This is a genomic window from Glutamicibacter sp. MCAF14, from assembly GCF_052114325.1.
Classification (GTDB): Bacteria; Actinomycetota; Actinomycetes; order Actinomycetales; family Micrococcaceae; genus Glutamicibacter; species Glutamicibacter arilaitensis.
In genome coordinates, this window is the sequence record NZ_JBFREO010000004.1 from 461,374 (window position 1) to 517,949 (window position 56,576).

The 56,576-nt window shown below is 59.7% G+C and carries 56 protein-coding genes, 1 tRNA gene and 6 pseudogenes (2 of these 63 only partly in view); 34 read left to right on the plus strand and 29 right to left on the minus strand.

The window, feature by feature from the left end; all coding sequences use genetic code 11:
- From mptB (AB4Y71_RS09590) to AB4Y71_RS09620, 7 genes are all read left to right on the plus strand, one after another.
- Positions 1-381, plus strand: partial view of a polyprenol phosphomannose-dependent alpha 1,6 mannosyltransferase MptB gene (gene mptB, locus AB4Y71_RS09590; RefSeq protein WP_223261494.1) — the final stretch only. Its footprint begins 1,122 nt before the window's first position; only the last 381 of its 1,503 coding nucleotides appear in the window; its start codon lies beyond the left edge, outside the window; it ends in the stop codon at positions 379-381.
- Positions 381-1,871 carry a polyprenol phosphomannose-dependent alpha 1,6 mannosyltransferase MptB gene (mptB, locus tag AB4Y71_RS09595; RefSeq protein ID WP_441719977.1) on the plus strand — a complete coding sequence of 497 codons (1,491 nt, stop codon included), beginning with the start codon at positions 381-383 and terminating at the stop codon, positions 1,869-1,871. The genes mptB (AB4Y71_RS09590) and mptB (AB4Y71_RS09595) overlap by 1 nt, the downstream gene beginning before the upstream one ends.
- A gap of 66 nt (positions 1,872-1,937) precedes the next feature.
- Positions 1,938-3,032, plus strand: a complete 1,095-nt coding sequence (locus tag AB4Y71_RS09600; RefSeq protein ID WP_441719979.1) for a VanZ family protein — start codon at positions 1,938-1,940, stop codon at positions 3,030-3,032.
- A gap of 130 nt (positions 3,033-3,162) precedes the next feature.
- Positions 3,163-3,939 (plus strand): DUF2637 domain-containing protein, encoded by a 777-nt coding sequence (locus AB4Y71_RS09605; RefSeq protein ID WP_013348935.1) that lies wholly within the window; start codon positions 3,163-3,165, stop codon positions 3,937-3,939.
- A gap of 83 nt (positions 3,940-4,022) precedes the next feature.
- The gene (locus AB4Y71_RS09610; RefSeq protein ID WP_441719981.1) at positions 4,023-5,123 is read left to right on the plus strand and encodes a GTP pyrophosphokinase; all 1,101 of its coding nucleotides are present in this window, start codon (positions 4,023-4,025) and stop codon (positions 5,121-5,123) included.
- Positions 5,124-5,315: 192 nt separating this feature from the next.
- The gene (locus tag AB4Y71_RS09615) at positions 5,316-6,917 is read left to right on the plus strand and encodes an ABC-F family ATP-binding cassette domain-containing protein (RefSeq protein ID WP_013348937.1); all 1,602 of its coding nucleotides are present in this window, start codon (positions 5,316-5,318) and stop codon (positions 6,915-6,917) included.
- A 67-nt stretch (positions 6,918-6,984) separates the two neighbouring features.
- Positions 6,985-7,431 (plus strand): hypothetical protein, encoded by a 447-nt coding sequence (locus tag AB4Y71_RS09620; protein WP_441719983.1) that lies wholly within the window; start codon positions 6,985-6,987, stop codon positions 7,429-7,431.
- A 73-nt stretch (positions 7,432-7,504) separates the two neighbouring features.
- On the opposite strand, the gene AB4Y71_RS09625 is transcribed toward AB4Y71_RS09620, so the two are convergent.
- Genes AB4Y71_RS09625 through AB4Y71_RS09635 form a run of 3 tightly spaced genes read right to left on the minus strand, consistent with a single transcriptional unit; the run spans position 7,505 to position 9,117 of the window.
- On the minus strand, positions 7,505-8,416 hold the full coding sequence (locus AB4Y71_RS09625; protein ID WP_417366041.1) for an SURF1 family cytochrome oxidase biogenesis protein: 912 nt from the start codon (positions 8,414-8,416) through the stop codon (positions 7,505-7,507).
- Positions 8,417-8,662 carry an acetone carboxylase gene (locus tag AB4Y71_RS09630; protein WP_102597675.1) on the minus strand — a complete coding sequence of 82 codons (246 nt, stop codon included), beginning with the start codon at positions 8,660-8,662 and terminating at the stop codon, positions 8,417-8,419. It abuts the gene before it with no gap.
- The gene (locus tag AB4Y71_RS09635; RefSeq protein WP_441719986.1) at positions 8,662-9,117 is read right to left on the minus strand and encodes a DUF3099 domain-containing protein; all 456 of its coding nucleotides are present in this window, start codon (positions 9,115-9,117) and stop codon (positions 8,662-8,664) included. Before AB4Y71_RS09635 ends, AB4Y71_RS09630 begins: the two co-directional genes overlap by 1 nt.
- Before the next feature lie 177 nt (positions 9,118-9,294).
- Here AB4Y71_RS09635 and AB4Y71_RS09640 point away from each other — a divergent pair, with 177 nt between their 5' ends.
- From AB4Y71_RS09640 to AB4Y71_RS09650, 3 genes are all read left to right on the plus strand, one after another.
- Entirely contained in the window at positions 9,295-10,017 is a 723-nt protein-coding gene (locus AB4Y71_RS09640) for a beta-ketoacyl-ACP reductase (RefSeq protein ID WP_013348942.1), read from the plus strand.
- Positions 10,018-10,051: 34 nt separating this feature from the next.
- The gene (locus AB4Y71_RS09645; RefSeq protein WP_441719988.1) at positions 10,052-10,801 is read left to right on the plus strand and encodes an SDR family oxidoreductase; all 750 of its coding nucleotides are present in this window, start codon (positions 10,052-10,054) and stop codon (positions 10,799-10,801) included.
- A gap of 373 nt (positions 10,802-11,174) precedes the next feature.
- On the plus strand, positions 11,175-11,540 hold the full coding sequence (locus AB4Y71_RS09650; RefSeq protein WP_441719991.1) for a hypothetical protein: 366 nt from the start codon (positions 11,175-11,177) through the stop codon (positions 11,538-11,540).
- Positions 11,541-11,670: 130 nt separating this feature from the next.
- Here AB4Y71_RS09650 and AB4Y71_RS09655 read toward each other — a convergent pair whose 3' ends face one another.
- Positions 11,671-13,419: a VanW family protein gene (locus tag AB4Y71_RS09655; protein WP_441719994.1), complete on the minus strand. Its 1,749-nt coding sequence runs from the start codon at positions 13,417-13,419 to the stop codon at positions 11,671-11,673.
- A gap of 162 nt (positions 13,420-13,581) precedes the next feature.
- The gene (serB, locus tag AB4Y71_RS09660) at positions 13,582-14,502 is read right to left on the minus strand and encodes a phosphoserine phosphatase SerB (RefSeq protein ID WP_441719997.1); all 921 of its coding nucleotides are present in this window, start codon (positions 14,500-14,502) and stop codon (positions 13,582-13,584) included.
- Positions 14,503-14,691: 189 nt separating this feature from the next.
- Between serB and AB4Y71_RS09665 the strand changes: the two genes are divergently transcribed.
- From AB4Y71_RS09665 to AB4Y71_RS09685, 5 genes are all read left to right on the plus strand, one after another.
- Positions 14,692-15,477 carry an ABC transporter ATP-binding protein gene (locus tag AB4Y71_RS09665; protein ID WP_134780190.1) on the plus strand — a complete coding sequence of 262 codons (786 nt, stop codon included), beginning with the start codon at positions 14,692-14,694 and terminating at the stop codon, positions 15,475-15,477.
- A gap of 29 nt (positions 15,478-15,506) precedes the next feature.
- Entirely contained in the window at positions 15,507-16,304 is a 798-nt protein-coding gene (locus tag AB4Y71_RS09670; protein WP_102597669.1) for a sulfite exporter TauE/SafE family protein, read from the plus strand.
- A gap of 4 nt (positions 16,305-16,308) precedes the next feature.
- A complete protein-coding gene (locus AB4Y71_RS09675; protein ID WP_441720000.1) occupies positions 16,309-17,142 on the plus strand; it encodes a TrmH family RNA methyltransferase in 834 nt (277 codons plus the stop codon).
- Between the two features lie 146 nt (positions 17,143-17,288).
- Positions 17,289-17,546: a type B 50S ribosomal protein L31 gene (locus AB4Y71_RS09680; protein WP_013348950.1), complete on the plus strand. Its 258-nt coding sequence runs from the start codon at positions 17,289-17,291 to the stop codon at positions 17,544-17,546.
- A 137-nt stretch (positions 17,547-17,683) separates the two neighbouring features.
- The gene (locus tag AB4Y71_RS09685) at positions 17,684-18,739 is read left to right on the plus strand and encodes a lipoyl protein ligase domain-containing protein (protein ID WP_417363595.1); all 1,056 of its coding nucleotides are present in this window, start codon (positions 17,684-17,686) and stop codon (positions 18,737-18,739) included.
- A 12-nt stretch (positions 18,740-18,751) separates the two neighbouring features.
- On the opposite strand, the gene AB4Y71_RS09690 is transcribed toward AB4Y71_RS09685, so the two are convergent.
- The 4 genes and pseudogenes from AB4Y71_RS09690 to AB4Y71_RS09705 form a co-directional block, all read right to left on the minus strand.
- Positions 18,752-19,090, minus strand: a complete 339-nt coding sequence (locus AB4Y71_RS09690) for an MBL fold metallo-hydrolase (RefSeq protein ID WP_441720003.1) — start codon at positions 19,088-19,090, stop codon at positions 18,752-18,754.
- 97 nt (positions 19,091-19,187) lie between these two features.
- Positions 19,188-19,460, minus strand: a pseudogene (locus AB4Y71_RS09695) (MBL fold metallo-hydrolase); the annotation flags it as partial.
- Positions 19,461-19,660: 200 nt separating this feature from the next.
- Positions 19,661-22,306 (minus strand): aminopeptidase N, encoded by a 2,646-nt coding sequence (gene pepN, locus AB4Y71_RS09700; RefSeq protein ID WP_441720006.1) that lies wholly within the window; start codon positions 22,304-22,306, stop codon positions 19,661-19,663.
- A 29-nt stretch (positions 22,307-22,335) separates the two neighbouring features.
- Positions 22,336-22,746: pseudogene (locus tag AB4Y71_RS09705) on the minus strand (FadR/GntR family transcriptional regulator).
- 32 nt (positions 22,747-22,778) lie between these two features.
- On the opposite strand from AB4Y71_RS09705, the pseudogene AB4Y71_RS09710 reads away from it, so the two are divergent.
- The 7 genes and pseudogenes from AB4Y71_RS09710 (at position 22,779) to AB4Y71_RS09740 (ending at position 29,235) form a co-directional block, all read left to right on the plus strand.
- Positions 22,779-23,638, plus strand: a pseudogene (locus tag AB4Y71_RS09710) (ROK family protein).
- A gap of 11 nt (positions 23,639-23,649) precedes the next feature.
- Positions 23,650-24,336, plus strand: a complete 687-nt coding sequence (locus tag AB4Y71_RS09715; RefSeq protein WP_441720009.1) for an N-acetylmannosamine-6-phosphate 2-epimerase — start codon at positions 23,650-23,652, stop codon at positions 24,334-24,336.
- A gap of 76 nt (positions 24,337-24,412) precedes the next feature.
- Positions 24,413-24,973 (plus strand): hypothetical protein, encoded by a 561-nt coding sequence (locus tag AB4Y71_RS09720; RefSeq protein WP_441720012.1) that lies wholly within the window; start codon positions 24,413-24,415, stop codon positions 24,971-24,973.
- A gap of 727 nt (positions 24,974-25,700) precedes the next feature.
- Positions 25,701-25,898 (plus strand): hypothetical protein, encoded by a 198-nt coding sequence (locus AB4Y71_RS09725; protein ID WP_441720015.1) that lies wholly within the window; start codon positions 25,701-25,703, stop codon positions 25,896-25,898.
- Positions 25,899-25,971: 73 nt separating this feature from the next.
- Positions 25,972-26,187, plus strand: coding sequence for a DUF4913 domain-containing protein (locus AB4Y71_RS09730; RefSeq protein WP_441720018.1), 216 nt, complete (start codon positions 25,972-25,974; stop codon positions 26,185-26,187).
- 457 nt (positions 26,188-26,644) lie between these two features.
- The gene (locus AB4Y71_RS09735; protein ID WP_441720021.1) at positions 26,645-27,385 is read left to right on the plus strand and encodes a hypothetical protein; all 741 of its coding nucleotides are present in this window, start codon (positions 26,645-26,647) and stop codon (positions 27,383-27,385) included.
- Between the two features lie 647 nt (positions 27,386-28,032).
- Positions 28,033-29,235: pseudogene (locus AB4Y71_RS09740) on the plus strand (IS3 family transposase).
- Between the two features lie 29 nt (positions 29,236-29,264).
- Here the strand turns inward: AB4Y71_RS09740 and AB4Y71_RS09745 are convergent.
- From AB4Y71_RS09745 to AB4Y71_RS09775, 7 genes and pseudogenes are all read right to left on the minus strand, one after another.
- Positions 29,265-30,323, minus strand: a pseudogene (locus AB4Y71_RS09745) (ISL3 family transposase); the annotation flags it as partial.
- 84 nt (positions 30,324-30,407) lie between these two features.
- Positions 30,408-30,620 (minus strand): hypothetical protein, encoded by a 213-nt coding sequence (locus AB4Y71_RS09750; RefSeq protein ID WP_441720023.1) that lies wholly within the window; start codon positions 30,618-30,620, stop codon positions 30,408-30,410.
- Between the two features lie 389 nt (positions 30,621-31,009).
- Positions 31,010-31,654, minus strand: a complete 645-nt coding sequence (locus tag AB4Y71_RS09755) for a hypothetical protein (RefSeq protein ID WP_441720025.1) — start codon at positions 31,652-31,654, stop codon at positions 31,010-31,012.
- Positions 31,655-31,725: 71 nt separating this feature from the next.
- Entirely contained in the window at positions 31,726-32,259 is a 534-nt protein-coding gene (locus AB4Y71_RS09760) for a signal peptidase I (RefSeq protein ID WP_441720028.1), read from the minus strand.
- On the minus strand, positions 32,256-32,747 hold the full coding sequence (locus AB4Y71_RS09765; RefSeq protein WP_441720031.1) for a hypothetical protein: 492 nt from the start codon (positions 32,745-32,747) through the stop codon (positions 32,256-32,258). The genes AB4Y71_RS09760 and AB4Y71_RS09765 overlap by 4 nt, the downstream gene beginning before the upstream one ends.
- 59 nt (positions 32,748-32,806) lie before the next feature.
- On the minus strand, positions 32,807-33,397 hold the full coding sequence (locus AB4Y71_RS09770; RefSeq protein ID WP_441720034.1) for a SipW-dependent-type signal peptide-containing protein: 591 nt from the start codon (positions 33,395-33,397) through the stop codon (positions 32,807-32,809).
- A 27-nt stretch (positions 33,398-33,424) separates the two neighbouring features.
- Positions 33,425-33,961, minus strand: coding sequence for an alternate-type signal peptide domain-containing protein (locus AB4Y71_RS09775; RefSeq protein ID WP_441720037.1), 537 nt, complete (start codon positions 33,959-33,961; stop codon positions 33,425-33,427).
- A gap of 144 nt (positions 33,962-34,105) precedes the next feature.
- On the opposite strand from AB4Y71_RS09775, the pseudogene AB4Y71_RS09780 reads away from it, so the two are divergent.
- Positions 34,106-35,279, plus strand: a pseudogene (locus AB4Y71_RS09780) (IS3 family transposase).
- A 670-nt stretch (positions 35,280-35,949) separates the two neighbouring features.
- Here AB4Y71_RS09780 and AB4Y71_RS09785 read toward each other — a convergent pair.
- The 3 genes from AB4Y71_RS09785 to AB4Y71_RS09795 all read right to left on the minus strand — a co-directional run bounded on the left by AB4Y71_RS09785 (position 35,950) and on the right by AB4Y71_RS09795 (position 37,560).
- The gene (locus tag AB4Y71_RS09785) at positions 35,950-36,552 is read right to left on the minus strand and encodes a hypothetical protein (protein ID WP_441720039.1); all 603 of its coding nucleotides are present in this window, start codon (positions 36,550-36,552) and stop codon (positions 35,950-35,952) included.
- Between the two features lie 162 nt (positions 36,553-36,714).
- Positions 36,715-37,098 (minus strand): hypothetical protein, encoded by a 384-nt coding sequence (locus tag AB4Y71_RS09790; RefSeq protein WP_441720042.1) that lies wholly within the window; start codon positions 37,096-37,098, stop codon positions 36,715-36,717.
- Positions 37,099-37,152: 54 nt separating this feature from the next.
- Positions 37,153-37,560 (minus strand): hypothetical protein, encoded by a 408-nt coding sequence (locus AB4Y71_RS09795; RefSeq protein ID WP_441720045.1) that lies wholly within the window; start codon positions 37,558-37,560, stop codon positions 37,153-37,155.
- Between the two features lie 127 nt (positions 37,561-37,687).
- Here AB4Y71_RS09795 and AB4Y71_RS09800 point away from each other — a divergent pair, with 127 nt between their 5' ends.
- Entirely contained in the window at positions 37,688-38,134 is a 447-nt protein-coding gene (locus AB4Y71_RS09800; protein ID WP_441720048.1) for a VOC family protein, read from the plus strand.
- A 57-nt stretch (positions 38,135-38,191) separates the two neighbouring features.
- Here the strand turns inward: AB4Y71_RS09800 and AB4Y71_RS09805 are convergent, their stop codons facing one another.
- A complete protein-coding gene (locus AB4Y71_RS09805) occupies positions 38,192-40,207 on the minus strand; it encodes an acyl-CoA dehydrogenase family protein (RefSeq protein WP_441720050.1) in 2,016 nt (671 codons plus the stop codon).
- 46 nt (positions 40,208-40,253) lie between these two features.
- Positions 40,254-40,913, minus strand: coding sequence for a TetR/AcrR family transcriptional regulator (locus tag AB4Y71_RS09810; RefSeq protein WP_441720053.1), 660 nt, complete (start codon positions 40,911-40,913; stop codon positions 40,254-40,256).
- 75 nt (positions 40,914-40,988) lie between these two features.
- Here AB4Y71_RS09810 and AB4Y71_RS09815 point away from each other — a divergent pair, with 75 nt between their 5' ends.
- The 3 genes from AB4Y71_RS09815 to AB4Y71_RS09825 are packed head-to-tail and all read left to right on the plus strand — an operon-like array spanning position 40,989 to position 44,482.
- Positions 40,989-42,284, plus strand: a complete 1,296-nt coding sequence (locus tag AB4Y71_RS09815; RefSeq protein ID WP_417363616.1) for an acetyl-CoA C-acetyltransferase — start codon at positions 40,989-40,991, stop codon at positions 42,282-42,284.
- On the plus strand, positions 42,284-43,621 hold the full coding sequence (locus AB4Y71_RS09820; RefSeq protein WP_441693316.1) for a 3-oxoacyl-ACP reductase: 1,338 nt from the start codon (positions 42,284-42,286) through the stop codon (positions 43,619-43,621). Before AB4Y71_RS09815 ends, AB4Y71_RS09820 begins: the two co-directional genes overlap by 1 nt.
- Positions 43,622-44,482: a MaoC family dehydratase gene (locus AB4Y71_RS09825; RefSeq protein WP_441720056.1), complete on the plus strand. Its 861-nt coding sequence runs from the start codon at positions 43,622-43,624 to the stop codon at positions 44,480-44,482. It begins immediately after the preceding gene.
- A 62-nt stretch (positions 44,483-44,544) separates the two neighbouring features.
- Here AB4Y71_RS09825 and AB4Y71_RS09830 read toward each other — a convergent pair whose 3' ends face one another.
- The 7 genes from AB4Y71_RS09830 to AB4Y71_RS09860 form a co-directional block, all read right to left on the minus strand.
- Positions 44,545-45,729: a glycosyltransferase gene (locus AB4Y71_RS09830; protein ID WP_441720058.1), complete on the minus strand. Its 1,185-nt coding sequence runs from the start codon at positions 45,727-45,729 to the stop codon at positions 44,545-44,547.
- Between the two features lie 66 nt (positions 45,730-45,795).
- Complete coding sequence (locus AB4Y71_RS09835; protein WP_441720061.1) at positions 45,796-46,773, minus strand: alpha/beta fold hydrolase; 978 nt, start codon at positions 46,771-46,773, stop codon at positions 45,796-45,798.
- A gap of 221 nt (positions 46,774-46,994) precedes the next feature.
- Positions 46,995-47,390: a hypothetical protein gene (locus AB4Y71_RS09840; protein WP_441720064.1), complete on the minus strand. Its 396-nt coding sequence runs from the start codon at positions 47,388-47,390 to the stop codon at positions 46,995-46,997.
- A 390-nt stretch (positions 47,391-47,780) separates the two neighbouring features.
- Positions 47,781-47,865, minus strand: a tRNA-Leu gene (locus tag AB4Y71_RS09845).
- 228 nt (positions 47,866-48,093) lie between these two features.
- The gene (locus AB4Y71_RS09850) at positions 48,094-48,738 is read right to left on the minus strand and encodes an NADPH-dependent F420 reductase (protein WP_441720067.1); all 645 of its coding nucleotides are present in this window, start codon (positions 48,736-48,738) and stop codon (positions 48,094-48,096) included.
- The gene (locus AB4Y71_RS09855) at positions 48,735-49,949 is read right to left on the minus strand and encodes an Nramp family divalent metal transporter (protein WP_441720070.1); all 1,215 of its coding nucleotides are present in this window, start codon (positions 49,947-49,949) and stop codon (positions 48,735-48,737) included. The genes AB4Y71_RS09850 and AB4Y71_RS09855 overlap by 4 nt, the downstream gene beginning before the upstream one ends.
- Positions 49,950-50,137: 188 nt before the next feature.
- On the minus strand, positions 50,138-50,314 hold the full coding sequence (locus tag AB4Y71_RS09860; RefSeq protein ID WP_223261566.1) for a hypothetical protein: 177 nt from the start codon (positions 50,312-50,314) through the stop codon (positions 50,138-50,140).
- Between AB4Y71_RS09860 and AB4Y71_RS09865 the strand changes: the two genes are divergently transcribed.
- The 5 genes from AB4Y71_RS09865 to AB4Y71_RS09885 all read left to right on the plus strand — a co-directional run bounded on the left by AB4Y71_RS09865 (position 50,240) and on the right by AB4Y71_RS09885 (position 55,847).
- Positions 50,240-50,860 carry a response regulator transcription factor gene (locus tag AB4Y71_RS09865; RefSeq protein ID WP_441687226.1) on the plus strand — a complete coding sequence of 207 codons (621 nt, stop codon included), beginning with the start codon at positions 50,240-50,242 and terminating at the stop codon, positions 50,858-50,860. The two genes, AB4Y71_RS09860 and AB4Y71_RS09865, sit on opposite strands and share 75 nt — an antisense overlap.
- Complete coding sequence (locus AB4Y71_RS09870) at positions 50,857-52,293, plus strand: ATP-binding protein (protein WP_441720073.1); 1,437 nt, start codon at positions 50,857-50,859, stop codon at positions 52,291-52,293. Before AB4Y71_RS09865 ends, AB4Y71_RS09870 begins: the two co-directional genes overlap by 4 nt.
- Positions 52,283-53,257: a TAXI family TRAP transporter solute-binding subunit gene (locus tag AB4Y71_RS09875; RefSeq protein ID WP_441720076.1), complete on the plus strand. Its 975-nt coding sequence runs from the start codon at positions 52,283-52,285 to the stop codon at positions 53,255-53,257. The genes AB4Y71_RS09870 and AB4Y71_RS09875 overlap by 11 nt, the downstream gene beginning before the upstream one ends.
- 84 nt (positions 53,258-53,341) lie before the next feature.
- Positions 53,342-54,658, plus strand: coding sequence for a M20/M25/M40 family metallo-hydrolase (locus AB4Y71_RS09880; RefSeq protein WP_441720077.1), 1,317 nt, complete (start codon positions 53,342-53,344; stop codon positions 54,656-54,658).
- Between the two features lie 49 nt (positions 54,659-54,707).
- Positions 54,708-55,847, plus strand: coding sequence for an acyl-CoA dehydrogenase family protein (locus AB4Y71_RS09885; RefSeq protein WP_441720079.1), 1,140 nt, complete (start codon positions 54,708-54,710; stop codon positions 55,845-55,847).
- Positions 55,848-55,849: 2 nt separating this feature from the next.
- On the opposite strand, the gene AB4Y71_RS09890 is transcribed toward AB4Y71_RS09885, so the two are convergent.
- Positions 55,850-56,083 (minus strand): DUF5703 family protein, encoded by a 234-nt coding sequence (locus tag AB4Y71_RS09890; protein WP_013348972.1) that lies wholly within the window; start codon positions 56,081-56,083, stop codon positions 55,850-55,852.
- 44 nt (positions 56,084-56,127) lie between these two features.
- Here AB4Y71_RS09890 and AB4Y71_RS09895 point away from each other — a divergent pair, with 44 nt between their 5' ends.
- Positions 56,128-56,337: a hypothetical protein gene (locus AB4Y71_RS09895; RefSeq protein WP_013348973.1), complete on the plus strand. Its 210-nt coding sequence runs from the start codon at positions 56,128-56,130 to the stop codon at positions 56,335-56,337.
- Between the two features lie 78 nt (positions 56,338-56,415).
- A protein-coding gene (locus AB4Y71_RS09900; RefSeq protein ID WP_441720081.1) for an undecaprenyl-diphosphate phosphatase crosses the window boundary here: on the plus strand, positions 56,416-56,576 show its 5' portion. 664 nt of this gene lie beyond the right edge of the window; only the first 161 of its 825 coding nucleotides appear in the window; its start codon is at positions 56,416-56,418; its stop codon lies beyond the right edge, outside the window.

A 56,576-nucleotide genomic window follows, 5' to 3' on the forward strand; every position in this document is an offset into this window, starting at 1 on the left:
CTGATGTTCCGCGGAAAGTATTCGCACCTGGTCCAGCGCATGGCCATCGCCTTCGCCGCAATTGTCGTGCTCTCTCCAGTGATCCAGCCGTGGTACCTGCTGTGGCTGCTGCCGTTCTTCGCAGTCACCGGCCTGCGCGATGACTGGCAGATGCTCTGGCTGCATCTGACAACGATCTTCTTCCTGGCCTATCAGGCCGCCGACCAGATCTTCGTCTGGCAGTTCCTGCAGGAGTCCTTGGTGCCGCGGATCCAGATGATCTCCTGGTGCATTTCCATCGCCTGCGCCGTATACCTGGTCTTCTTCGATCCCAAGACCAAGAACATCTGCCCTGACCTGCTCAGCTCGACCAACTGGCTGAAGAGAACCAAGGAAGCCTAGTGGGAGTGCAAGAGCGAAAGCTCGAAGCCAACCGCCTGAGCCTGAGCTCCTTGGCATGGCAAGGTTTCAGCGCTTCGGCGCTGGTCACCATTGCCTCCTGGGGTGTCGGGTGGTTCCCGCGCAACCAGCTTTCCCCACTGGCACGCACCGGGTTCTTCATCGAATTCCGCACCGATGCGATCGGCGTGATCAGCTGCATCGTGTTGATGGCACTGGGCATTGTCTGGCTGACCCGATGCTGGATTCTGGCCCGCCCCTGGGTGCAAACCGCCGGGGAGATCACCGGCCGCCAGCTGGCCAGGATCCTTGCCATGTGGTCCGCACCGCTGATGCTCAGCTTCCCGATCCTCAGCCGTGACGTCTATTCCTATCTGGCCCAGGGCCGGATGCTGCATGCGGACAAGTCGCCCTATGCTGAAGGCATCTCCGCGCTGCCGGGCTGGTTCGACGGCGGATCCGATGGCCTGTGGGCGCAATCGCCTTCGCCCTACGGACCGTTCTTCCTGGTGATGGCCCGCATCATCTTCTTCGCCTCGAACGGCATTCCCGAGGTCGGGGTGGGACTGCTGCGCATCATCGCGGCACTGGGAGTCTGGGGATGCTATCACTTCACAGCCAAACTGGCCCAGAAGATGGGACAGAGCGCCAATTGGGCCAACTGGGCCATCGTGGGCAACCCGCTGTTTTTGCTGACCATGATCGGTGGCGTGCACAACGACGCGCTGATGATTGCCGGTGTCTTCAGCGCCTTCGCCTACGCCTATGATCGCCGGCCGATAGCGGCCACGATGGCACTGGCCATTGCCGTCTCGGTGAAGCCGATCGTGCTGCTGGCTCTGCCGTTCATCGGGTTGATCTTGCTGGGCAAGAACCCGACCATGCGCCAACGCTGGAAAATCTGGGCCAAGGTAGCGGCCATGTCCCTGACCTGGCTGCTGCTGATCGGGGCAGTCACCAACCTCTGGTTCGGCTGGCTGCTTGCAATGTTCACCGCCGGGGATGCGGCCTTCCCGTATGCGCCGGTGGGGCTGATCGGCTGGCTGGTGAGCAACCTTGCCGGAGCGCTGGGCGGAGATATCTCGCTGGTCAACTCCATCGTGGTGGGCATCTTCCAGGTCATTGCGCTGATCATCATCGCGCGCTTGGCGCTGGCAAAGGATATCTCCAACCCGGTACGCCTGGCAGCTTGGGCGCTGTCGGCCGCAGTGCTGCTGGCGCCGATCATCCAGCCTTGGTACATTCTGTGGCTGATGGCCCTGTTCGCCATTTCGCACAGGGTCTCCTGGGGATCGGAAAAGCTGATGATCCATGTCTCCAGCATGATCCTGATAGCCGTGTTCGTGGACCAACTGTCCATTGAGCAGTGGCATTCGGCCTGGATCATGAAATCGCTGGCCGGGGTGCTGGCCCTGGGGCTGTTCATCGGCCTATTCACCGCGGATCGCAAAACCAGGCATGTGCTGCGCGGACCTAAAGCACCTAAAGCATAGCCAAGGTCACATGGCCCGGCACAGCTGCTCATAGGCTTCATCCGCTTAGATAGAAATATGCAAACGATGTTCTGGCCCGCAACTATCGCCATCCTCGGTGGTGCGCTGTTCTTGGGTGCTGCCGGCATCTTCCTGCTTGCAGTCCAGTACCGGCGCCACGGCCGGTTGTCATGGCGCCGGACGATCACCACGTCGATGGCCGCTGTGTACGGGTTCGGCCTGTTCAGCTACACCATGCTGCCGCTGCCTGAAACCCGCGACGCCTATTGCCGTCCGGGCGTGGCCATCCCGCAGCTGGTCCCGGGCCGGTTCCTCGATGATTTCAAGGCGACGATCGTCGAACGCGGGCTAACTGGCTTTGCCACCAGCTTCACGCTCTGGCAGGTACTGTTCAACATCATCTTGTTCATGCCGCTGGGAATTCTGGCGGTGCGCTGGCTTCGCTCAAACATCTTCACCGGGCTGATCCTGGGCTTCGCAGCCTCATTGGCTATCGAGCTGACCCAGTACACCGGCATCTGGGGTCTGTACACCTGCGCCTACCGCGTGGCTGATGTCGATGATTTGATCGTGAACACCACCGGTGCGCTGATGGGCGCCATCATCGCCTACCTGCCAATCTTCAAATTCCTCTCCGGCCCGGTCGAAGCAGACGCTGCAACGGCTCCGGCACGTGCGGTCACCCGTTCGCGGCGGATCCTGGCTAACATCTTCGACGCGGCAATCACCACCGGAGTGCTCTTCGGCGTGACCGGCGCCGTGGAATTGTTTGAACGCCTGGGTGGCCCGGTGCTTGATGCACAGTGGAAGAACTTCTGGATCCCGCTGATCGTGGTCGCGTTCACCTTCTGGTTGCCTTCCCTGGCTCCAGGGCGAGCCAGCTTGGGCCAACGCTGCGCGTGGCTGATGCTCACCGATGGGCAAGGGAATCCGGCAAGTGCCAGCCGGGCTCTGCTGCGCAGCCTGCTCGGGTTCGGAGGAATCAACTTCCTTTTCCACATTTCAACCAATCTGGGCGAAATTACCGCATACCCGCTATTGAACATGCTGCTTGTGATCTATATCGCGCTGAGCGCTTTCTACTTCATCTTCGAGGCCAATCACCGCGGGCTTGCCGGAAAAATCAGCTCCACCGGTTTCATCGACCGCCGAGCCCTTTGAATCAGCACACCCCAGCAGTGCACCTCGCACGCTAAAATAGAACGCGGTGGTCTGCGCCTTGTGTGCGGTCCAGCAAACTCGCGTTTGAAGACATACCGTTATAGCTCAAAAGTTAGGTCTGCTCAGCAGCATGGAAGATAAGAAACCAGAGATCCCGGCCGAACCGCATCGCGCCGTACTAGGCACGGCCGTTGGCGCGACGGTCCTCATTGCCGTGGGCGCATTCGTGCTCTCCTTCGCTGCCCTGACCGACTTGGCAGAACGCTCGGGCATCAGCCCGCGCCTGGCATGGATCTGGCCGATCATCATTGACGGCATGATCGTGGCAGCCACCGTGGCCATCGTGGCCCTGAACGGCTTCAACCGCAAGGCCATGATCTACCCATGGTCGCTGCTGTTCTTCGGCGCGATCGTATCCACCGCGGCGAACTCCACCCACGCAATCCTGACCGTGGACTCCATTGAGAATGGCGTCCCGCCACTGGTTTCGGCGCTGGTGGCCGCAATGCCGCCAATCGTCTTGCTGGCAATTACCCACTTGACCGTGCACATGTACCAGAAGAAGTCCGAGGCTGCGAAGCTGCGCGCTGAACTGGAATATGACGAAGCGCAGGAAAACGCCGAGAAATACGGTGTTGCCTACGACGATGGCTACAACGCGGCCCTGACCGACACCAAGACCGCCGAAGATGAGCGCCTGTCCCAGCTGGAGCAGGAACACCAGGATGCGCTGGCCCGTGCCCGCGCCGAAGGAATAGCCGCCGGCCGCTCGGACTCCAAGGTGACTCCGATCAAGTCCAGCGCCCAGCCAGCACCTGCCAAGCCAGCCAAGGCCGCAACCGCACAGCCAGGCGAAGACAAGGCACCATTGTTCGACGACATGGCCAAGCGCCTTTCCCGCCCATAAGCTTGCAGGCACACCCGGCCGGTAAGGCCAGATGAACATAAGGACAGCATTTACACATTCGCTTTAGCACTCAGGAGGCATCAATGATGGATCCAGCTCAGGGCCAGGAACACGACGAATTTTCCGAACAGATTGCGGCCGCCGTTGAGCAGTACAAATCTGTTACCGGCGAGCTGAATACCGTCATGTCGGCCATGAAAGCGAAGATCCGAAGGTTGTTTGCCAACTCCGAGGTGCAACCGCTATTCATCACCGGCCGGGTGAAATCCCCGCAGTCCTTTGCGGCCAAGGCCTCGCGCCAGCTGAAAGAGAATTCCGAGACCGCACCGGTCTTGGAATTCCCCAATCCGCTACGCGAAATCCATGACATGGTGGGCATCCGGATCATCGTGATGCTGCCCCATGAAATCCAGCAGGTGGCCAGCCTGATCAAGTCGCACCGCGACTCCTTCGACTGCCGCAGCGACCGCGAGAAGGATATCGGTTCGGTGGAGTCCGGAACCTACGGCTACTCCTCTCGCCACCTGCTGCTCAAGACCCGCAGCGAACCAATCGTGCGCAAGTTCCAAGAAGCCTTGGGCAAGCCCGTGGTCGCCAGCGGCAATTTCGTCTTCGAAGTGCAGATCCGCACCGTGCTGCAGCATGCCTGGTCCGAAATGGAACACGACATCCGCTTCAAGCATCCTGGCGAAGCCGCCTGGAACCCGCAGATCGACCGGCACTTCACCGCCACCGCGGCGATGCTGGAAACCGTGGAAGACTATTTCACCGATATCGACGAGCTGTACCACCGGCTCAACGGCTACCACGACCAGCAGGGTGCTGGATCCGAGCCGTTGACCGGCGAGAAGATCGGCGAAATCTGGCAGACGCTGCTGCCGCACGTTGACCGCAAGCGCGATGACGACTGGTCCTGGGCCGCCGAGCTGCTCGGTTCCCACGGGATCGACCAGACCTGGCAGCTGGCGCAGCTGCTGGACGCGAACGTGGTCACCGATGTGCGTGCCGCCTTGGACCACCGCTACTCGCCGGGGCCGGACCGCCTGCTTGATGACGTGCTGCTCTGGCGCTTTGGCAAGGACCACATCGAGAAAACCAGCGGCGGAGATCTGCGCCGCGAAGGCTCATTGCGCCGCCGGTTGATCCAGATGAAGGACTACCGCTCGCAGCAGGGCACCAAATAAGCATTGGATATCGAAGCCTGCACCACCACTGACGTGGACGGTGCGGGCTTCGGTGCTTCTAACAGCACAACAAGTCAACTGTTAGTTTGTGCACGTTCGGCCAGCCAACTGGTTGTTGGCCGGTAGACTAGTCAAGTTGCCCAATTTGTGGGCCGCAAAGTTTTATGTACCCGCGTGAAAGGGCCACACCATATGATTTCCGTAGCCAACCTTGAGCTACGCGTCGGCGCCCGCCTGCTGATGGACGAAGTAAACTTCCGCATCGACAAGGGCGACAAGATCGGACTGGTGGGACGCAACGGTGCCGGCAAGACGACGATGACCAAGGTCCTCGCCGGTGAGACGCAGCCGGCCGCGGGCGAAGTGACTTTCAAGGGCTCCATCGGCTACCTGCCGCAGGACCCCAAGACTCCGGACATGGAGCAGCTGGCGCGCAACCGCATCCTCGGCGCCCGTGGCCTGGATGTCGTCGTCACCAAGCTGGCCCAGAACCGCGAGGAAATGGCCAGCGAAGACCCGGCCGTCTCGGCCAAGGCCATGCGCCGCTATGACCGTCTGGAAGCAGAATTCATCGCTGCCGGCGGCTACGCTGCAGAATCCGAAGCGGCCGCTATCTGCGCCAACCTGGATCTGCCGGACCGCATCCTGGACCAGCCGCTGCGTACCCTTTCAGGTGGCCAGCGCCGTCGTGTGGAGCTGGCCCGCATCCTCTACTCGGATGCCGAGACCCTGCTGCTCGATGAGCCGACTAACCACTTGGACGTTGACTCGATCATGTGGCTGCGCGACTTTATCAAGAACTACGCCGGCGGCGTGCTGATGATCAGCCACGACACCGGACTGATGGAATCCACCGTGAACAAGGTGCTGAACCTGGACGCCAACCGCGGCGTGGTGGATGTCTACAACATGAACTGGAAGCGCTACAAGCTGCAGCGCGAAACCGATGAGCGTGCCCGCAAGCGCGAGCGTGCCAACATCGAGAAGAAGGCTTCGGTTCTGCTGACCCAAGCCAACAAGATGAAGGCCCGTGCTTCGGGTGCTTCGGCGGCCCAGTCCATGCTCAAGCGCGTGGACCGCATGCTTTCGGGTCTGCAGGAAGAGCGTGCCTCCGATAAGGTCGCGGCTCTGCGCTTCCCGGATCCGGCTCCTTGTGGCAAGACTCCGCTGATGGCAGAGGGCCTGTCCAAGGCCTACGGGTCGCTGGAAATCTTCAACGATGTGTCGCTGGCTATCGACCGCGGTTCCAAGGTAGTGATCCTGGGCCTGAACGGTGCCGGTAAGACCACCTTGCTGCGCATGCTGGCCGGAGTTTCCGAGCCCGATACCGGCAAGATCATTCCCGGCCACGGCCTGAAGATCGGCTACTTCGCGCAGGAACACGACACGCTGGATCCCGAGGCTTCGGTGCTCGATAACATGCGCCGCAACGCGCCGGATCACCTGAACGACGCAGATGTGCGTTCGATCCTCGGTTCCTTCCTGTTCGTTGGCGATGACGTCACCAAGCCTGCCGGGGTGCTCTCCGGCGGTGAGAAGACCCGTCTGGCTTTGGCCACCATCGTGGCTTCCAGCGCCAACGTGCTGCTGCTCGATGAGCCGACTAACAACCTGGACCCGGCCTCGCGTGCCGAGGTGCTCGGCGCACTGTCCACCTTCCCGGGCGCGGTAGTCATGGTGTCCCACGATGAGGGCGCAGTGATGTCGTTGCAGCCTGAACGCGTGGTCATCTTGCCTGATGGCGACGAGGACCTGTTCAGCGAGGATTACCTTGAATTGGTTTCGCTGACCTAAGTCCTTACCAATAGGGATGATTTCTCATAGGCTTGGCACAACCCCATCAGAAGGGATGTGCCAAGCCTTGAGTGCTTTAAAACGCAGATTGCCCGGGATCGCGGCCATGGCGCTGCTTGCCGCCAGCACGCTGGCCGGATGCTCCTCACAGGTACCCGATGAGGTGAACGCCCAATGGACGCTGATTGACCCGGCCGGGGTGAACGAGTCGAGCACTTCCCTTCAGCTCGGGGTGATGGCGATAGCCTGCACGTCAGGGACTACCGGGGAGATTACCGCCACCGATGTCGAACTGTCTAACGACCAGATCGTCATCGGGATCGCGGTGGAACCGGCAGAAGGGGACGCGCACACCTGTCCGGGCAATGAGACCGTGCCCTACACCCTTGAACTCGATGAACCGGTGGGGGACCGCACCCTCATTGATGCATCGTGCCTGGAGGGCATAGGACAAAAGACCACGGCTTGCCAGGACGGCGGAATACGCTGGAGCCCGCCGGCAGAACAAAGCTAGCAACTACCTGCATTAAGCAGAAGAACCGCGCGGCTGCTGGATCATTCCAGCTGCGGCGCGGTTCTTCGCTTCTCTACTGCTGCTTATGTCCACCTGGCGTGTTTTCCGCCTGGTCCAGCAACGCATCTTCGATGGCCTCATCGGTCAGCGTGCCGTCTCGGCGGACCTTCTTATCTGCCTTGATGCGGATCTTGCGCACCTTGTGCATCGGCTCTTCCAGGCCCAGCGCTTCGGCCTCAGCCCGTTCGGCGGCATCCTCGGCGTTCAGCTTCTTCTGCTGGCGGGCGGCATACCAGAAGCCTACGAATGCCAGCACACCGAAGATGTACCACTGGATCTCATAGGACAGGTGCGGACCCTCGTCCATATCCGGAGCATCAAGCTGCAGCGGAGCGGTGGCCGGTGCCGGATCCTCTTCGTACATCAGGCCGTAGGCGCCCTGGGCGATCGGGTAGTCCAGGTGCTTGGCGTAGTCCTCAAGCTGGATGGAAGCCAGCTGGCCCTCAGGGGCGCCGCGGTCCAAGCGGATCTCCGCTGGCTTCATGCGCACATCGACGTTCACTTTGCCAGTTGGGGGAGCGGGAACCGTATCGGGGTGCCCGCCTTCCTTATTGCCGATGGGCAGGTATCCGCGGTCCACGATGACCGTTGTTCCCTGCTCGGTCTTGAACGGGACCAGCACCTCGTAGCCAGGACGTCCGGCCTTGATCCGGTTGCGCACGATCATGGTGTCTTCGGCAAGATATTCGCCGGTCAGTTCCGCTGTGATCCAGATCTTCTGCTCATCGAGGTGCTCGAAGTTCTCCAGCGCCTGCTTGCCGGTGACCGGTTCGGCGAAGTAGTTGCGGTTGACCCGCTCGATGCCTTCAAGAACTTCAGTACGCCGGTCGGACTGCCAGTTGCCCAAGCTGATGCACGCGGCGGCGAAGATCGCCACCAGGACAAGCCAGCCGACCCAACGGGTACTTGCCAGAAAACGGTACATCTACTTGCGTTCTCCTTCATTGCCAGCCATTGGCAGTGTTTCCTTGTAGAGCAATCGTTCCTTCAAATACGTTTCAAGCCAATCGCGATGCTCTTGGCAGGCCAGCCAGATCTTGCGCCGCTCGGGCGTGTGGATCTTCGGGTTGTTCCACAGCAGCTGGTAGTCAGCTGCGTTGCGGCAGCCCTTGCGCGAGCACTGGATTTCAGGGGCGGCAGAAGAGCCGCCCAGCGAACCTAGCAGATCCACTAGTCCTCCTTGGGCGCAGTAGTAGTCGGTGGGGCCGAGGCATCGTCATCGAGGAAGGTTCCGTCGATGACCTCAGGATCCTGGGCCTCTTGCGGTGCAGCTTGCTCCGGAGCGGCAATTGGCCGGGCATCGGGAGTCTTGTAGAACTCGGCAGGCGGTTCACGCTTGGTCAGATCTGCTCCGCCATTGGCGATGACCACTGCAATGTAGGGAAGCACGATGGCCCCGGCCAGGAAGACCCAGCGCAGCCAGCCGTCGACGAAGAAGGCGAGGATGAAGCAGATCAGGCGCACCGTCATTGAAATCGTGTATTTGCGCACACGTATATCGCGCTCGGTGGTATGCGACTGCCGAGCTTCGGTGATGCGGTGAACTTCCGGCCGGTTAGAACCGTGATTCGTGGGCTGAGAGGACATGTAGAAGACTTCGCTTTGCACTGTGGGATCTGCTCCCATTGTCTCACTTGTGGCACGAAGAGTGTAATTTCTACGCGCTGTCGAAGCGGTAAAACTGGTCAGTAACTAATAGGATTGTTCACGGAGAAGCTACTTAACTAGGCAAAGTGCGTTTTGCGGCTGGTGAATCCAGGGATTTCCATGCCACGACAGTGAGCGCATGAACGGAGAAATACATTGACTACGGAACCAACCACTGGCCGCAGCGTCCTCGTGACCGGCGGCAACCGGGGCATCGGCCTTGCAATTGCCCGCGCATTCGAAGCCAACGGCGATAAAGTGGCCATCACCTACCGCAGCGGCGAGGTTCCCGCCGGACTGCTCGGCGTCAAGGCCGACGTCACCGACAGCGAATCAATCGACGCTGCCTTCAAGGAAGTTGAAGCGGCCCACGGCCCAGTCGAGGTACTGGTCGCCAACGCCGGTGTCACCAAGGACACCTTGCTGCTGCGCATGAGCGAAGACGACTTCACCTCGGTGATCGATACCAACCTCACCGGTGCCTTCCGCGTGATCAAGCGTGCCTCCAAGGGCATGATCCGCCTCAAGCGCGGCCGCGTCGTGCTGATTTCCTCGGTGGTCGGCCTCTACGGCTCGCCAGGACAGATCAACTACGCTGCCTCCAAGGCCGGCCTGGTGGGCATCGCCCGCTCGCTGACCCGTGAACTGGGCTCGCGCGGCATCACCGCGAACGTCGTGGCTCCAGGGTTCATCAACACCGAAATGACTGCGGTGCTTCCAGAGGACACCCAGAAGGAATACCTCTCCAACATTCCTGCCAACCGCTTCGCCGAGCCTGAAGAAGTTGCCAACGTCGTGCGCTGGATCTCCAGCAACGAGGCAGCTTATATCTCCGGTGCTGTGATCCCGGTTGATGGCGGCTTGGGCATGGGCCACTAGAAGTTTTAAAGCAAGAAATCTAAGGAGTATCACCATGAGTGAATTCAAGGGTGGCATTGTCACCGGATCCTCGCGCGGCATCGGTGCGGTTACCGCACAGCTGCTGGCCGAGCAGGGTATCGGAATAGTCGTGAACTACCGTGCCAAGGCACCACGCGCCAATAAGATCGTCGCTTCCATCGAAGAAAAGGGCGGCAAGGCCGTAGCCGTGGGCGCGGACCTGACCACCGTCGAGGGCCCGCAGGCCCTGGTTGACGCGGCCGTAGAGAACTTCGGTTCGCTCGATGTTGTCGTACTCAACGCCTCGGGCGGCATGGAAACCTCCATGGGCGAGAACTACGCACTGCGCCTGAACCGCGATGCCCAGGTAGCGATGCTCGAAGCTGCGCTGCCGAAGCTGAGCGAAGGCGGCCGCGTGGTATTCGTGACCAGCCACCAGGCACACTTCATCAACGACGTATCCACCATGGACGCGTACGACGCAGTGGCCAAGTCCAAGCGTGCCGGTGAAGATGCGCTGCGCGAGATGATCCCGAAGCTGGCCGAGAAGAACATCACCTTCGTGGTGGTCTCCGGTGACATGATCGAAGGCACCATCACTGCCACCCTGCTCAACCGCATGGAGCCAGGTGCTATCGATGCCCGCCGCGAAGCTGCCGGCAAGCTGTACTCCGTGGAGGAGTTCGGCGCCGAGGTCGCAAAGATGATCTTCGCCGACGTCGAGACCGGCCACACCGAGCTGGTAGGCGGCGCAGGGGACTTCCTGAAGGCCTCGGGCAACTAAAGCATCCAGAGAGCGTCTGTAAGCTGGCGTCCGGCATCAGTTCGAGCCGGGTTCTCACGGTCGTTGCAACACCCTGATCAATCAGGAGTTGCAACGGCCGTCTCTCGTTTAACCCAGATTGATCACCTGGAATCCTTCTGGATCAAGCCCCAGGGCAAGGAGCGCTGATCATGGAAAGCTACGCACCAATGGCGTGCCGAAGTTTTCGCGGCACAGCAACAGCACCGGGTACAAGCAACTCACTGCGATGAAAGCGCTGAAAGTGCCGTGACGCGCGCCTAAGATCGAGTCATACTGCCCGTTCGACTAGCGAAGGCCGCTGATGAATCTACGACGTACCTGCCGCATTGCCGCCGTTTCATTGGTTTTGCCGTTGGCTTTGGCTGCCGTTGGATGCTCAGCGGTCCATGAGGAAACCTGCGACGGCGGTTGGCCTGTCAGCGATCCGCAAACGGCTGTGCAGGGTTTGCTTGAAGCGGCGGAGAGTTCTGACTACGAGAAGGCGTGTTCAGTCATCAGCCTGAAGCTTGATGATGAGGCCATTGAAGAGCATTTGACACCGTTGAAAAGCGAAATGGATTCGAAGCAGGTAAGCTCGTCGAACTTCAAGATGCACAAGTATGAACGTGGCGGATCAGCGCATTTCTACAATGTCTATGCCGAACAGCCTGAAATGGCCATCGGTATTGTCGTGGTCAATGTCGGCAAAGGGTACCGAGTAGCCTTCGGCGAAGAGTAATGCTCGTCGGCCTGCAGGCACCCAGTGGTGTTCTTGTGGCTTCCAGCTTTGCATCTGCCCTGCGACTGCGCAGGGTATGCAAAACGCCGGGCACTTCCCTGGGGGGAAGCACCCGGCGTTATTGATGGACTTAGTCCTTAGGCTTCTCGCCGCAAACGATCTTGTGCCATGGGCTGTAGGTCCAGCTCTTGGTCTCGGCTGGCAGCTTCTTGGAGCCATCGAAGGTCTCGCGGTAGCGGGTGATATCGATGCTGAAGCCCTTCTTGCCACCGGATTCGGAGACGCACTTCTCAGCAGGGTTGTACTTGGTCTCAGGGTTGGTCAGGTTGTACTTGCCCGAGCTCTTTTGTGAGACATCCCAGTATTTGGTGGACCATAGGCGGGTGTTGACCTTGTCGCCCGAAACCCATGCCTGGATCATCACGCCATAGGGAGTGTTGTTCTCCCAGATCATGTCGATCTGGCCTTCCCACAAGGTAGCTTCGCGGCCCGCAGGGTAGCGTTCGAACCAGCGCGAGTGCGGCTTGTGGGTGATGTCGTCATAGCCGGCAAGGAAGCCGACGTTGTACATCTGGGTGGAGATCTGGGACAGGCCGCCACCGACAGCTTCGGTACTGAAACCGCTTTCCACCACACCGGAGCTGAAGTAGCCATTGGCCACGGTGATTGGGCCCAGGGCTTCAAGCAGGGAGAAGCGTTCGCCGGGCTTGATGATGTCGCCGTTGACGCGAGCCGAACCAGCGTAGAGGTTCTTGGTGCGTACCTTATCCGAGGCAGGGTACGGGGTGGAGAAGGTCACGATCGGTTCCTTGATGCCCAGCTTCTTGGCATCTGCGGTGGTGAACTCCGCCTCGGTTTCGGTCATTTCCACGGTAGCCGTACGCTTCTTATCAGCGGTGGCTGCCAGCACCTTGGCGCCCAAGCCTTCAGTCTCCAAAGAGACGCCCTTGGAGGACTTCACGATGGAAGGCTTGCCATCCTTCAACACGATCTTTGCGTTCTCGGCAGTGCTGGAAAGATCAGAATTCTTGGTTGCGGCCTTGTACAGCTTCTTGTCATCCAAGGTGATCGCCGGGGCGCCGTCCTTGGGCGTGTAGCTTGCTGCGGCGACAATGGACTCTACCGAGATGGTTGCCTTCTTCTTATCCGAAGACAGGGTGACATCGTCCTTGAGCAGGGCCTTGACGTCCTTGTCATAGAAAGCCTGCAGGCTTTCTGCGGAAATCTTCGGCTTAGTTACCTCTGCGGGCAAGGTGAGCGCCGGACCGGCAATTTCCCATTCATCGGTGATCAAGCTGGCCGCTTCATCAGCCTTCAACACGACCCCGTCAACCGGCTTGGTCAGCTTGGCAGTACCGTCCTTGAACTCGATAGCGCCTTCGGTCACCTCGGCGTTGGCTTTCTTGGCCAAAGCTTCGAGCTGGGTGGAAAGCTTCTCCTGCTCCACATCAACGGCCGGGTCCACATGGACATCTCCGGTCAGGCGCTCGTAGAGCTCAACCGGGTTGATTTCGTAGGAAGTCAGGTCATTGATGGTTTCATCAACGTTCAGCGCCAGACCGGCCTTAGCCGGATCCAACGTGTACTTTTCGCCATTGACGGTGACGTCAATGTCTTTTTCAGCAAGGGGGAGTACCTCGCGTTCCAACTCGCTGCGCGCTTGGTCCTTGTTCATGGACCCGATGTTCACGCCTGCAATGGATGCGTTAGCTGGAACCTGTGAGCTGACATAGGCCGCTCCGCCGAAATACGCTGCGGCTACGGCTGCAACACAAGAGCCGGTAATGATCCAAGGCTTGGCCTTGCTCTTTGGCTTCTTCTTGTCCTGCGGGGAGTGCGTAGGCGTAGTTGAGGAACTGTCCGGGGAGGGGGTCTGCACTGGTCTAGTAGCTCTTTCGAAAGCGATAGGGGCTCGGCATCAGGCTCGGGGACAATTCCACAGGCCTTAAGACGCGTCAATAGAAATACTATCTGCTAGAACAACCGATCAAGATATCGAAAGCCCAGATCTGCAAAATCGTTATGCAGTTGTTGGATTTCACTAAGCCAAATCATCGAGAACTAGGTCAGCGATCACATCCAGCCAGGCAAAGTCCAAGCGGACATCTGCCTCGTTGCGCAGAGCAGGCTTCGCATTGAACGCAATGCCCAACCCGGACGCTGCAACCATCGCGAGATCGTTGGCTCCGTCGCCGGCGGCAATGGTTGCCTCCAATGGAATCTGGTGTTCCTCGGCCCAAGCGCGCAGCATGGTTTCCTTCATCTCGCGATCCACGATCTGGCCATGAACGGTGCCATCGAGCACTGCGTCGGTGATGCCCAGGGTGTTAGCCAGCGCATGATCCAGATCCAGCTGTGCAGCCAGCGGATCCAGGATCTGCTGGAACCCGCCGGAAACCACGCCCACCTTGTGCCCGGCGGCGTGGAAGCGCTGGACCAGGCTCTGGGCGCCCTCGGAGAAGATGATGCGCTTGCCTACCTCGGCCAGGACCGTATCTGGCAGGTCCTTGAGCGTTGCAACGCGCTGAATCAAGGACTGGGCGAAGTCCAGTTCACCGCGCATCGCGGCTTCGGTGACTGCGGCTACCTCTTTTTCGCGTCCGGCGTGGGCGGCCAGCAGTTCGATGACTTCCTGCTTGATCAGGGTGGAATCAACGTCCATGAGCAACAGCAGCTGGGGAGCATTGGTGAGTTCCGCAGGGACTGCCGCGAGGCACAAGTCGGCGTAATCAAGTGATCCGCCGGCCACTAGGGCATCGACGAATTCAGCGGCGGCCTGCTGCAGCTGTGGATGGTTGGCCTGTTCAATCTGGAACTTGGCGACCAGCCGCTGCCCACTGGTTTTGATCGAGTTCTCATCCGCTTTGGAGATCAGCCCTTGTGCTGCCGCTTGCTGCAATACAGCAATGAAGTCGGTGCGGGAAAGTGCTGGACGGGAAACGAATACCAATGATGAAGCCATGAAACCATTTTTCATTGTTCTGTGCATTACGACCAAACATGACGTGCTTGCATATCAATTAGTTACCGGGAACCAGAGAGTCAGGTGCCATCGCCGTTGAACGCAATACAGATCAATCCGGCGATTTTTAGGCCTCGTTCGGCATTTCCAATTAGTGAAACAGGGGTGAAAAGTCTAATCTTGAATACCATGAGCGAAGTGCTAACTTTCAAAGATGTCAGCGTTGTACGCGGGCGAAAAGACCTGCTCAAGGACGTGTCCTGGGAAGTCAAAGAAGGACAGCGGTGGATTGTGATCGGCCCGAATGGCGCCGGCAAGTCTACCTTGATGAATATTGCGGCCACCCGGCTGCACCCTACCCGCGGTACCGCGGACATCCTTGGCGAGCGCCTGGGCAAGGTTTCGGTCTTCGATCTGCGTCCGCTGATCGGCCTGAGCTCCGCCCTGGTGGCCAATTCCATTCCAGCCAATGAAACCGCGCTGAACGTGGTGCTCACTGCCGCTTACGGCATGACCGGGCGCTGGCGTGAAAAGTACGAGAAGCTCGATGAGCGCCGTGCGTTCCACCTACTGCACAACTGGGGCATGTCTACCTTCATGAACCAGCCTTTCGGCAAGCTTTCCGAGGGTGAGCGCAAGCGCGTGCTGATCGCTCGTGCACTGATGACCGACCCTGAACTGCTGATCCTCGATGAACCAGCAGCGGGCCTTGACCTTGCAGGTCGTGAAAGCCTGGTTGGCAAGCTGACTGAACTGGCTGCCGACGAGGATGCGCCGGCTTTGGTTCTGGTTACCCACCACCTCGAAGAGGTACCAGCAGGCTTCACGCACATCATGATGATGCGCGATGGCCAGGTTGTGGCTGCCGGCGAAATCGAATCCACGCTGACCGAAGCGAACCTGGAAGCTACCTATGGCATGGCACTGAGCCTGCGCCATGAAGGCGGACGCTACTCGGCATTCGCACGTAGCTAACAGCAATATCTATAAGGGGAAAACTCCACGTGATCGAATTTTGGCGTGAAGCCCTGGTCTTCCTAGGCGGACTGTGGGCTGGAACTATCAACACCGTTGTCGGTTCGGGCACGTTGGTCACCTTCCCCATACTCGTGGCGTTGGGCACGGCTCCGGTTAATGCCGTGGTCTCCAATGCCATGGGTTTGGTTGCTGGCGGCTTCTCCGGTGCCTGGGGGTATCGTCGAGAAGCCGCCAGCGTCAAGAAGACACTGCTCAAGCTCGTCCCAGTTTCACTGGTCGGCGGCTTGATCGGCTCCCTGCTCCTTTTGAACCTGCCTGAGTCGGTGTTCGGTGTTGTCGCACCGGTTCTGCTGGTCTGCGCGCTGGTGCTGGTGATCTTCCAGCCTCGCCTGTCCAAATGGGCCAAGACCCGCCAGGCCGCTTCCGGCGGTACGGACCCCGATGATGCGGACCGCGCTAAGATTCCGCTGATCCTGTACATCTTGGTGTTCATCATCGGTGTTTACGGCGGGTACTTCACCGCGGCACAGGGCGTGCTGCTCATGGCCGTCTTCGGCGTCTTCCTGCATGCCTCCTTGCAGCAGTCCAACGCCATCAAGGTGATCCTTTCCTTGATCGTGAATCTGGTGGCCGCCGCAATGTACCTGGTCATCGCCCCGGAACGCATTCACTGGATCATCGTCTTGCTGATTGCCGTCGGCTCGCTGATTGGTGGATTTGTTGGCGCCAAGATTGGCCGCAAGCTTTCCCCGGGCCTGCTGCGCCTGGTTATCGTGATCCTGGGCTTGGTCGCCCTGGGCAACATGCTCTACAAGTTGGTGTAGCTTCGTGCCTGAAATCCTGAATCCAGAACGGATCATGCAGGTCGCTGACCTGTCCGATGCCCGCCTTGATGAATACCTGCGGCTGTCCGAAGCGCACCTGCGGATGCGCACCGATGTCGAAAACGGCCTGTACATCGCCGAGAGCACCAAAGTAGTGCAGCGCGCGATCAATGCCGGGCACGTGCCACGCAGCTTCTTGCTGGCCGCAAAGCATTTGGATCAGCTGGCAGAAGAGTTCAATCGATTCCCTGACGCTCCAATTTTTATTGGCGATGATCGCCAGCTTCAGGACTTGGTGGGCTTCCACCTGCACCGCGGTGCGATGGCGTCGATGAATCGTCCTGAGCCGCTGGATCTTAGCCAAGTGCTTGAAGCCAGCTCGCGGGTTGCCATCTTAGAAGACATTGCCGACCACACCAACCTTGGCGCCATTATTCGTTCTGCTTCCGGGCTGGGCGTTGACGCGGTGCTGCTGACCCCTAAATGCGTGGATCCCTGGTACCGGCGCAGTGCGCGCGTTTCCATGGGCACGGTCTTCGACCTGCCTTGGGTGCGCATGCTTTCGTGGCCAGAAGATATCCGGACCTTGAAGCAGCACGGCTATCAGATGCTGGCCATGGAACTGACCGACGCCGCGATTCCGCTGAATGAAGTCCAAATCACCGCAGGCCAGAAAGTCGCCATGATCTTGGGCAATGAAGGCCGTGGCGTGACCGCCCAAGCTCTGGAAGCCGTGGACCAGACGGTGATCATTCCGATGCACCGCGAGGTTGACTCGTTGAACGTTGGTGCCGCTAGTGCGATTGCCTTCTGGCACTTGTGCTCGGCGCCACGCTAAGACGGTTTCGGGGCTCAGGCAATTTGCGATAGGATGGACTGTCTGTGTATCGAGGTTTCTTCACCGAGCCTTGAATGCGGGCACAATTTCCGAGTAAGTAGCTGCTGGCAAAATCCAGTGGCCATTAACAATAAAGGTGTATAGCTATGAAGGCTGATATCCATCCACAGTACGGCCCAGTTGTCTTCAACGACCTGGCATCCGGCGAAAAGATCCTGACCCGTTCGACCGCTAAGTCGGACAAGACCATCGAATGGGAAGATGGCAACACCTACCCAGTAATCGACGTCGAAATCTCGGCTGCTTCGCACCCGTTCTACACCGGCAAGCAGCGCATCATGGACACCGCTGGTCGTGTCGAGCGCTTCAACGCCCGCTTCAAGGGCTTCGGCGGCAAGAAGTAATAACTTCGCCCCAACGCAAGCTTATTACGGTGTGCTTCCTTCGGGAAGCACGCCGTTGCTGCTTTAACCAGCATTCGTGCCAGACAGAGCCGACTTGGGTGATTCGACCAGCTCACGCTCGGCGATAGAATGGAGGCATGATGCATCATGGCGAATACAAGGTAGTCGGTGGCAAATTAGTTGTTGTGGATTTGGATACCGCCGATGGCGTGATCACTGACGTTTCATTGAACGGCGACTTCTTCCTTGAACCCGATGACGCACTTGAAGACTTGAATGATGCGCTCCGCGGATTGCCGGTAGACGCCAGCCACAGCACCATTCGCGATGCAGTGAATCAGAACCTGCGCGAGGGTGCGGTGATGTTCGGCTTCGACGCTGACGCCGTGGCCCGCGTGGTGCGCCGCGCCATGGGCCACGCGACCAAGTGGGAAGACCACGAATGGGAGATCCTGGCCCCGGAAATCATCCCGATTACCGAGCAGGTGGCCCTCGATGAGGTGCTTACCCGACAGATCGCGAAGGGTACGCGCAAGCCGACCATCCGCTTCTGGGATTGGAACGAAGGCGCGGTAGTCATTGGATCCTTCCAGTCGCTGAAAAACGAAGTGGACATGGAACAGGCGAACAAGCATGGCATCCAGGTAGTCCGCCGCATTTCAGGCGGAGGAGCGATGTTCATGGAAGCGGGTAACTGCATCACCTATTCGCTCTACGCCCCAGAATCTCTGGTCGATGGCATGAGCTTTGCCGATTCCTACCCGTTCCTTGACGCGTGGGTTATGGAAGCGCTGGAGCGCATCGGCCTGAAGGCCCACTACAAGCCGTTGAATGATATTGCCACGCCCGCAGGCAAGATCGGCGGCGCGGCACAGAAGCGCCTGGCCAACGGTGCCATGCTGCATCACGTGACCATGAGCTACGACATCGATGCACAGAAAATGACCGACGTGCTGCGCATCGGCCGCGAAAAGATTTCCGACAAGGGCATCGCCTCGGCCGTCAAGCGCGTGGATCCGGTGAAGTCCCAGACCGAACTGGAGCGCATGGAAATCATCGAGATCATGATGGACACTTTCGCCAAGCGCACCGGGGCAACCCGCACCCAGCTCGATGAAGCCTCCCGCAAGGACGCCCAAGAGCTGGCCGAGACCAAGTTCGCTACCGAGAAGTGGACTGCGCGCGTTCCATAAGCCTGCAGGTGCTCAACGCGGGTTGCGTGCCAGTGCGGCGCGCACCGCTTCAGCCGGTTGGCAGTGCAGCGCCTTGCCACGGCCGGGCAGGATCGAGTCGGCGTCGAGGCCATCGAAAGCCGCAAGGGCTTGATAGGCCTGCTGCCGCTCGTGGTGGAACATAGGGTGCAGCATCTGCGCCCCGGTGGTGGTACTGAGCACGTGGCCGGAGATCAGTGCATCTCCGGAGATAAGTACCTTTGCATCCGGCAGGTGGAATGCGCTGTGGCCAGGAGTATGACCTGGTGTAGGCACGGCCACCGGTGCACCGGGCAGTGCGGCAAGTTGCTGGGTGGTCCAAATTTGCTTCAAGAACCTTGGTTCCCTTGGTGACTCCGACAGTGAGGACATGGCGCATCCATTTGAATACCCGAGGCTGCCACGCGCGGAGCAGGATTTGCACGGGGGAGAATTGGAAGCGTTCTTCCCCGGTCATCTGCGTATGCTCGGCGTGAGAGCTCAGCACCGGAACACATAATTCCGAAGCGAAGTAGGCCGCCGCTCCGGTGTGGTCCACATGCCCGTGGGTGATCAGCATGGCCGCGGCATCCTTGGCCGAAAGGCCAAGCCCCCTAATTGAGTCGAGCACCCGCGGCACAGCCCCGGGGTAGCCTCCGTCAATCAGCGCGTAGGCTCCATTGTCTTCCAAGATGATCCAGTTCGAGGCCGGACCTTCGACCATGTAGGTGCCTTAGGCGTGCTCGGTGATGTGGAACTGATGTGGCAAGAGGACTCCTGGATTTAGCAGGCAAAGCGCGCTGGCGCCGCGATGCCTTCAGTATGCCAGCGGGCCAGGCTCCGTGAAAGGGCCGCGTAAATGCACCAAGCCCGGTTCCGCTTGGATGAAGCGGGACCGGGCTTGGATTGATCTTCCCAGAAGCATTAGCGACTGGTGCGGCTGTAGGCCTGGGCCTTCAGCGAGCGTTCCAGCTCGGCACGTTCCTCCAGCAGGATGCGCTTCAGGGCCGTTGGCGCGCCTTCATGGCGTTCGAGCCAATTGGTTGCGGCAGCCAGTGCCTGGTTCTGCTCAACTGCCCCATCCAGATCCTGGTGGCCTGGGAACAATCCTTCGATCACGCGGGTGGCGAATTCCATGCCCATGGTCTCGAAGACCGGAAGCACCGCGGCCCAGTAACGCTGTTCGAATGGTGCCAGCAGCGCAGCTGATCCCATGGTGAAGCCCAGTGCGGTGGCCGAAAGCGCATCGTTGGACAGCTCGCCCTGCTCATCGCGGGCCATCAGCACGGTGTCGAAGGCGGTTTCCTTCACCTGTGCATCCGGGCGTGCGGCCAGCGCGGTGCGCACCGCGTTCAGAGCCACACTGGTTGGCTTCGCCTTGGCCGCTTCGTGCATGCGGGCCTCAGCAGCTTCATCCAGCCGGCCTGCCGCGGCCAGCGCAATGTAGGAAGCCCACAGCAGCTGCTCGTCGACGGTGACCTGGTACTGGTTCGGCTGCTCGCCAAGGAAAGCATCGATCACTTGGCCAGCCACTCCGGCGCGGGCCAAGCGGGCCAGGGTACGCGCGGTGGTGGTCTGCTGATCGCTGCCGGACTCGAATTCGGTCAGCCAGCCGGTGAGCACGCCAACGGCGCGGGTGCGCAGTTCGGCGCGCAGCTCAGGGGCCGCATACTTGGAAATCGAGGTGATCAGCTGGTCGGTGAGCACGCCGAAGACGCCTGCGTCGGTGACCATGTGCGCGTGGTCCAAAATGGCCTGCACATAGCTTTGGGCATCCAAGGTGGCTGAACGCACCGCATCCCACAGCGAAGCCCAGCAAGTGGCGCGCGGCAGCGAGTCGGTCAGGCCCGAGAGATGAGCGAGCAAGGTGGCCCGCGAAACCTGGTCGAACTCAATCAACGCATAGGTTTCATCGCCATCATTGGGCAACACCAGGTCCGGGACCTTGGAACCCACAAGGAAGTCCAGGGCTGCCGATTCGCCGGCCAATTCCACACGCGCGGAGTCAGTGCGGCTCAGCTTGCCATCGGCCAGCTGGTAGGCGCCCACAGAGAGCACATGCGGGCGCGCGATCTTTTCACCTGTGACCGGATCGGTGCCGGACTGGATCAGCGATGCGGCGGTAATGGTGCCGGCTTCATCGGTGTCGTACTGCACGTGCAGCTTGGGCACGCCGCTGGTCTTCAGCCACGCCTCGGCCCAGGCACCCATATCGCGTCCGCTGGCCGTTTCCAAAGCCTCGAGGAAATCATCCAGCGAGGTATTGGAGTAGGCATGCTTGCGGAAGTAAGCGCGGGCGGCGTCGCGGAAAGCGTCGGCTCCAACGAAGGCGGCCAGCTGCTTGAGCACGCTGGCGCCCTTGGCGTAGGTGATGCCATCGAAGTTCTGGTCCGCGGCCAGCAGGTCCGGGATGTCAGCGACAATCGGGTGCGTGGTGGGCATCTGGTCTGCCACATAGGCCCAGGCCTTGCGGCGGGCGGCGAAGGTGGTCCAGGCGGTGGTGAAGTCGGTGGCCTCGTCATTGGCCAGGGTGCCAATGTAGTCCGCGAAGGATTCCTTCAGCCACAAATCATCCCACCACTTCATGGTGACCAGGTCGCCGAACCACATGTGCGCCATTTCGTGCATCAGGGTGTTGGCGCGCTGCTCGTGCTGCGCCTCGGTGGCCTGGGAGGTGAACACGTAGCGTTCGGTGAAGGTGACCAGGCCCGGGTTCTCCATGGCGCCGAGGTTGTATTCGGGCACGAACGCCGAGTCGTACTTGCCCCATGGGTAGGGGTAGTCGAAGAGCCGGTGGTAGTAGTCCAGGCCCTTGCTGGTGAGCTTGATGATCTCTTCCCCATCGAAATGCTTGGCCAGCGAGGCGCGGCAGGTGGCGGCCATCTCGATGCTCAGCTCTTCGCCGTCCTCCAGCTTCTGGATGTGCTCGCCGCGCACCACATGGTACGGGCCAGCCAGCACTGCGGTGATGTAGCTGGAAATGGGGGGAGTCGGGGCGCAGGCCACGGTCTTGGTGCCGTTATCGTGCAGTACCTCATCAACGATCGGCTGGTTGCTGGCCAGGTGCCAAGCGGCCGGTCCGGTCAGGGTGAAGCGGTAGCTGGTCTTCAAGTCTGGCTGTTCGAAGCAGGCGAAGACGCGGCGCGCCTCGGAAGGTTCGAACTGGGTGTAGAGGTAGGTCTGCCCATCTTGCGGATCCACGAAGCGGTGCAGGCCCTCTCCGGAGCGCGAGTACAGTGCCGTACCGGTGATCTTCACGGTGTTGGGCACGTCGGTGCGCAGGTTATCCAGGTAGATTCGCGCGTCGAGCACGACGCTGTCCAGGTCGACCGCGGTGCCGTTGACCAGCACTTCGTCCACGGATTCGTGGATGAAGTCGATGAAGGTCTCGGCCCGCTTGGAGCTGAAGTTCAGCGTGGTGATTGAGCTGTATCCGGAGGCGGAAGAATCGGTGGCGTTGGAGACATCGAGCTGGATTTCGGCGAAATGCCAGTCGATGTTCTGTGCGCGCCAAGCCGCTTCATCGCGTCTGAGGTTTTCGTTGGGTGCATAGCGTTCTAATGTGTCCACCATCCCAGCTTAGCTGTGAAACGAATGCTTTAGGGTTTTATCTGGGAAACTTCTCGCTGGGCCAGCAGTGTGCGGATGCCGTGGAAGTGCCCGGAGATCAGCTCGCGGGCGGTGTCCACGTCCTTGCTGCGCACCGCATCGAGGATATCGCGGTGATCCTGGGCGGTTTTGTCCGGCTGGGTGATTTCCGGATCGGTGCCAATCGCGTCATAGATGGTGCGGTAGACATCCTAGAAGACCCCCAGCAGGTTGGTCAGCAGCTTGTTCTCCAGCGGCTCGAAGAGGATGCGGTGGAAGTCCTTGTCCTGCTCCACAAAGCTTTCTTCGCGTGCGGCGCGTTCTTCCATGGCGATTACGCACTGCTCCAGCGCGTCCAGGTGTTCCTCGGTGACCGCGCGGATGGCCAGGCCGACTAGCCCGGTTTCCAGCGCTTGGCGCACATCTAGGCGGCACCAAGATCGCCGGCGCCGTAGTGCGCGAAGATGGCACCATCACCGCGCGCAGCCAAGCGCCGACCCCGGCTAATGATGGATCAGCCGCGATCATCGCGGCCATGGCCGGGGTCATTCAGCAGCTGCGCAGTGCGTGTGCCTCAACACCAGCCGGCGTGGGCATCGGAGCGGCAGGGGTCATCGATCCGGCAACTGCCAAGGTGGTTTCGGCCACCGGCACCCTGGCCGGCTGGGCCGGCACCGACATGAAAGCCGAATTGTGGTCGATCACCGGACTGGAAGTGCGCGCGGTCAATGACGTGCACGCCCACGCGCTGGGCGAAGCCCGCTACGGTGCTGGTGTTGGAACCAGGCAGGTGATGCTCTTGGCTATCGGCACCGGAATCGGCGGGGCCTATCTGCACGACGGGCAGCTGGTCACCGGCTCCCACCATGTGGCCGGTCATATGGGGCATATCGATTCTTCCTACGCCAGCGGGCTGGAATGCTCGTGCGGGCGCACCGGGCATGTTGAGGCGATCGCCGCCGGTCCGGCGATCCACCGGCACTACCTGCGCTTGGGCGGTGACCGGCAGGTGCACGGCACCCAGGCGGTGGCTGCGCTGGCCGAAGCCGGGAACCCCAAGGCCCGCAAGGCCTTGCGCACCGGGGCCCTGGCCGCAGGAGCCGCGGCCGGATCACTGGCCAACGTGCTGGACCGCAGAAAATCATCATTGCCGGCGGGATGGCCGGGGCAGGGGACATGTGGTGGGAAGCGTTGCCTGAGGGCTTCGCCTCCAGCGCGATCGACCTGCTGCGCGCTACCGAGCTGGAACCTGCCCGCTTGGGCACCGACGCGGCCCTGCTCGGGGCAGCCAGCCTATGGTGGACACAAGACTAAAGGAGCACCACATGTTGCTTTCGCCAGCATCACTTCAAGCACTGCGCGGACGATTGATCGTTTCCGCGCAGGCCTACCCGGGCGAACCAATGCGCCACCCTCAGACCATGGCCCAGGTAGCTGCCTCCGCGGTCATCGGGGGAGCAGCGGCGGTGCGCGTGCAGGGCATTGCCGATATCCGATTCACCCGTTCAGTGGTCGAGGTGCCGGTGATCGGGTTGTTCAAGGACGGGCATGAAGGGGTGTTCATCACCCCGACCATCCACCATGCACTGGCGGTGGCCAACGCCGGGGCGCACATCGTGGCCCTGGACGGCACCCGCCGCGAACGGCCCGACGGCAAGAGCCTGGAACAAACCATTAACGCGGTCCACGAACGGTCTGCCGCCTTGGTGATGGCCGACTGCGGGTCGCTGGACGACGCGCTGGCTGCCGCGCAGGCCGGGGCCGATCTGATCGGCACCACGCTGGCCGGCTACACCGGGGAACGGGACAAGACCGAGGGACCTGACCTGGAGCTGCTGGAGCAGATCGCAGCAGCGGGCCTGGAGCGGCCATTGATTGCCGAGGGCCGGATCCACACCCCGGCGCAGGCCAAAGCCGCGCTGGATGCCGTCTCGTTCGCCGTGGTGGTGGGCACCGCGATCACCCATCCGGCGAGCATTACCGGATGGTTCGACGCCGCCCTGCGAGGCTAGGCGTTTTCTTCGTGGCTGGTAACTGGCCTACGCTTAAGCGCAGAACCTAATTCCTGCAGAATCGGAGAATCACCCCGTGGACGTCTTTATCAAGGGCCCTTCCAAGCGCGATGTAGCCGGCATGAAAGCGGCCTTCGGCGAGGTGGAAGCCGGAGACGTGATCTCGGTGCTCTACAAGACCGCCCGCTTCGGCAACTTCCTGATCACCGGCGCCGCGCACGCCACGGTGCTCGACGACGTCATGGTTGGCGGGCTGAACGCGGCCGCTGCCAAGAAGAAAGCCAAAGACGCCGACGGCGGCGAAACCATGGCCCGCCAGCCTGATAAGGACGTGCGCGCCTTCCCCGCAGTCTTCGAAGGCGAGTTCGCCCCGGAAGACATCGAAGTTTCCGAGCTGTCCCACGGCGATTTGGTTGCCGCATCCTTCAGCCAGGAACCCTACGGTGATTTCGTGATTACTGGCGTGGTCACCGAAGCCGAAAATGATCGCGGCTACCTGATGGTCGGTCCGTGGATCCTGCAAACCGCCGACGGGGCGCCGCCGCGGTTGCTGTCGGTTCAGCGCGTGGCGGCCAACGGCACGCACGTGGCCCCGGTGCCTACGCGCCGCGGCCTGGTCGAGGTAGACGGACTGTAGCCAGCAAAGAGTTCGACAGCCCCCGGTGGATGAAATTATTTTTCATTCACCGGGGCCTTCTTTCTTCTTCCGGGAAGGAGATGCTGGCCGGTCATTTCACTTCTGGCCAGTGCATCAATGCCGAGGGCCGCTATCGATCGGTGGAGCGAGCACCACTTGGCTATCCGCCGAACGGCACGAGAACGATTATGAGTAATGCAGTTGCTCGTAATTATTCCAAGAGGCGTTATGACTAAGAACAACGCTCATTATTGACACTCGCTGTTCAGTGAATAACTGGTAGGGCAATCAGCCATTTCGTTGTGCGGCATCGCGGCAGAGCGGTCGTTGGATGGCGGCAATTACAAGCCAGTCCTCACCGCGTCCAGTAGCCCGTCTCAATAGCACTTTCAGTGATGAAATCACGAGATTCGCAGTACAGGCAACCACAAAGCTAACCAGGATGGAACGCGAGCTTGGTGGGCAAATCTCGAACTTCGTACCGGTACTGCTGTGCTTTAAAGAAATGAATACCCATCAGCGTGGTCCTTCGAAGTTTTGACAGGAATCGAACGCTGAGGATCGAGGTAACAAGGTATCTCTAGGGGAACCTTGAACCGATGACAAGACGATTTGATATGACTCTTCCATAATTCGATTCCCCGTTAGCGTGGAACGACATTCAGGCAGGGTTCGGGATCATGATCGGTTCCTCCGCGCGGCGCACCCAGTCACAGGAGCTGTCCCGATGAGTCGGCTTCTCCCTGATAACGAGACCACATTGGAACTGGACGGCGTGGAGCAGGAGCCAGAACTGAATCCGGCAACCGGGCCGGAGGAAGAAGCAGAGGAGCGCCCGTTCTCGTACCTGTATGCCGAACAATGGCTGCGCTGGTACGTGCTGCCACGGTATTCGCGCAAGCAACGTCCGTCTTGGCGTCCATGAGTGGGCACCGAACTGGTTTAAGTACCGGAAGCACATTCACCCGTGAGCGGCATTCTGGGAGTTGGGAGCAGCTGTGCTGGAAATCCCCCAGCACATCCTTGTGTTCTATCGTGATCACTTCTACCCGTTGTTCGATCGAATGACTGCGCAGGATGGCCCGTTCCACGATTTTGAAAAGGAAATGCACCCCGAGTTGTCGGACGTCTTTCCGGTGAGTGAAGCACCGCTCGGATACTTTCGGAGGGTGCGTATCGAATTCTTAGTCGATCCGAGCATATTCGGAACGTAGCTCGATAGGGATCCTTATTCAAATATTATCAAACGTTAGATGAAGCGATATTATTGCTGATGCTGGAGAGTGATGCCCTAATTCAAAGTTTTTATATGTTAGCGTTTGATTAAATCTATTCAGGTCGATTCCAAAGTAAAATTTAGTTGACTTTTTCCATTCATTGCAACGTAAGGTTTTTATGAAGGTCTGGCGATATATTTCTTCGGGAACTGCACTCAGTCTCGTGTGCGTTGCGGCATTGGTGTCGCCCGCACAAGCAAGCGAAGAACAAACTGAAAGCTCATTCGAGCAACTGATCGAGGCTCATGCTCCGGAAGATGCCTCAATCGCTCCATCTGTCCTGTAAAATGGTCAATATTCTGCGGAAATTGATCGCACCGAGATTTCTGTCGATTCAGGGCAAGCAGCGAATATCGAGATCAGCGATTCCAGCGGTTCAGCTCTCCTGACGCCATTGCCTGACAAAGACCTCTCGGACGGCAAAGCATCTCAAAATGGCTCAATTCACTATGAAGTCGAAGATGGTACCAGGCTGATCACGCAACCATTGGAAGATGCCTCGGTACGGTTATCTGTAGTGATTGCGGATCCTTCACAGGCCTCAGAGTTTACCTACGATCTAATTCCTGATGGGGGATCGGCAGAAATCGTTGAAGGCCATGTCCTCATCCAAGATGCCAACGAGGAAATCTATGGAACTGTCGCAGCACCTTGGGCTGTAGATAGTCAGGGACGTCAAGTAGAAACTTCGTATGAAATTAGGGACAACCTCCTAGTTCAAAAAGTAGAACATACCCGCGCCAACACATACCCCGTTATCGCAGATCCCCTCTTCAAACGCGGGGTCATCAGTAAAGTCCTGAAAGAACGGTGGTCGTCCAAAGGTGGGTACGAGATTTCATTTAAAGTTTCCTTGCAGGCGCGATATTGGTGGGCCAGAGTCTCCAATTGGGAAAAAATCTATAAGAAAGGTCTTGAGGACCTTCAAGAGCATTACCCGCGCAGCATGAATAAAGCCACTATGCACCAGCAGTGGCGATGCCACGTGTATGGTCTTCCAGCAACTTTAACTATCGATCTGGAAGGGTGGCGCAAGAGTAAGCCCAACTGGGTTCGTTCTGAAATTCCTGCAGCGGTTAAGGCCGCAGTAAAGAAAAAAGACCCGAAGGCGGTGTCACGAGCGTGCAACTGGTAAAAACGAGTAATTGGCGATTTGTACCGCTTGTTTGTGGGACGGTCATGGGGCTTGTGCTCCTAGTGGTAGATCCGCTGCTGGCTGGGGCACCTTGGTGGACATACCCTGAAGCTGACTTATGGGTTGTTCTCTTTTTCCCCTTGATCCCTTGGTTGGGTTGTGCGGGATTGATGACTTGGCTGGGATTCGTGCTTTCTACACGTCTTAGTATTGTCTTGATCAGCTTGGTATCAATTTTCGTGGGCATCGTTCCCAGCGTATTTTGGAGGCTCTTGCTCTCTGACGCATTCCCGGAGTCAGGACCGTTAGAGATCAGCATGTACTTGTCTCTTGTTGCCGGCGCAATTGCATTACCACTGTCGATTGTCGTACTCGTCAAGACAATATTATCCAGGCGAAATCACGTGCTTCCTGAATAGCTTTCCTATTATAAAAGTGAAGCTCCCCATGCGGAGGGGAAATATGCGCGAAAAGCTGGTCAGTGAAACTCTCTGGCCAGCTTTTACTTTTGAGATTATTGACGATCTAGTTCAGCCGCAGCATTTTCGTAATACTCCTATGAGCCATTTACTTCTTCTCCATAGGACCTAGACGAGTAGTGAGCTGTCATGATGTTGTGAGACACGCGTTCGTAGGAGAATGAGTGCATGTCCAAACGTCAGAAGTTCACCCCGGAGTTCCGAGCCGAAGCAGTCGAACTAGTGATCTCCTCCCAGAAGAGCCTGGTCGAGGTCGCAGCCTCTCTAGGCATCAACGAAGGAACCCTGGGCAACTGGGTCCGCGCTTACCGCACCGAGCACCCCGAAGTGGAAACCGAGGAACGCGGACCGGTGGAATGGGCCCAGTACGAAAAGCTACGCAAGGAACTGCTGGAGGTGAAACGGGAGAACGACTTTTTAAAAGATGTCAGCGCCTATTTCGCCTCGAACAGCAAGAAATAAGCGCAGTCTTCACCTTCATCAAAGCCCATACCGGCCAGTACCCGGTGAAGTGGATGTGCCAGAAACTGCAGGTTTCCAGGGCATCCTATTACCGGTGGCTAAACCCCTGCGAGGAGCTTAGCCAAGTCCAAGCACTGCGCAGGCGCCGCACCGAACTGGTCCACACCGAATTCGAAGCATCCAACCAGGTTGCTGGGGCAGGCCAACTGGTGGACCTGCTCCGCAACAACCATGAGGAACAGATCGCGAAGTCTACGGTCCTCTCGATTATGAAAGACCTGGGAATCCAGGCCAAACGGATGAGTGCGTTCAAAACCACGACGGTGCGTGACCACCAAGCGCGAACAGCGCATATCAAGAACCATATGGTCGATAAGCTCGGCCGGCGGGACTTCCGCTCTTGCCGGCCTGGGGCGAAGCTGGTTTGTGATATCACCTACATGCGCACCGGCGAAGGCTGGTAGTATTTGGCGACGGTCATCGATTTGTTTTCGCGTCAGATCGTGGGCTGGTCAATGGGCGAGAACATGCAAACTCAGCTGGTCATCGATGCCATGGAGCTTGCCGCGTCGCGGGGCTTTATCCAGTCTGGCAGCGTGTTCCACTCGGACCGGGGAACGCAGTACACCTCGGACGCGTCCCAGGCATGGTGCGCTGCCCACGGCGTGCGGCAATCGATGGGGCGCACCGGGGTGTCCCTGTGATAATGCCGCGATGGAATCGTTCTTTGCCCTGCTGCAAAAGAACGTCCTGGACCGCAAACGGTGGCGAACCCGAGAAGAGCTCCGAATCGCAATCATCACCTGGATCGAAAGGACCTACCACCGACGCCGCCGGCAAGCTGGCCTGGGCCGATTGACCCCCATCGAATACGAGACCATCATGAACCCGGTCGCACTCGCGGCCTGACACCCCAACTGTCACCTGTTCGTGCGGCAGTCCCCGATCACGGCGCGCATCATGACTTTGCCTGTCTGCTTGTCGGGTTCACGGTAGGCGGCGACCATGCGCTGGTAGATATCCCAGGTCGTTTTGACCTCGACATGCTCCGGGGTCGCGAAGATGGCTTCTAACCGTGCGCGCTGCTTCGTGGTGAGCAGGTTCGCCCCGGTATGCAGGGTCCGGCGGGCGCGGTAGAGCGGGTCGCCCGCGCGACCGCGGTGACCGAGGGTGGCTTGCTGAATGCGTTGCCGGCACCGGTCCAGGGCGTCGCCAGCGAGACGGACGACGTGGAAGGGATCCATCACCGGGACCGCGTCGGGGAGCTCCTCCGCAGCGGCGGTCTTGAACCCGGTGAATCCGTCCATCGCGACGACTTCGATCCGGTCGGACCAGTCCTTCGGCCGCGCCTTCAGCCACTGCTTGAATACGGCCTTCGAACGCCCCTCGACCATGTCCAGCAGGCGTGCTGGGCCGGTCTTGTCACGTGTCGGGGTCAGGTCGATGATCACCGTGACGTACTTGTCACCGCGGCGCGTATGTCGCCAGACATGCTCGTCAACACCGATCGTGGTGACCCCATCAAACCGGTGTGAGTCATCGATCAGCCGCCGCTTACCCTCCGCGAGGATCGCACTGTTCGCCGTATGCTAGGACGCCCCCAGAGCTGCCGCGGCGCGAGAGACGGTGAGGTGATCAATGACGATGGCGCCCAACGCCCAGTCGAGCCCGCCGCGGGAGATTTTCGCTCTCGCTGGTGCCGCCTGATCGGTGTCTTGCCGCCATGTCCGCCCGCAGTGCGCGCACCGGTAGCGGCGCACCCGCACCAACAGCGTCGTGGGGCGATGCCCGAACGGTTCGTGCGCCAACCTGCGGGCCACCGTGTCACGCATCACCCCTTCGGTGCCGCACTTGCGACACCAAGGATCCGGCTCAGCGACCCGGCACTCGATCACCGCCCGATCCGGCGCGAGACGTTGCCCGACGGCTACGAGACCGAGCTCGTCGAGGCGGCAGAACGTGGTCAGATCAGGGGTCGCGAAGGTAGCGTGGAGCACGTCGAGGTCTTTCAGATGGACAGCCTAGGAACTTCCATCATGGAAGACCTCGACCCCTATCCAGAAACCAACGCGACTACACTCTCAACTGCGAAGAGCCGCAAAAATGCGGTAACCCTGCACGAAGTATGGGCGGATGTACTGGCTTGCCACATCGCCCACCGCGCTGTTCTGGACCTTCTCGTCGGGAAAGTTATAAATCACGCTGAGAAAGAGATGCACAGCCACCAGCGCCATCGCGATGGCCGAGACCACCCGAGCGGCACGCGAAATAACGGGGCGAGCTTTCTTAGACACGAAACCCTCGTTTCATCCTTCGACGCTATCGCGCAGTATGACGTTCCCGCAGAAACGATGCCGGGGGCATCGAGGCGGCCAGGTCTGCTGTCGATACTGGCGTTCCGCAAGGCACCCTGGGCACCTGGGTACGTAGTATCGGGAGGAGCATCCCGACCTGTGAGCGGACCTGGAGAAGGGCGGCTTTTCGATCGCATGGCGGTGTCGGGTTCCGCCGATGTCTCCGACGTCGTCCTACCGGTAGCGGAACCGGAAACCGACAACAGCGCCACACAGCGCTGTTCGATGCCGTGCCGGCCGAATACGACGACGTCTGCGACGATCGATAGCCGAATCAGTCGAGCGCGCTCCGTGCTCTGAGTGCTCAATAGGCAGGTTCGAGACGGTCGTTACGAACGTTTCCCGAGCCTGCCGTGCGATGTACCGCGACCAATCGTCGCTCGTGGACGGTCGAACAACAGCGCCGTCATCCCCGCGGTGATCGCCGCCAGCGCCCACCAGAGTCCGGCCGCGGTTCCGCCGGTGCCAGCGAGCGGCTCATCGGGATCACCGGGTGGGTCTTCCGGTTCGCTCGGAATGATCGCTTCGTCGTGTGCCAGTGTCACGCGCAGAGCGAACGATGCGCGATCCACGCGCAGATCCGCACCCGACGTGGCATCGTGCGGAAAGACCAAGGCGATATCGAGGGCGACGACCTGCGTGGGATCGACGCGGGAGCCGTAAAGCTGGGCGTCCGACAGCTCAGAGAACGACACCTCGACGCTGGCGGAACCTTGCTCGCGCACAACGAGGGCGAGCTCGTCGTAAAACGGATCCGGCGAGCTCGACGCCAGGGCGACATCTTCGGCGATAATCGTCAGCGTCGCCGCGTCCTCAGAGTCGTTGCGCACGAACAACGTCGTCATGAGCACGTCGCCCGGAACCAACGTCGCCGGCTCGAATAGTGCTGGCAGGTCGTCGTGCCAGGTGACTCCGTCGTAACTCAGGCGCAATTGCGATGCAACGGGGGAATCGGCGGCGTACGCGTCGTCCACGAATATCGTCGACGCCATCGAGAGCAGGAGCGCGGTTGCCCAGAGTGCGATAGCTGCGCTACACGAGAGCCTCATCTGGGTTGCCTTCTCATCAGTGCGCGGAGGAGGGTGAAGACGGCATAGCCGATGAGGAGTCCCCCGAGTGCTCCGACGATCCAGCCCCGCTCCGTAACGCCGAATAAGGTGGTGACGTATCCCACGTAGGGCACGGAGTAGACCACCTTGCCCATCACCTGGTCTCCCACAATCGGCTGGTCGTCTGCGCCGTTGTTGTCGCCGCGCGTCGTGAACGTAAGGTCACCGTCGGCCTGGTATCCGACTTCGACGATGCGGTGTGTCACGAGCATCGGGTCGTCGGAGACCGGCTGGAACGTCACGACGTCTCCGATCGCCAGAGTCTCCGGGTCGACGGACTGCGAGACCACCAGGGTGCCCGGGGCCAAGACCGGCTCCATCGACGAGGTAAGCACGGCGAGAGGAACGGCCCCGATCAGCCGCGGGATAACGAGCACGAGTGCGACGACGGCCATGACCAGCGCGAACACGACCCACCCGATGAAACGCAACAGTCCGCGCCACAGGCGAGGTTGTGTGTGCTGCGTCATGATGGTGTCCTGCAGTAGCTCTGGCTGAGGTCCGGCTGAGGATAGATCGTGATTGTGTTGCTCTTGGGGCCCAGCCAACCGCTGGCGTAGACCGGTCGCACATACACTTGCATCGGTGAGTTGTCGGGCGGCAGGTTGTAGAACTCGGTGCCGCGGCCGTGGAACAGGTAGTTGTAATTATCCGAATTGTCCAACGGCGCGGAACTGGGTGCCCACAGCTGGTCCCGTGTCACGCCGCCGACGATCCGGTAGACCCTGAAGTTGCTGAACACCGGCGCGATCTGATCGCGGTACAGATAGTACACGCTCTGAAAGTCCGCGCCGATGCTGTCCGCGTATCCGTTGTGAAACACTGGTCCTCGGCAACTCAGCCATTGCCCGTTATTCACGGTGATTGCCGGGTAGCCCGCCGTGGCGGAGACCGAGGCTTGTGCGTTCGCCGACCATTGCGCCGAAGCGGGGAGCGCTAGTGCGCCCGCACCGATCATGAGGAGTGCCGCGAGCGGCAGCTGCCATCGCCGCCGTCTACGCGATTGCTCCCGCGCGCTCATCGGGTGCCCTCACCCGTCGCGGTGATGGTGAAGGTCGTCTCCGCCCCGCTGAGCTCGATGCCGCCGACGTCGGGCGGAGTTCCAGCTGGGATCGTGAACCGTATGCACAAGTGGGTCGTCGCGGAATCCGCAGCCGGAGCAACGAGTGACTCGGTTACGACCAGTGCGCTCAGTTCTGTGAAGCCCCCACCGCTGCCGTACACCTGCATCCCGTCGGGTAGTCCGGTGGATGCGCAGGAGGCTCCCGCATCGCTCTGGGTGAAGACCTGAGCGTCAATGATGCCGTACAGCGTCGACGAGGCCGACGAGGTGTCAGAGAGGATGGCTGCGAGCGTGTAGTCGAGCCCGAGATTGCCGGATGCCTGGCCGGCGAGCGCGATCTTCGTGGCGATGACGCCACCAGGGTAGAGACCGCTTAACGGTCCGATCGTCACCTGTGATTGCCCGTTCATCGTGAGTTCCAGGGTGCCCGAGTTAACGGTGGTGCCTTCGACGGCCTCGGAATCGTTCCACAGCGCCGCAGTCGTACCGGTCCCCACGAGGAGGACCAGCGCGACCGCTGCGATGGTGACGGCGAGACGTTTCAAACGGGCTTCCTTATCCGGGCGCGGGCGTTACCGGGCGTCCTGCTGTAAGGTGATTGTCATATCGCTTAGGTTGATACTCTCGGCCTGCGCGGTCGTGCCCGGTGTGCTCTCATCGAACACGATCGTCACGGTCACGTTGATCACCTCGCCATCGTTGGCGCTCGTGATGACCCCATCGGTAACCGGCTCACCGCCGACATCTGTGAACGTCTGGGTGACCGTAGTAGCTGCGAGCAATGCCGCATCACCGGTAGCCGCGACCGGATCAGACACATCGAGGGTGGCTGAAAGGTTGTCTCCCGATGCGTCGACAGTGAAGGCGGCCGTGTACTCGATCGTGTCTCCGGGCACGATGAGGAAGTCCGCGATCGTGATCGGCTCCGGTGTCGTGGTCGAGATGTCGTTCCACTCGGGTGTGCCCGATGGCGTGAGTGCCAGGGTGCCGGAGTTCACCGTGCCCCCGTTCACGTTTGCCGAATCGCTCCACAAAGCGAACGTGGTCCCGCCTGTAAGCAACACGACACCGAGCGCTCCCGCGATCGTGGCTTTGGTCACTTTCCTCATGCTTCCCCCTGCTCCATGATGATTTACGTGGGTATCAATATAACACGACTTGACGTTGATACTGGTAATTGCCGCGGGACTGCCGCACTGATAGGTGACATCTGATCTGGTTTGCCCGTAGGGCGGCCTGGAAGGATGTGCACCATGCCCGCTCCCTACCCACAGGAGTTCCGCGAAGATGTCGTGCGCGTGGCCCGGTCCCGTGAGGACGGCGTCAGTCTCGCGCAGATCGCGAAGGACTTCGGCGTCCATGAGATGACGCTCCACAAATGGATCCGCCAAGCCGACATCGACGACGGCAACCGCCCCGGAAGGAGCCGGGAGGAGTCGACCGAATTGCGCGACGCCCGCAAGCGGATCCGGCTGCTGGAGCAGGAGAACGAGGTCCTCCGCCGCGCAGCCGCCTACCTCTCGCAGGCGAACCTGCCGGGAAAAGGCTCTACCCGCTCGTGAGCGAGCTCGCCGCTGACGGCATCTCCGTCGTGGTGTCCCTGCGGGCCCTGAAGCTCTCCCGCCAGCCTTACTACCGCTGGCTCAAACACCAGGTCACGGAATCAGAGATAGTCGAGGCGTATCGCGCCAACGCGCTGCTGGACGCCCACCACGACGATCCCGAGTTCGGCTACCGGTTCCTCGTCGGCGAAGCGGCAGGAGCCGGCGAGGAGATGTGTGAGCGGACCGCGTGGCGGATCTGCCGAGACAACCAGTGGTGGTCCGTGTTCGGGAAGAAGCGCGCCAAGAACGGAAAGCGCCCCGGCCCGCCAGTCCACGACGACCTCGTCAAGCGGGACTTCTCCGCCGATGACGTCAACGAACTGTGGCTCACTGATATCACGGAGCACTGGACCGACGAGGGCAAGCTCTACCTCTGCGCCATCAAAGACGTGTTCTCCGGCCGCATCGTGGGCTACTCGATCAGCGACCGAATGAAGGCCCGTCTCGCGGTGAACGCCCTGGACAACGCAGTATCCCGGCGTCGCGACGCGGCCGGTTGCATCGTCCATTCGGACCGCGGATCTCAGTTCAGGTCCCGGAAGTTCGTGCACGCTCTGAACCCTCATCACCTCATCGGATCGATGGGGCGCACCGGGGTGTTCCCTGGGATAATTCCGTGGCCGAGTCAACGTTCTCGACCATCAAGAACGAAATGTATCATCACCGGGCATTTACCAGCAGGGTGGCAGCGCGGACCGCGGTGATGGAATACATCGAAGTTTGGTACAACCGGAAACGACCGCATACAGCTAATGGAGGGCTCAGCCCCCAAGCAGTTCTGGACCCGTATTGGGAAAGGAATTCTCTGGCCCTTGCGGCTTGAGAATAATTAGCAAAGATCAAAGATCGTGTCTCAGAAACTTGACCAGCTCAGTCCTCGGCGGTGTGCTGCGTGCGTGCACGAAAAATGCTCCCCTGGAAGTAGTTCTGATTTCTCAGTCCAACTTCCGGGGGATCATTCTATGATCTTGCCAATCTTTTGAAAATCACTTCAAAAATGATTTAGTTGTGCCTAAACCACTCTTCAAACGTTGGGATTGTGGCGCTTCCAGACTTAGAATTAATGATCTTGCACGGTGCCACAGCTGAGTAGCTTGACCAATTAAACTTATAGCCTCGGGCACCTAACTGTAGCCGTTTAGTGGTCTTTGATGTATTTTTCCAAGAGTAAGAATCAGTCGCAGTAATTTTCGTGCTGCTGCTCATGCTGGTCTCATACTTGATATTAGCAACTTTGTACACTTCGAGTGAGGCACCTCCTGTTGATGTTCGGCCAACAGTTGTGCTTGAGCCTTTGGTGATTTTGTAGGATACGCCTGGATCGAGCCATTTCTTTGGGTAGGAGCCAGTCATGAAGACTGCCTTGCCTTTTGAAACGCTTGCATGATTTCCTACCTCGCTACACGCCGCGGGGGATGCGATGTCAAGGTAACTTTTGTTATCCGCAGCTGCTGCTGGAAAGGCAATTCCTGATACCAGCAGAGCTGAAGCCCCTAATGCCAGAATTCTGTGTAGTGGCTTCGTTTTGTTTCCTCAATTTCGAAAATAGACACAGCAAGCTCAACTCTCCCCGTAACGTCCAGAGCGTCGGGTAACTCTGTTGGGATTAGTACTCTTGTGGTGAATATTTCAACTGAATTCTTTGTACAAGAATCCGATTGAATACCTGATTTCAATGGTTCAGAATCTGCACTGAAGTCAACACGCCAAGGATCTCCTTTTTCATCGGAAGTACGGCACATGTAAGAAACAAGTAGCGACTTCTTGTTCTTCCCAGAGATCTTCGGGATACTCAACTCACCGTCTGGCTCAATTAATCCTTGAGTGACAAATATCAGTTCAGGATCAGAAGATTCGTCGTTGCGCTTCTTAGAGAGTTCAGTGAGACGGGCAGGGTCAAATGATTCATAGACTGATTGGACTTCCTTAATTTCGGCTGCCTTCTCGGGGCTTTCCTGCGTTGCAGTTGCAGCAGAGGGGTTGGCTGATGGTTCAGCTGGAGCTTCTGTGCATGCTGTGAAAAGTAGCGGCGAGACAAGCACGAAAGCCGCTACCCCCGCTTTAGAGCGAGTGCCAAGTGAATTATTTGGTTTCATAACTTATCTCTAACTCAGATTTACGAACAATAAGCATAAGGTTACAACGTAAATGCCGCTCTGACTAAAACTTATGTGAATCTTGTAACTTTTAAGATTAAATGACAACTTGCTTTGCTCTTTGGACTAAATGACTCCAAAGTATTCAACGCTCTACTGTTGCTAGGCGATGACTCGGTAGCCGTTGCCGTTGGCTTCTTGGGTGGCCAGGTAGAAGAATCCGAGGATGCCCAGGGGCACGGCCATGAAGTTGAGCAGCACGAAGACCGTAATTCGCAGTGCCAAGGCAATGAGAAAGAGTGGCCCCCAGAGCACGATTCCGGCTAGCCCGTCGCGGATTGGGCCGGTGAGGCGGAAGTATGTTTCCCGTGCCAGGGGGAAGAAGAGCACGTTTGCGCCGGCAAAGATCCAGATGACCAGGTCGGCGGGGTTTTTCATGGCGTAGTTGAAGGCCATGAAGGTGCCCCAGAAGGCCAGTGCCAGGATGAAGCTTGAGACCGGGCGGGTGCATTTGGTGTTGGCCCAGGCTCCGATGATGTATTTCATGGTTCCTCCTACGGTCTTTGCTCAGTCTAATGGGGTTATGGGACAGTTTGGATCTCAGTAACCGGCTTGTGCTTGGCGTGCTGCGTGGAGGGCGGCGCGTGCTTTGGCGGCTCCGGTGGCTGCGGCGCTTTGGTGGGTCGGCCGGCTGGCGGTGAGCTTGGCGCGGCGCTCGGTGGTGGCGCGTGCGTGAGCGCGTGCGTGAGCGCTGGCGGCGTCCATGCGCTGGGATTGGCTGAGCATGATTTCGCCTTCGGTGGTGACCCATTGCAGCAGCCTGAATTTCAGTGCTCCGCGCAGGGCGCGGCAGTGGTCGATGTAGGACTGAGTGTCACGGTTGTATTGGGGGAGTGGCCCCCAGGATTCGCGGTTGTGGAGTCCTGGTGTGGTGCGCCAGTTCAGGGCGTGGTGGATGTCTGCGACTGTCCAGGCGGTGAGCCCAAAAGAGCGGGAGCTGATAGCCAAGGTGGCGGACGAGCTTTCACTGGGGGCTAGCTAGTTTGCCGGTGCCAAAAGGCAGCGGCGATCTGGTTCGCCGCCGTCCATCGGGGTAGGCTGTGGCGTATCTTCGAGCGAAAGCGAACCGATTCCCATGCCGCGACCCATTAGATTCGACCATGTAGGCATCACCGTTGCCGACCTCGAGATGGTGACCGGCTTCTTTGTCAGCCTGGGGCTGGAAGTGGAAGGCAGGGCGAACGGGCTTGAAGGCGAGTTCTTGGAGACCGTCTGCGCTGTGCCCGACTCGCGCACGAACATCGTGATGCTCAAGGCTCCCGGAACAGATGTGGGAATCGAGCTGTCCAGTTTTGAGAAGCCTGGGTATCTGCCGTGCAACCCTAAGGCGATGGCCAATGAGCTGGGGCTGCGCTCCATCGCCTTCGAGGTCGATGACCTGCAGGCCACGGTGGATGACTTGAACCAGCACGGCTATCCGCTGATCGGCGGCATCGGACACTATGAAGGCGTGTGGAAAATGGCATACATTCGCGGACCTGAGGGGATCATTGTGGCGCTAGCCCAGCGCTTGAACGGTTAACCACCCGATGCCCGCACCCAGAATGCTTTGGGATACGGGCATCTGCCAGGCTGGGGGTTAGCCCTTGGGCTTCTGCAGCGACTTCTCGCTGATTGGCGCGTTATCGCTGGCGCGCAGCTTGCGGAAGTACTCCATGGCCTCGTTCTGGCGTTCTGCTTCGCCGCCCGAGGAGATGTCCGCACGCAGGTGGTCCTGGGTGTAGGCGAAGGCCTCGACCAGGTCCTGGGCATGCGGGCGCAAGCGGGCCAGCAGGCGATTGAGGTAGCCAGGCAGGGTGCGAGCACGCTGCATGGAGAGCAAGCCATTGGACAGGTACCAGCCCAGGTCATCTTCGATCAGGCTCAGGGCGAACACATCGCGCAACCAGGTCAGCACCTCCTTGGTGGCCGCATCCGAGGTATTTTCCAAGGCAGCGGTGAACGCTTCCCAGCGCAATAGCTGGCCATGATCGCGGGCGGCGGAGATCAGCAGGTCCTGGTTCTCATTGAATGCCGCAGCGCCCTTGGCCTTGTCCTTGCCAGCAGTGCGCAGGGCGCCGGCAACTTCTGCCACCTTGGCCTTGATGCGGCCGGTGAGCAGCGCGCGCTGGTTGTCCGGGTCCTTGAAGAAGTTGGCGCTCTTGCGCTCATCGGAGATATCGGCGAAGGCCTGGCCGACGCTGCGCAGGCCCGTACGGTGCAGCGCAGTGGTGCCCACCTGCTTGGCCACGTACAGAGCCATCGCGCCGGTGTCCAGCTTGCGGAATTCGGCGGCGTAGTCGGTGAGCAGGCGCTTGCCCACCAGCTGCAGCAGCACGTTGTTATCGCCCTCGAAAGTCACGTAGACATCGAGGTCAGCGTAGAGCTGGGTGAAGCGGTTCTTGGCGATGTACCCGGCGCCGCCGCAGGCCTCGCGGGCCTCCTGCAAGGTGTCCAGCGCATCCCAAGTGCTCAGCGGCTTCAATGCAGCGGCCAGGGTTTCCAGATCCTGGCGGTCCGTGTCGGTGTCTTCGCGGCCGGAGAAGACCGCGTCGAACTTCTCCAGCAGCCCATCGTGGGCGAAGGAGGCAGCGTAGGTGCGGGCCAGACGGGTGATCAACCGGCGCTGGTGGCGCTGGTAGTCCAGCAAGGTGGTTTCCTCGGTGTCCGAGGTGGAGTTGAACTGGCGGCGCTGGTTGCCGTAGGTGATTGCGATCTGCAGGGCGATCTTCGAGGCGTTGGTGGCGGCGCCATCAAGCGATACGCGGCCCTGGACCAGGGTGCCGAGCATGGTGAAGAAGCGGCGTCCCGGGGAGGGAATCGTCGAGGAGTAGGTGCCGGTTTCATCCACGTTGCCGTAGCGGTTGAGCAGGTTGGTGCGCGGCACGCGGACGTTGGTGAAGTGCAGGCGGCCGTTATCGATGCCGTTCAGCCCGCCCTTCAGCCCGTCATCTTCGCCTCCGATGCCTTCAAGGAAGTTGCCTGCTTCATCGCGGATCGGCACGTAGAAGCAGTGCACGCCGTGGTTCACGCCCTTGGTGATCAGCTGCGCGAAGACGGTGGCGGCCTTGCCGTGCAGGGCGGCGTTGCCCAGGAATTCCTTCCAGGCGGCCTTGAACGGAGTATGGATGACGAACTCATCGGTGGCTTCGTCGTAGGTAGCGGTGGTGGCAACTGCGGCCACATCGGAGCCGTGGCCGATTTCGGTCATGGCGAAGGCGCCGGGGGTGTCCAGGTTCATCGCCCCTGGCAGCCAGGCTTTGTGGTGCTCTTCGGTACCCAGGTGCAGGATCGCCCCGGCGAACAAGCCCCACTGCACACCGGCCTTGATCTGCAGCGACGGGTCGGCAGCGACCAGTTCCTCGAAGGCGGCGATGGAGCCGCCGTGGTCATTCTGTCCACCGAATTCAGTGGGAAAGGCGCGCTGGACGGCTTCCTGCTGCACCAGGATGCCCAGCTGGCCCAGAACGCGTTCGCGGTGCTCATCCATGCCCAGCAGCGGGTCACGCTGCAGCTGCGGATCCGCGGCGCGGGCGCGGGAGGCCTTGCGGATTTCGGCATAAGGACCGAAGAGCTGTTCGGACAGGGCGTTGACGTTGATGCGGTTCTCGCTCATGACGTACCTTTCATTCAATGGTGAGGAAGAGATGGATGCTGGTAATTCAGCGGGTCTTTGGTGCATTGGTGGAAGCGATGCCGTAAGCCAGCCAATTGGTCAGTTCTTCGGCCAGCGATTCCAAGCTCGGTTTCTGCTCCGAATCCGGTTGGCGCAGCCAGCGTTCGCCGGCGGCCCGAACCATGCCCAGGGCCGCGCGCGGCCACAGGTCCAAGGTGGCGGTGGTGGCCTGCTGGTCGTAGAGCTTGAGCAGGCGTTCACTGATCAAGGCGGAGGCTTCTTCGAAGAAGGTGGTCAGCGCCCCGGCTGCTTCATCTTCGGCCGAGCGCGGAGCGCTGGTGACGAAGAAGTAGAGGTTCGGGCTGTTGGTGGCCAGCTCCAAGTAGGCGGAGACCATGGCATGCAGCGCGCTGACTTCATCTTCCTTGGCTTGGCCTGCGGCGATGACGCGTTTGCGGAAGTCGTTGATGACCATGGCGCTCAGTGCCTGGCGCAGGCCTTCCTTGTCGCCGAAGTACCGGTAGTACACCGGCTTGGAGGTCTTTGCGTGTCCGGCAATGTCCTCCATGGAGACCTGGGGACCGAGCTTGTGCACGGCTTTGCGTGCCAATTTGAGCAGTTCCTCGTGGCGCGCGGTGCGATGCGCTTCCCAGCGAGCTGCCCGGCCGTCGGTCTCGCGGTCGATTTCCTCAGTGATCTTGTTCACGTAACTCAGAGTATCATGTACTCTTGGTTACAGTAATACTTGTCACACCAGAATATTTGTAGGAGTTCAACGAACATGAGCCAGCCTTCTGTGCGCAACGCCGTGATCATCGGTGGCAACCGCATTCCCTTCGCCCGTTCCAACACCGCCTATGTGAATGCGTCCAACCAGGACATGTTCACCGCCGCACTCGAGGGCCTTGTTGCCCGCTACGGACTGCAGGGACAGCGCATCGGTGCAGTCTCCGGCGGTGCGGTGCTCAAGCACTCCAAGAACTTCAACCTGATCCGCGAATCGGTACTCGGCTCCTCGCTGGACCACGCCACCCCGGCCTACGACGTGCAAATGGCCTGCGCCACCGGCATGGAAGCCATCGGCTCGCTGGCCAACAAGATCAAGCTCGGCCAGCTCGACTCGGCCATCGGCGGCGGCGTGGATACCACCTCCGACGCGCCCATCGCCGTATCCGATTCGCTGCGCGCGATCCTGATGGAACTATCCCGTGCCCGCTCCACCAAAGCCAAGCTGGCCGCGTTGGCCAAGCTGCGCCCAGGCCACCTGGCCCCAGCGGCTCCAGGCACCGGCGAACCACGCACCGGACTGTCCATGGGCGACCACCAGGCGATCACCACCAAGAAGTGGGGCATCACCCGCGAAGCACAGGATGAACTGGCCTTGGCCAGCCACAAGAACCTGGCTGCAGCCTATGATCGCGGTTTCTTCAACGACCTGATCACCCCATTCAACGGCCTGGCCAAGGATAACAACCTGCGCGCCGACTCCAGCATGGAAAAGCTGGGCAAGCTCAAGCCGGCCTTCGGCAAGAACCTGGGCGAAGCAGCGACCATGACCGCTGGCAACTCCACCCCGCTGACCGACGGCGCCTCGGCAGTGCTGCTGGGCAGCGAAGAGTACGCCCAAGCCAACGACCTGCCAATGCTGGCGAACTTCGTGGACTTCGAAGCCGCCGCGGTGGACTTCGTGCACGGCGAAGAGGGCCTGCTGATGGCTCCCGCCTACGCCACCGCCCGCATGCTCAAGCGCAACAACCTCACCTTGCAGGACTTCGATTTCTACGAGATCCACGAAGCCTTCGCCGGCACCGTGCTGTCCACGCTCAAGGCATGGGAAGACGAAGAATTCTGCCGCGAGAAGCTTGGCTTGGATGCCCCGCTGGGCGCCATCGACCGGTCGAAGCTGAACGTCAACGGCTCCTCGCTGGCAGCCGGACACCCATTTGCCGCCACCGGCGGCCGCATTATCGCCAGCACCGCAAAGATGCTGCATGAAAAGGGCTCGGGCCGCGCACTGATTTCGGTCTGTGCCGCAGGTGGCCAGGGCGTCGTCGCAATTCTGGAGGCTCGCAACTAATGGCAGACAAGTACATGGAACTGGTCAACACCGGGCTGACCAAGAAGCTGGCCACCATGCTCGGCCTGCCGCGTCCGCCGCGGCTGCGCCGCTACAGCCCGGATGCCGCGCTGCTGCCCGGTCCGGTACTGATCCTCGGCGCTTCGGCCAAGGCCCAAGACTTGAGCGACACCTTGGTCTCCTGGGGCCTGGATGTGCGCCGCCACGACGCCGGGGATGCCAAGCTCGGCGCTCTGGTCCTGCTGCTTGACGAGCTCGAGCGCCCCACCGACCTTTCGCCGCTGATGCTGGCGGCCGGACAGGCGGTGCGCAAGCTGCTTCCCGGTGCACGCGTCGTCGCCATCTCGCGGGAAACCACCGATGAAGATGCCCCAGCGCTGGCCGCCGTACGCCAAGGAATTGACGGCGCGGTGCGCTCCCTGGGACGGGAAATGCGCGGGGGAGCCACGGCCAACGGCATCGTGCTTTCCGAAGGCACCCACGTGGCCAGCCCTAGTGCGCTGGCCGCTGTGCGCTTCTTCTTCTCCGGACGCAGCGCGTATGTTGATGGGCAGTTCCTGAACGTGCGCACCAACGACGGCGTGCTGCCAGCCGATTTCGCCAAGCCGCTGGCTGGCAAGGTCGCTGTGGTCACCGGGGCCGCCCGCGGCATCGGGGCGGCTATCGCCAAGACCCTGTCCCGAGATGGCGCCCAGGTAGTCGTGGTGGATATGCCGCAAGCCGGAGAAGCACTGGCCAAGGTGGCGAACTCCATCGGTGCAACCACCTTGCAGCTCGATGTCACTGCGCCGGATGCCGGACAGCAGATCATGGATCACGCCATCGGCCGCCACGGCTCGCTGGATCTGGTGGTCCACAACGCCGGCATCACCCGCGACAAGCTGCTGGCCAACATGGATGCCGGACGCTGGGACTCGGTGATCGCGGTGAACATTGCTTCGCAGCTGCGCATGAACGAAGCTTTCCTGGCCGCCAAGCTGCCCGGGTTGCGCATCGTTTCGCTTGCTTCCACCTCCGGCATTGCCGGAAACCGCGGCCAGACCAACTATGCCGCTTCCAAGGGCGGGGTAATCGGCATGGTGCACTCCAGCGCCAAGCTGTTTGCAGAAAAAGGCGGCTCCATCACCGCGGTGGCCCCTGGCTTTATTGAAACCGAAATGACCGCCAAGATCCCATTGGGCACCCGCACCGTGGCACGCATGGTGCTGCCTTCGCTGATGCAGGGCGGCTTGCCGGTAGACGTGGCTGAGGCCATCAGCTTCCTGGGATCCGATGCGGCAGCCGGGCTGAACGGCCAGGTGCTGCGCGTGTGCGGCCAGTCGCTGGTAGGTGCCTAGATGGGTGCGCAGATCGTAACAGCGATTCCCTCGATGGCCTCGGTTTATGCCAAGGCCGTCAAGACGCTGAACCGAAAGCCCAAGAACCCCGTGCTTCCCGATACGGTGCTGGTCTTCCAGGGTGCCGTCGCGGATCCGGTGAAACTGAGCGAGTACCGCAAGGCCGTGGGCGCGCCGATGACCGGTGTGCTGCCGAGCCTCTATGTGCATTCCTTGGCGTTCCCGCTGGCCATGAGCCTGATGGTGCAAGATGATTTCCCCCTGCCGCTGCTGGGCATGATCCACCTGACCAACCAGGTCGATGTGGCTGCGCCGCTGGCTGAGGATGAGGTTTTTGACATCGAGGTGCACAGCGAGAATCTTGTGGCTCATGCCAAGGGCGTGACCTGCGATCTCGTGGTGCGCATCGTGGTGGACGGACAGGACCGGATGCTGCTGCGCAGCACCTTCCTGGCCAAGGGCGTGAAGCTTGCAGGCGAAGCTCCGCAGCAAACCACCCAGGTGCCATTCTCCGCGCCGCAGCGTACCGCCAGCTGGAAGCTGGATGCCGGAACGGGACGACGCTGGGCTGCGGTGGCCGGGGATTACAACCCGATCCACCTCTCGGCACTCAGCGCCAAGGCGTTGGGGATGCCTGCGGCCATTGCCCACGGCATCTATCTGGCCGCCAGGGCGTTGGCTGGAATTGAACCGGCCCAGGGCAACTACTCATGGAATATCGAGTTCAAGACTCCGGTGGTCCTGCCAGCCAGTGTGGATCTGGCATTCGCCGCGCAGGCTGAAGGATTCACGGTGAACGCGTGGCATGCCCGCAAGGGCAAGCCGCACTTCGAACTCGAATTGGTTCGTACCGAGTCCTAGAAAAACACGGTTGGCTGCTCTTGGTTTTCCAAGAGCAGCCAACCGTGTGCTTTAGCCGCAATCTACAGTTGCGACTTGGCCATCCGATAGCTGGCCAAGGTCTCTACCGCCGCGCGCTCCCAGGTGAACTCGCCAGAATGTTCCAACGCTCCGTGGCCGGCCAAGGTGATCTGTTCGGGCTCGCGAGCTAACTCAATCAGCTTCGCTGCCCACAGCTGCGGATCGGGTTCGGGCATCAGCCAGCCAGATTTGCCATCGTGCACCGCGTAGCTCAAGCCGCCCACCGCGTTGGCCAGCACCGGGGTGCCGCAGGCCTGGGCTTCGGCGGCCACGAGTCCAAAGGTCTCCGAAAGCGATGGCACAGCGACCACATCTGCGTTCGAAAAGACCAGCGCCAGTTTTTCGGGGGATAGTGGATCGTAGAACCGCACGACATCGGTCAGCTCTTCGGCTGAGGCCAATGCCGGCAGGTCGTAGTCAGTAGATCCGGAGAGCGCCCCGAACAGCGATGCGGTAATGCGCAGCTCGGGAGCTTCACGTCGGGCGATGCCCATGGCTTCAAGCAACAGGTGGGCGCCCTTAAGCGGTTGCATGCGTCCGGCATAGACCAGATGCAGATCATCCTCACCCAGCGGCCGGCGCAGCTTGTCCTGGTTCGGGTGGAAAATACGGTGGTTGACCCCGGGCATCACGACATCAAGTTTGCCCGCAGGAACCGAGTAGAAACGGGCCAGTTGCTTGGCTTCCACCGGAGTATTGGCGATGATCCGGGCCGCTTCAGCCAGCAGCAGCGTTTCGGCGCTCTTGCGCTCGGCGGGCTCGCTGATCCCTGATTCATGTTCCTTGGCCGCCGCTGAGGTGTGCATGGAGACCAGCAGCGGAACATTCCACTGGGCCGATAGCTGCAGCCCCACCATGCCCGAAAGCCAATAGTGCGCATGGATGATATCGATCTTCAAGCCCTGCAGATGTGCGTTGATTTCCTGCACGGCAGGATCGATGATCTGCGCGAGGTCTTCCTTGCTCAATTTCTGTTCTGCGGCGACCTGTACCAGATGCATCCACACGCCCTCGCTGACCTGAAGCGATTCTGATTCGTTGGCGGTGCGGGTGATCATATGGACTTCGTGGCCCAAGGCTCCAAGCGCGTAAGAAAGGTTCTGGATATACACGTTCATGCCCCCTGCATCGCCAGAGCCGGGTTGCTGCATGGGAGAGGTATGCAGGGACAGCATGGCAATGCGCATTAGAGAGCTCCAGTAAGGCTAGGGGAGTGACGGAATTTTTCATTCAAAACTCCGCCTTTGATGCTATCAAGAAGCCAGGTCGAGCATCTTACTGTTCGCTGAATTCCAATGCTCCACCATCGATTGGCCTCCGTGGCCATCGTTCTCGCAGATGACCAGTTCGGAGTTCGGCAAGGCTTGATACAGCCTCCACGCGGTGCGCACCGGTCCGGAGATATCGCTGCGTCCGTGGATCAGCACCGCCGGCAGATGCGCAATACCAGCCATGTTCTCGAGCAGTGGAGGATCGCAGAACCCATCGTGTGCCCAGAAGTGCGTGGTCAGCCTTGTCAAGGAATGACGCAATCGCTGGTCCTGCCAGCGCGGATCACGGATCACCTGTTCACTTCCCAAGGAAATATGGGTATCTTCCCACAGCGCCCACTGCTGCGAAGCGGCATCGCGAAGGGATAAATCGTCGCTGTTCAGCAGCTGCGCATAGGCTTCAACCAGCCGCAGGCTTCCGGCGGCATACCCGGGAGCATGCTCACGAGCGAATCCTGCCAGGAGATCCCATGCTTCAGGGAAGATGGCTCCTACGGTCTCGGTAATCCAGGTGACTTCTTCGCGGCTGGTACTGGTGACGGCAAAAAGCACCATGCCGATGACACGCTGTGGATGCGCTTGCGCATAGGCCAGTGCCAAGGTTGATCCCCAAGAGATTCCATTGAGAATCCACTTCTCAATGCCTAGGGAAATGCGAAGCTCCTCGATATCTGCAATCAACTGCTGCGTCGTGAAGCTGTGAATGCTGGTTTCTGCATCTGCCGCTGAGGGGATGGATCGTCCGCAGCCACGCTGTTCGAGACCAATGAGCCTGGTACGAGCCCGGTCCCATCGATTGCGATAGCCGCCAGCCCCAAGCGTGCTGCCTGGGCCTCCGTGCGAATGCAGCGCGGGGATGCCGTCAGGCACTCCGGATTCTTCCCAATACACGTGGTGCCCACCGGCAACGGGCAACAGGCCATGGAGTGCATCAGCATTCTGCGGGGCGGGGGATGTCATGTGAACAGCCTATGCCTGATGCGCTGATGCAGTGGAAGTGCACTCGCTCATCTCCAGACGGAACTTCTAATTAAGCCGAGTTCCTGCCGACAACGAATAGGCACAATGAAGTTTTCCATCATCGAACGCAGTGCCGCGTATTTTATTGATCTGATGGAACCCGCAGAACGGGAGATCTGGGAATCTAATGTGCCAAAAGGAGCACTTGATACTGAGCTCGCTTAGGCTGCGCTGGGACTACTCAGCTTCGTTTTCTTGGCCAGCAAATAAATGGTGATCGTTGAAGGAACGAGAGCAGTTGCCATCGCTAACAAAACTCGGGCGCCCTGCGCCTTAGGACAAGGCCAGGTGCCCTCATACTGCGGCAACATCACGTATGTTTCTGGATGTATGAAAATTCCGAAAGCCGATTCTTCCATGCAAATTGCTCCGTCGCCCGGTGTTGCGGGCGAGCTAAGCAGGTAAAGCGCGATTGCGTGAGCTACGCAGATAATGAAGAGGCCGGATAAGGCCATCGATTGATGGTTAGTATTCTTCTGCCGATATGCCATGAAGAAAAACGCAAGCAAGCTGACGCCAATAACTATGTACGACAAGTAGCCAATAAATTCGTTCAACTCTCCCTACTTATTATCTAGTCGTGAGATTTGGCGTACCGAACTATTTTGTAGACTCTATCCTATTTAGGCGTTGTTGAGTGACGCCGCAATGAGGATGCTAAGCCGGTGAGAGTTTTTCTGATGGCCGAAGAATTTGTCGAGCTTGCGTGGAATCGAACCACTTAGCTGAAGCAAAAATTTCTTACCCTTGGAGAATGAAGATCCGTAGCTAGAACGTGGGGTCTTCTTTTTAGTGGGGAAGACGGTAAGGGGCTCTAGAAAGATCTGGCGGTGCGGTGGCGTCAGCCCCCTGAACGCGTTGGGGCATGTGCCCAACTTGTGTAAGAAGACCTGCCGATTAAATAAAGAAATCCCCGGTTGACCGAAGTCAACCGGGGATTCTACCTGTGCGCGAAAGGGGACTTGAACCCCTACCCTCTAAACGAGGACTAGCACCTCAAGCTAGCGCGTCTACCTATTCCGCCACCCGCGCAGGTTGTCTGTTGTTCGCGTTGTTATCGCTGGCAACGAAGTAAAACTTTACCACCCTCAACTGGGGATTTCCAATCGACGAACTCTGGGTCGCTCTTGCGTGAAATCCCCGGAATTCCGCGGGAAAAGCGGGTTTGATTAGAGGTTTAAGGGCCAATATTCGAAATTCTGTGTCGAGCGTCACGGAAAATTGGTGCGATTTGCCTAGTGAAGTCCGGGTTTGGCTTCTTTAGTCGGTGTTCAGGCCCAGTCGCACGGCCAGCTCCACGGCATCGAGCACCTCGTTGAAGACGGCACCACCAGGTTCCATCCCGCGACCAGCGGCCAAGCTGGGCAGGGCTACGGGTGAAAATCCCAGTGCTTGGGTAAGTTCACAGACCGTACCAGCATTCTCACTGCTGTCCGAGGCCACACCCAGGGCGCGCTGCGCGGCCTGCTTGGTTGCACGGTCTGCGTCCATGTCCCAATGGCTGATGTGATTCAAGGCCTTGACGACATGAGAGCTCTTGAAATGGGCTGCGATCGCTTCGGAACTGGACAAGCCGGCGTCCAAGGCAGATTCAAACCAGTGGGGAAGGGGTTCATCTTCCCAACGGTTGGTCGCATCGATGAGCAGCGTACCTGCCAAGGAGGAGACATCAATATCATCGAGTTCTTCCTGCGGAACCATCAGCACCACCAGATCAACATCGTGCGCAATGTCCTCGGCCAGTACTCCGGTGGCGTGGGAGGCGTACTGTGCCAAGTGGTACTTCAGCATCCTTGGTGGCCGTGAAGCTGCAATATGCACTTCAATGCCAGCTGAAGCCGCTGCGCGGGCGAGGGCTGTTCCAGCGCGGCCCGCTCCAAGGATTCCAATCCGTTTGATGCTCATATCACCAGCCTAAACGCGAAGGCCGTGGTGGCATGCAATTTATTGCATGCCACCACGGCCTTGAGCAGGCCCAAGAGGGTCACGGCGAGGAATGGCATGAACAGCGCACCGAGCACGCCGTAGGCCAGGATCAGCGCAATTGGCTTGTCCAGCAGGAACAGCACCATTGGCGGGAAGGTCAGCCACAGGACATAGAACTTGAAGTACTTGCCGCCGGTCAGGGTATCCGGGTGGTTTGCCGGCTTCTTGCGCATGTGGCCCCAGAAATCAGCGAACATCAGCGAAACACCATTCCATACGCCGATGATCGACGAGAAGGAAGCGGCCCAGAAGCCAATCAGGAAGCCATTGCCAACTACGGTGCCGTATTCGGCTTTCAGCACGTCGCCCAGTTCAAGCAAGCCCTTGTCGCCACCGGAGATGGTCACGCCAGCGGCGCGAACAACTTCAGCGCCAACGATGAGCATGGCAAGCACGAAGATACCGGTCATGACGTAAGCCATGGAGTTGTCGATGCGCATGACGCGCATCCACTTAGGGGTGTACCAGCCCTTTTCACGCAGCCAGTAGCCGTAGGCTGCCAAGGTGATGGTGCCGCCAACGCCGCCGGCTAATGCCAGGGTGTAGACCACGCCGCCCTCTGGAATCATCGGGATCAGGCCCTTGAGCATTTCTGGAATGTTCGGAACAGCGATGAATGCCAAGCCGACCACGGTGATGAACATGATGCCCACCAGCACGGCGGTGACCTTCTCGAAGAAGCTGTACTTGCCGAACCAGACCATCACGAAGCCCAACAGGCCCATGATGACTGCCCAGATCTTCAGATCCACAGCCGGCATCAGCGCAGCCAGCGGGAGAGCCGCGGAACTCATTGCCGTCGCGCCGTACACGAAGCCCCAGAGGATGATGTACGGACCGAAGTACCAAGTGGTCCACTTGCCCAGGGTCTTCCAACCCTCGAAAATGGTCTTGCCGGTTGCCAAGGTGTAGCGGCCGGCGCCTTCAACCAAGACGATCTTCAAGATCACGCCGACAATCACTGCCCACAGCAGGGCGTAGCCGTACTGGCTACCGGCTACCAGGGTGGCAACCATATCTGCTGCGCCAACGCCGGTGGCGGCAACTACGAGGCCGGGTCCGATAACTTTCCAGCGCGGTGGTCCGCCGCCGTCCAGGTCGGCGCGTGGCGCCTGGGTATTTTCGCTCATCTAGTATTCCTTTGACACAGTGCGAGTCCACCATGGACTTGCGTCAGCAGTGACGCGGACCACGGGGGCATGAGATCGTATTCAATCTTGGTAGTGATCTTCCTTACGGGCAAACTCCCAGTCAAGTACTAACACTTTCTTAGGAAAGCACGTGACGTGAAAAACACTGCGCGTTCCAATTGCTAGAATCAAGCAGTTACCTCCGGGCATTTGGCCCGGCTCCGGACACCGAGGATGATGCCGTGCAGCTTTTGATCGTCGAAGACGACCAAGCCGTCGCCCACGCCCTTATTGACGCCGTACGATCGGCAGGCCATCAGGCAGAACATGTCAGCCGCGGAGCCGACGCCCTGTTGAACCACCACAATGCCCAAATGATCCTTCTGGATCTCGGCCTGCCGGACATGGACGGGCTGGAAGTCCTGCGCAAACTGCGTCAGGTCAGCGAGGTTCCGGTGGTGATCCTTTCAGCCCGCAATGACGAGCGCAGTGTGGTGCGCGGCCTGCGCCAGGGCGCCGATGATTTTCTGGTAAAGCCCATCGGGCTCACGGTCCTGCTTGCCCGTCTCGAAGCGGTGGCTCGCCGCGCCAAAGTCGAGGTGGCTGAGCGTGCCGGAGTGTTCAACACCGGCGGGCTGAGCGTGGACGCCAGCAAGCATGAAGCAAGCCTGGATGGACGGGACCTGAAGCTCACGGCCAAGGAATTCGACCTGCTTGCCTTGCTCGCGCAGCACGCAGGATCCGTAGTGACCAGGGAGCAGATCCTTGACCACCTGTGGGGAGATGCGTTTATTGCGGTCTCACGCTCCTTGGATGTGCATCTGACCGGCCTGCGCGCCAAACTGGCAACACCCGGACTGATAGTCAACGTTCGCGGAGTCGGCTACCGGCTGGAAACCCGGAACCCGTGAGACTGCGCGTACTGGGCATCGTAGGCACCTTGCTGCTGGTGATCGTCGGGATCGTCAGCGGCGTGCTGCTGCAAAGCGTCAGCCGTGACGCCACCGCAGATCTCCAGCTGAATCGGCTGTCGTCGCTGAACCGGTTCGTCCACCTCGCATCCCAGGCCGATCGTCACAGCGATTTGTCGATGCTCCAGCTGGAAATGGATACCTACAGCGATCTCTACGGCGAGGGCCTGCTGGTCACCATCGGCCAGCAGCAATTGGTCTCCGGACCCATCGATCCGGCGAATCCTGAAGTCGCAGGCACCGTGCGCAACGCCGAGCTGAACCTGGGGCTGAACCAGATCCCGGCAATTGATCCATTCTCGAACTCATCCGCCTTGCTTTCCCAACCTTTCGGCAATTCCGCACAGGTACTGGGCTCGGTCACGATGCAAGTGAACTTGGAAACTGCGCGTGCCAAGGTGCTGGAAAAATCCAGCCTGTTGTGGCTGGTTGTAGTCGCCATCGGCGCCGGCCTGCTGCTCTTGATCAATCGCGTCACCTCGTGGGTGTTGCGTCCGGTGCACCGGCTCAACAATGCGGTCAACGATATTGCCCGACACCAAGCACCAGTGCGCTTGGAAGAACAGGGGCCGCCAGAATTACGCGAGCTCGCACGGTCCTTGAGCGAGATGGCCCGGACGCTGGCAAATAGCTTGAAGCAGCAGCAAGAACTCATCGCGGAGACTTCCCATCAGCTGCGGAACCCGGTGGCCGCCTTGCGCCTGCGTGTAGATCTGCTGAAAATCCGCCTGGGCGAAAGCGTAGACCTGGATGGAGTGCAGGCCGTTGAAAATGAACTAGACCGGGTCGAGACCTTGTTAGATGGGGTCATGCGGTTGGCTAGCGCGGAGCATCGGCTCACCGAGCAAAGTGCAGGGGAGTCGATGCTCCCGTCAGTTGAGCACGGCCGCTGCATCGATGTCGTTCAAATGCTGGCCGAGGAAGTGGAACGCCAAACTGAGGCGGCCCGGCGCTTCGGAAACCTACTGGTACTTGATCTCGACGAGGCGCCCACGGCACCAGTAGTAGCCTGGTGCAATGGGTTCGACCTGCAGCAGATGCTTGCAGAATTGCTGGAAAACGCGTTCAAATACGCTCCAGCTAGCAAAATTGTCCTGAGCGTGGCCTCAACGCCGAAAGCAATCGAAATCCAGATACAAGACCATGGAGCCGGCATGAGCGAGGCTGAACTTGCCAGGGCCGGAGAACGATTCTGGCGTGCTGAACACGTGCGCCAAAGCCCGGGAACAGGTCTGGGCCTGGCCATTGTGGATCGGCTGGCACGCGCCAACAATGGCGAACTGATACTCGCATCCGTTGCCGGAGCTGGATTGAAAGCGAGTATCATCCTGCCCCGCGCCGAACAACATGAGGCGGTAAGCCATGATTCGTGAATCCGGCATAAGCAGGAGGAACCTGCTGAAATACCTGCTGGCGCTTCCGGCAGTAGCAGCGCTGCCCGCACTGGCTTCCTGCAACCAGAGGGCACAGGTAAGCCAGCTGAACATCGCCTCCGGTGAAGACGGAGGCATGTACTACCAATTCGCGTCATTGCTCTCCAAGGCTTTAGTGGAAAATGCTGTTGCAGAGCAATCGCAAGCGTTGAATACCCAAGCCAGCGCGCAGAACTTGAGCATGCTTGCAGGAAACAAGGCAGAATTGGCCTTGGCACTGGCCGATACCGTGGACCAATACCGCAAAAGCAACCAGCTGAATACTGACGTGATGGCACTGGGACGGGTCTACCAGAACTACTTCCATTGCATCCTGCGCCCAGACTCCGGCATCAAATCCTTGCAGGATCTAGCTGGCCGGACCATTGGCACCGGCGCCCCTGGTTCAGGAACCTGGGTGACCGGACAACGCATCCTGCAGGCCGCGAAGCTCAAGGGCACTGATAAGGCTCCGAAAGAACTGCAATACGGATACGTCGCGGGCCYCACAGCCCTTGACCGAGGAATCATCGACGCATTATTCCTCTTTGGCGGGCTGCCAGTAACTTCACTGGCTGAGCTGGCTTCGTCGACGGATCTGGCTTTATTGGATGTTTCTTCAGTCCTGCCGCAGCTTCGCGAGCAATATCCGAATCTTTACGACCGGGTGGTCATCCCCGAAGGCACTTATCGCGCAATCCCATCCGTAGACACCATCGGTGTGGGCAATCTGTTAATGGCCCGGGCAGATATGCCCGAGGAGCTGGCCGGGGCGATCGTGAAGCTCTTGGCGAACCACGCAGATCAGCTCATCCCGGAATCCAGTTCCGGCATTCAGTATTTGACCCCGGAAACCTTGATCAGTACCGGAAACCAGCCCTTGCACCCCGGAGCGCGCAAAGCCTACCAAGAGCTTCACGGCTAGGGTTTACGCACGTCAGCACAAGACGAAAGCGGTATCGAGCACTAGTGTGTAATGCAAAGTACTGTTGCGAGAGGATCATTTGGGATGCCCACCGTTGACGCGATTGCCGTGATGGAAAATGAAGCCGTTGAAATCTGCAGGAAGCTGATCCAGATCGACACGACGAACTATGGCGGAAATAAGGGAGCTGGCGAGCTTGAAGTCGCACGCTATGTTGCCCAACTGCTTCAGGAAGTAGGCCTGGCGGCCCAGATCTACGAGTCCGCCCCAGGCCGAGCCAACGTACTGGTCCGCATCCCCGGAGCCGACAGGACCTTGCCCGCACTGGTGGTGCACGGACACCTTGATGTCGTTCCGGCCATCGCCGAAGACTGGAGCGTGGATCCCTTCGGAGCCGAAATCATCGATGGAATGATTTGGGGCCGTGGCGCAGTGGACATGAAGAACATGGATGCCATGATCATCGCCGCCGTGCGCCACCTGCAACGTGAAAACATCACCCCGCAGCGCGACCTGATCATCGCCTTCTTTGCTGATGAAGAAGCAGGCGGGGACTACGGCTCAGGATGGATGGTCCAGAACCATCCAGAACTTTTCGCCGGGGCAACCGAAGCGATCAGCGAAGTCGGCGGATTTTCGGTGGAAATCAACGGCCGGCGCGCCTACATGCTGCAGACCGCGGAAAAGGGCATCGCCTGGCTGAAACTGACTGCCCAGGGAATGGCAGGGCACGGCTCGCAGCTGAACCCCGACAACGCGGTCACCGCCCTGGCCGGAGCAGTGCACCGCATCGGTGAACACCAGTGGCCGCTGTCGTACACCAAAACCACCCGGGCCCTACTTGAACAGGTCGCAGAGCTGGCCGGACTGGATTTCGATGAAGCCAACCCGGCCCCACTGCTCACGGCCATGGGCAACGTTTCCAGATTCGTCGGAGCCACCTTGCAGAACACCGCAAATCCCACGGCGCTGGAAGCCGGCTACAAGCACAATGTGATTCCCGGCCAAGCCCACGCGCTGATCGATTGCCGCACGCTGCCCGATCAGCACGAAGCCACCCTCCAAACCCTGCGCGAGCTGGCCGGGGAGCATGTGGAGGTATCCATGATGCATGAACAAGACTCCCTGGAAGTACCATTCGCCGGGCCGCTGGTTGAATCGATGGTCCAGTCCTTGCTGGCCGAAGATCCTGACGCGGTAGTGCTGCCGTATATGCTTTCTGGCGGAACCGATAACAAATGGCTGGCCAAGCTGGATATCACCGGATACGGTTTTGCGCCGCTGCAGCTTCCAGCCGAACTGGATTTCACCGGCATGTTCCACGGCGTAGACGAACGCGTGCCGGTGGACTCGATCAAGTTCGGAGTCAGAGTCCTGCACAAACTCTTGCAGGAATACTAGAACCCACAGTTGGCGCAGCCAACCTATTGAATATTCAGGAGCAGAACCCTTGTCCATTGAATCAGTGCTGACCGATCAGCTGCTTGAACGCTTCCGCACCCGTGCGGCCGGATATGACCAGGAAAACACCTTCGCAATCGAAGACTTCAAGGAACTGGTGGAACTGGGCTATCTCAAGGCATTGGTTCCGGTAGAGCGCGGGGGACTGGGCTGGGACTTTCAAATGCTGGCCCTGGCCCAACGCCGACTGGCTACCGCGGCACCCGGCACGGCTCTGGCCATCAACATGCACCAGGTGTGGGCCGGCGTGGCCTACCTGCTGAACGCACGCGCAGATGATCGCCTGAACATGGTCACCGATTGGATTGCCGACGGGGAAGTCATGGCCTTTGGCATCTCGGAACCGGGCAATGACGCGGTACTCTTCGACTCAAAGACCAAGGCGCGCACCGCCGATGACGGGTCGGTGGCATTTGACGGGGTGAAGATCTTCACCTCGCTGGCCCCGGCATTCACTCGCTTGGGAGTTTTCGGCAAAGACGAGGCAACCGGGGAACTGGTCCACGGATTTGTTGCCAAGGGCCCCGGAGTGAATTCACTGAACGACTGGAATACCTTGGGCATGCGGGCCAGCCAGTCCCACACCACCAAATTGGAAAATGCTGTGGCGCCGAGCCAGTGGGTGCATTCGCGGCTGCCGGTGGGGCCGAATGCCGATCCGCTGATTTTTGGAATCTTTGCCTCATTCCTGACCCTGACCGCCAGCGTCTATGTGGGTATCGCCGATCGCGCGGTCACCTTGGGCCAAGAAGCCTTGAATAAGCGGGTGCATCACGACGGCAGCAAGTATTCGCAGGATGTCCGCGCCCGCGGGCTGCTGGCCGAATCGGCGATGCGCCTTTTGACCTTGGATGCCTTGCAGCGTTCGGTCGCCGGGGATTTGGAAGCAAAGGTTGATCACCAGGGCTCCTGGTTCCCCAAGCTGGTCACCTTGCGCACCGTGGCAGGGGATACCGCGCGGGAGAACATCCAGAGCGCCGGGCAGCTGCTGGGCGGCGGGGGATACTTCCGCGGCTCGGAATTCGAACGGCTCTACCGTGACGTTCAAGCCAGCTGGTACCACCCATCCAACGCCGCGTCGGCTGCGAACACCATCGCGTCCTGGCTGGTCGGTCCGCTGGAAAGCTAAGCTCAGGTGCCCAGGGTGCTGCGGATTCGCATCACCCTGCGGCGCAACCAGTACTTGTAGGCGCCGCCTTCGTAGCGGCAGGTGCGCATCAGCTCCCATTTGCCATTATCAGCATGCTCGCGCAAGGCGGCGCGAGCCAGGTGCTTGGGCTCGCCGGGGAAGGACGTGATGACCAGATATTCGAAGCGCTGGTCATCTTCATGATGCAGGGCTGGCTTAATTCTTTCTTCGAGCATCTTGCCCCCTATCTAAAGAACGCGGTGCGTTGTAGCCTCAAGCTATGAGTACTGAACCGAGTTTTGCACTGCAAGCCCTTATTGCCCGCCTTGAGCAGCATCTTGCAATTGTGTCGCAGAGCCGCGGGGCTGGTGAAGCATCCATCGATGCAGCTTTTGGTGCGCTGGCTGATGCCTTCGAAGACTATGAAGATGCCCTCTACGATCAGTATTCCGAGCTTTTGCCTTTCACCATACCCTCGGATGACGAGTGAGTACGACCACGGAGTGAATTTTGCAGATTCCGTGTTTCTGAGTCCCGATAGTCGCCTAGGGTGAAGTAATGTCGAGGGGTGAATTGGTTTGAAGCAGCTTTCCTGGGATTGATCCAAGGCCTGACCGAGTTCCTCCCGATCTCGTCCTCAGCCCACTTGCGAATCGTTGGCGAACTCCTGCCCAACGCCCAAGACCCCGGCGCGGCATTTACCGCCATTACCCAGCTGGGTACCGAAAC

Bases quoted from the DNA above. Each gene is read 5' to 3' on its own strand.
- AB4Y71_RS09600 (WP_441719979.1), top strand. From the start codon at position 1,938: ATGTTCTGGCCCGCAACTATCGCCATCCTCGGTGGTGCGCTGTTCTTG.
- AB4Y71_RS09605 (WP_013348935.1), top strand. From the start codon at position 3,163: ATGGAAGATAAGAAACCAGAGATCCCGGCCGAACCGCATCGCGCCGTA.
- AB4Y71_RS09610 (WP_441719981.1), top strand. From the start codon at position 4,023: ATGATGGATCCAGCTCAGGGCCAGGAACACGACGAATTTTCCGAACAG.
- AB4Y71_RS09615 (WP_013348937.1), top strand. From the start codon at position 5,316: ATGATTTCCGTAGCCAACCTTGAGCTACGCGTCGGCGCCCGCCTGCTG.
- AB4Y71_RS09625 (WP_417366041.1), bottom strand. From the start codon at position 8,416: ATGTACCGTTTTCTGGCAAGTACCCGTTGGGTCGGCTGGCTTGTCCTG.
- AB4Y71_RS09635 (WP_441719986.1), bottom strand. From the start codon at position 9,117: ATGGGAGCAGATCCCACAGTGCAAAGCGAAGTCTTCTACATGTCCTCT.
- AB4Y71_RS09645 (WP_441719988.1), top strand. From the start codon at position 10,052: ATGAGTGAATTCAAGGGTGGCATTGTCACCGGATCCTCGCGCGGCATC.
- serB (WP_441719997.1), bottom strand. From the start codon at position 14,502: ATGGCTTCATCATTGGTATTCGTTTCCCGTCCAGCACTTTCCCGCACC.
- AB4Y71_RS09665 (WP_134780190.1), top strand. From the start codon at position 14,692: ATGAGCGAAGTGCTAACTTTCAAAGATGTCAGCGTTGTACGCGGGCGA.
- AB4Y71_RS09680 (WP_013348950.1), top strand. From the start codon at position 17,289: ATGAAGGCTGATATCCATCCACAGTACGGCCCAGTTGTCTTCAACGAC.
- AB4Y71_RS09685 (WP_417363595.1), top strand. From the start codon at position 17,684: ATGATGCATCATGGCGAATACAAGGTAGTCGGTGGCAAATTAGTTGTT.
- AB4Y71_RS09715 (WP_441720009.1), top strand. From the start codon at position 23,650: ATGTTGCTTTCGCCAGCATCACTTCAAGCACTGCGCGGACGATTGATC.
- AB4Y71_RS09725 (WP_441720015.1), top strand. From the start codon at position 25,701: ATGAGTCGGCTTCTCCCTGATAACGAGACCACATTGGAACTGGACGGC.
- AB4Y71_RS09760 (WP_441720028.1), bottom strand. From the start codon at position 32,259: ATGACGCAGCACACACAACCTCGCCTGTGGCGCGGACTGTTGCGTTTC.
- AB4Y71_RS09765 (WP_441720031.1), bottom strand. From the start codon at position 32,747: ATGATCGGTGCGGGCGCACTAGCGCTCCCCGCTTCGGCGCAATGGTCG.
- AB4Y71_RS09775 (WP_441720037.1), bottom strand. From the start codon at position 33,961: ATGAGGAAAGTGACCAAAGCCACGATCGCGGGAGCGCTCGGTGTCGTG.
- AB4Y71_RS09785 (WP_441720039.1), bottom strand. From the start codon at position 36,552: ATGAAACCAAATAATTCACTTGGCACTCGCTCTAAAGCGGGGGTAGCG.
- AB4Y71_RS09790 (WP_441720042.1), bottom strand. From the start codon at position 37,098: ATGAAATACATCATCGGAGCCTGGGCCAACACCAAATGCACCCGCCCG.
- AB4Y71_RS09800 (WP_441720048.1), top strand. From the start codon at position 37,688: ATGCCGCGACCCATTAGATTCGACCATGTAGGCATCACCGTTGCCGAC.
- AB4Y71_RS09805 (WP_441720050.1), bottom strand. From the start codon at position 40,207: ATGAGCGAGAACCGCATCAACGTCAACGCCCTGTCCGAACAGCTCTTC.
- AB4Y71_RS09815 (WP_417363616.1), top strand. From the start codon at position 40,989: ATGAGCCAGCCTTCTGTGCGCAACGCCGTGATCATCGGTGGCAACCGC.
- AB4Y71_RS09820 (WP_441693316.1), top strand. From the start codon at position 42,284: ATGGCAGACAAGTACATGGAACTGGTCAACACCGGGCTGACCAAGAAG.
- AB4Y71_RS09825 (WP_441720056.1), top strand. From the start codon at position 43,622: ATGGGTGCGCAGATCGTAACAGCGATTCCCTCGATGGCCTCGGTTTAT.
- AB4Y71_RS09830 (WP_441720058.1), bottom strand. From the start codon at position 45,729: ATGCGCATTGCCATGCTGTCCCTGCATACCTCTCCCATGCAGCAACCC.
- AB4Y71_RS09835 (WP_441720061.1), bottom strand. From the start codon at position 46,773: ATGACATCCCCCGCCCCGCAGAATGCTGATGCACTCCATGGCCTGTTG.
- AB4Y71_RS09850 (WP_441720067.1), bottom strand. From the start codon at position 48,738: ATGAGCATCAAACGGATTGGAATCCTTGGAGCGGGCCGCGCTGGAACA.
- AB4Y71_RS09855 (WP_441720070.1), bottom strand. From the start codon at position 49,949: ATGAGCGAAAATACCCAGGCGCCACGCGCCGACCTGGACGGCGGCGGA.
- AB4Y71_RS09880 (WP_441720077.1), top strand. From the start codon at position 53,342: ATGCCCACCGTTGACGCGATTGCCGTGATGGAAAATGAAGCCGTTGAA.
- AB4Y71_RS09890 (WP_013348972.1), bottom strand. From the start codon at position 56,083: ATGCTCGAAGAAAGAATTAAGCCAGCCCTGCATCATGAAGATGACCAG.
- AB4Y71_RS09895 (WP_013348973.1), top strand. From the start codon at position 56,128: ATGAGTACTGAACCGAGTTTTGCACTGCAAGCCCTTATTGCCCGCCTT.